Source organism: Nitrospira sp. Vd2 (assembly GCF_979581665.1).
In genome coordinates this window covers 1-56,439 of the sequence record NZ_CEFZSK010000006.1, presented here as the reverse complement: position 1 = coordinate 56,439, position 56,439 = coordinate 1, and the positions used below count along the sequence as shown (strand labels likewise).

General features: G+C 57.7%; 55 protein-coding genes, 4 tRNA genes and 3 pseudogenes (1 of these 62 only partly in view). 30 read left to right on the top strand and 32 right to left on the bottom strand.

Going from position 1 to position 56,439, the window contains the following annotated elements; genetic code table 11:
- The 5 genes and pseudogenes from AC1U7K_RS03410 to AC1U7K_RS03390 form a co-directional block, all read left to right on the top strand.
- A protein-coding gene (locus tag AC1U7K_RS03410) for a site-specific DNA-methyltransferase (protein ID WP_480249385.1) crosses the window boundary here: on the top strand, positions 1-363 show its 3' end. The gene continues 2,838 nt to the left of window position 1, outside the view; the window shows 363 of its 3,201 coding nt (coding positions 2,839-3,201); its start codon lies beyond the left edge, outside the window; the stop codon is at positions 361-363.
- A 28-nt stretch (positions 364-391) separates the two neighbouring features.
- Positions 392-769, top strand: a pseudogene (locus AC1U7K_RS03405) (GxxExxY protein).
- Positions 770-834: 65 nt separating this feature from the next.
- Positions 835-3,933, top strand: a complete 3,099-nt coding sequence (locus tag AC1U7K_RS03400) for a DEAD/DEAH box helicase family protein (RefSeq protein WP_480249384.1) — start codon at positions 835-837, stop codon at positions 3,931-3,933.
- A 92-nt stretch (positions 3,934-4,025) separates the two neighbouring features.
- Positions 4,026-4,787, top strand: coding sequence for a hypothetical protein (locus AC1U7K_RS03395; protein ID WP_480249383.1), 762 nt, complete (start codon positions 4,026-4,028; stop codon positions 4,785-4,787).
- Between the two features lie 780 nt (positions 4,788-5,567).
- Positions 5,568-6,530 (top strand): annotated as a pseudogene (locus AC1U7K_RS03390) (recombinase family protein); the annotation flags it as partial.
- Between the two features lie 543 nt (positions 6,531-7,073).
- On the opposite strand, the gene AC1U7K_RS03385 reads toward AC1U7K_RS03390, so the two are convergent.
- From AC1U7K_RS03385 to AC1U7K_RS03370, 4 genes are all read right to left on the bottom strand, one after another.
- Positions 7,074-7,151 (bottom strand) — tRNA-Glu (locus AC1U7K_RS03385).
- A 65-nt stretch (positions 7,152-7,216) separates the two neighbouring features.
- Positions 7,217-7,290 (bottom strand) — tRNA-Gln (locus AC1U7K_RS03380).
- Positions 7,291-7,327: 37 nt separating this feature from the next.
- Positions 7,328-8,749, bottom strand: a complete 1,422-nt coding sequence (gene gltX / locus AC1U7K_RS03375) for a glutamate--tRNA ligase (RefSeq protein ID WP_480249382.1) — start codon at positions 8,747-8,749, stop codon at positions 7,328-7,330.
- A 99-nt stretch (positions 8,750-8,848) separates the two neighbouring features.
- A complete protein-coding gene (locus AC1U7K_RS03370; protein WP_480249381.1) occupies positions 8,849-9,265 on the bottom strand; it encodes a 2Fe-2S iron-sulfur cluster-binding protein in 417 nt (138 codons plus the stop codon).
- A gap of 130 nt (positions 9,266-9,395) precedes the next feature.
- Between AC1U7K_RS03370 and AC1U7K_RS03365 the strand changes: the two genes are divergently transcribed.
- The 7 genes from AC1U7K_RS03365 to iscX all read left to right on the top strand — a co-directional run bounded on the left by AC1U7K_RS03365 (position 9,396) and on the right by iscX (position 14,808).
- Positions 9,396-9,941 carry an RrF2 family transcriptional regulator gene (locus AC1U7K_RS03365; RefSeq protein WP_480249380.1) on the top strand — a complete coding sequence of 182 codons (546 nt, stop codon included), beginning with the start codon at positions 9,396-9,398 and terminating at the stop codon, positions 9,939-9,941.
- The gene (locus AC1U7K_RS03360; protein ID WP_480249379.1) at positions 9,938-11,155 is read left to right on the top strand and encodes an IscS subfamily cysteine desulfurase; all 1,218 of its coding nucleotides are present in this window, start codon (positions 9,938-9,940) and stop codon (positions 11,153-11,155) included. Before AC1U7K_RS03365 ends, AC1U7K_RS03360 begins: the two co-directional genes overlap by 4 nt.
- 39 nt (positions 11,156-11,194) lie before the next feature.
- Complete coding sequence (gene iscU, locus AC1U7K_RS03355) at positions 11,195-11,581, top strand: Fe-S cluster assembly scaffold IscU (RefSeq protein WP_480249378.1); 387 nt, start codon at positions 11,195-11,197, stop codon at positions 11,579-11,581.
- 16 nt (positions 11,582-11,597) lie between these two features.
- Positions 11,598-11,948 (top strand): HesB/IscA family protein, encoded by a 351-nt coding sequence (locus tag AC1U7K_RS03350; RefSeq protein ID WP_480249377.1) that lies wholly within the window; start codon positions 11,598-11,600, stop codon positions 11,946-11,948.
- Between the two features lie 73 nt (positions 11,949-12,021).
- The gene (hscB, locus tag AC1U7K_RS03345; protein WP_480249376.1) at positions 12,022-12,741 is read left to right on the top strand and encodes a Fe-S protein assembly co-chaperone HscB; all 720 of its coding nucleotides are present in this window, start codon (positions 12,022-12,024) and stop codon (positions 12,739-12,741) included.
- 2 nt (positions 12,742-12,743) lie between these two features.
- Positions 12,744-14,564 (top strand): molecular chaperone DnaK, encoded by a 1,821-nt coding sequence (dnaK, locus tag AC1U7K_RS03340; RefSeq protein WP_480249375.1) that lies wholly within the window; start codon positions 12,744-12,746, stop codon positions 14,562-14,564.
- Between the two features lie 34 nt (positions 14,565-14,598).
- Positions 14,599-14,808 (top strand): Fe-S cluster assembly protein IscX, encoded by a 210-nt coding sequence (iscX, locus tag AC1U7K_RS03335; protein ID WP_480249374.1) that lies wholly within the window; start codon positions 14,599-14,601, stop codon positions 14,806-14,808.
- A gap of 49 nt (positions 14,809-14,857) precedes the next feature.
- On the opposite strand, the gene AC1U7K_RS03330 is transcribed toward iscX, so the two are convergent.
- On the bottom strand, positions 14,858-17,263 hold the full coding sequence (locus AC1U7K_RS03330; protein WP_480249373.1) for a penicillin-binding protein 1A: 2,406 nt from the start codon (positions 17,261-17,263) through the stop codon (positions 14,858-14,860).
- Positions 17,264-17,470: 207 nt separating this feature from the next.
- Here AC1U7K_RS03330 and typA point away from each other — a divergent pair, with 207 nt between their 5' ends.
- From typA to AC1U7K_RS03310, 4 genes are all read left to right on the top strand, one after another.
- On the top strand, positions 17,471-19,345 hold the full coding sequence (gene typA, locus AC1U7K_RS03325) for a translational GTPase TypA (RefSeq protein WP_480249372.1): 1,875 nt from the start codon (positions 17,471-17,473) through the stop codon (positions 19,343-19,345).
- A complete protein-coding gene (locus AC1U7K_RS03320) occupies positions 19,342-20,091 on the top strand; it encodes a hypothetical protein (protein ID WP_480249371.1) in 750 nt (249 codons plus the stop codon). Before typA ends, AC1U7K_RS03320 begins: the two co-directional genes overlap by 4 nt.
- Positions 20,092-20,237: 146 nt before the next feature.
- Complete coding sequence (locus AC1U7K_RS03315) at positions 20,238-20,711, top strand: peroxiredoxin (protein WP_480249370.1); 474 nt, start codon at positions 20,238-20,240, stop codon at positions 20,709-20,711.
- A gap of 96 nt (positions 20,712-20,807) precedes the next feature.
- Positions 20,808-21,143, top strand: coding sequence for a thioredoxin family protein (locus AC1U7K_RS03310; RefSeq protein WP_480249369.1), 336 nt, complete (start codon positions 20,808-20,810; stop codon positions 21,141-21,143).
- Here the strand turns inward: AC1U7K_RS03310 and AC1U7K_RS03305 are convergent.
- The 7 genes from AC1U7K_RS03305 to rfbC all read right to left on the bottom strand — a co-directional run bounded on the left by AC1U7K_RS03305 (position 21,105) and on the right by rfbC (position 25,896).
- A complete protein-coding gene (locus tag AC1U7K_RS03305; protein ID WP_480249368.1) occupies positions 21,105-21,965 on the bottom strand; it encodes a 6-carboxytetrahydropterin synthase in 861 nt (286 codons plus the stop codon). The genes AC1U7K_RS03310 and AC1U7K_RS03305 overlap by 39 nt on opposite strands.
- Positions 21,966-22,033: 68 nt before the next feature.
- Entirely contained in the window at positions 22,034-22,354 is a 321-nt protein-coding gene (gene erpA, locus AC1U7K_RS03300; protein ID WP_480249367.1) for an iron-sulfur cluster insertion protein ErpA, read from the bottom strand.
- A 75-nt stretch (positions 22,355-22,429) separates the two neighbouring features.
- On the bottom strand, positions 22,430-23,014 hold the full coding sequence (locus tag AC1U7K_RS03295) for a DUF3501 family protein (RefSeq protein ID WP_480249366.1): 585 nt from the start codon (positions 23,012-23,014) through the stop codon (positions 22,430-22,432).
- On the bottom strand, positions 23,011-24,276 hold the full coding sequence (locus tag AC1U7K_RS03290) for a heterodisulfide reductase-related iron-sulfur binding cluster (protein ID WP_480249365.1): 1,266 nt from the start codon (positions 24,274-24,276) through the stop codon (positions 23,011-23,013). The genes AC1U7K_RS03295 and AC1U7K_RS03290 overlap by 4 nt, the downstream gene beginning before the upstream one ends.
- Before the next feature lie 78 nt (positions 24,277-24,354).
- Positions 24,355-24,783, bottom strand: coding sequence for a rubrerythrin family protein (locus AC1U7K_RS03285; protein ID WP_480249364.1), 429 nt, complete (start codon positions 24,781-24,783; stop codon positions 24,355-24,357).
- A complete protein-coding gene (locus AC1U7K_RS03280) occupies positions 24,749-25,261 on the bottom strand; it encodes a Fur family transcriptional regulator (RefSeq protein ID WP_480249363.1) in 513 nt (170 codons plus the stop codon). Before AC1U7K_RS03280 ends, AC1U7K_RS03285 begins: the two co-directional genes overlap by 35 nt.
- A gap of 77 nt (positions 25,262-25,338) precedes the next feature.
- Positions 25,339-25,896 (bottom strand): dTDP-4-dehydrorhamnose 3,5-epimerase, encoded by a 558-nt coding sequence (gene rfbC / locus AC1U7K_RS03275; protein ID WP_480249362.1) that lies wholly within the window; start codon positions 25,894-25,896, stop codon positions 25,339-25,341.
- An 80-nt stretch (positions 25,897-25,976) separates the two neighbouring features.
- Here rfbC and AC1U7K_RS03270 point away from each other — a divergent pair, with 80 nt between their 5' ends.
- Both AC1U7K_RS03270 and AC1U7K_RS03265 read left to right on the top strand, forming a co-directional pair.
- Positions 25,977-26,756, top strand: a complete 780-nt coding sequence (locus AC1U7K_RS03270) for a cyclase family protein (RefSeq protein ID WP_480249361.1) — start codon at positions 25,977-25,979, stop codon at positions 26,754-26,756.
- A 31-nt stretch (positions 26,757-26,787) separates the two neighbouring features.
- Entirely contained in the window at positions 26,788-27,024 is a 237-nt protein-coding gene (locus AC1U7K_RS03265; protein ID WP_480249360.1) for an allantoinase, read from the top strand.
- 20 nt (positions 27,025-27,044) lie between these two features.
- Here AC1U7K_RS03265 and AC1U7K_RS03260 read toward each other — a convergent pair whose 3' ends face one another.
- Entirely contained in the window at positions 27,045-27,440 is a 396-nt protein-coding gene (locus tag AC1U7K_RS03260; protein ID WP_480249359.1) for a hypothetical protein, read from the bottom strand.
- A 64-nt stretch (positions 27,441-27,504) separates the two neighbouring features.
- Here AC1U7K_RS03260 and AC1U7K_RS03255 point away from each other — a divergent pair, with 64 nt between their 5' ends.
- Positions 27,505-27,774, top strand: coding sequence for a MoaD/ThiS family protein (locus AC1U7K_RS03255; protein WP_480249358.1), 270 nt, complete (start codon positions 27,505-27,507; stop codon positions 27,772-27,774).
- An 81-nt stretch (positions 27,775-27,855) separates the two neighbouring features.
- Here the strand turns inward: AC1U7K_RS03255 and AC1U7K_RS03250 are convergent, their stop codons facing one another.
- Positions 27,856-28,143: an HU family DNA-binding protein gene (locus AC1U7K_RS03250; RefSeq protein WP_480249357.1), complete on the bottom strand. Its 288-nt coding sequence runs from the start codon at positions 28,141-28,143 to the stop codon at positions 27,856-27,858.
- Between the two features lie 218 nt (positions 28,144-28,361).
- Here AC1U7K_RS03250 and AC1U7K_RS03245 point away from each other — a divergent pair, with 218 nt between their 5' ends.
- The 4 genes from AC1U7K_RS03245 (at position 28,362) to AC1U7K_RS03230 (ending at position 29,932) form a co-directional block, all read left to right on the top strand.
- The gene (locus tag AC1U7K_RS03245; protein WP_480249356.1) at positions 28,362-28,901 is read left to right on the top strand and encodes a hypothetical protein; all 540 of its coding nucleotides are present in this window, start codon (positions 28,362-28,364) and stop codon (positions 28,899-28,901) included.
- A 4-nt stretch (positions 28,902-28,905) separates the two neighbouring features.
- Positions 28,906-29,583 (top strand): YkgJ family cysteine cluster protein, encoded by a 678-nt coding sequence (locus AC1U7K_RS03240; RefSeq protein WP_480249355.1) that lies wholly within the window; start codon positions 28,906-28,908, stop codon positions 29,581-29,583.
- A 5-nt stretch (positions 29,584-29,588) separates the two neighbouring features.
- Positions 29,589-29,664 (top strand) — tRNA-Arg (locus AC1U7K_RS03235).
- Positions 29,665-29,856: 192 nt separating this feature from the next.
- Positions 29,857-29,932, top strand: a tRNA-Lys gene (locus AC1U7K_RS03230).
- Between the two features lie 253 nt (positions 29,933-30,185).
- Here the strand turns inward: AC1U7K_RS03230 and AC1U7K_RS03225 are convergent.
- From AC1U7K_RS03225 to AC1U7K_RS03195, 7 genes are all read right to left on the bottom strand, one after another.
- Positions 30,186-30,542 carry a helix-turn-helix domain-containing protein gene (locus AC1U7K_RS03225; RefSeq protein WP_480249354.1) on the bottom strand — a complete coding sequence of 119 codons (357 nt, stop codon included), beginning with the start codon at positions 30,540-30,542 and terminating at the stop codon, positions 30,186-30,188.
- A complete protein-coding gene (locus AC1U7K_RS03220; RefSeq protein ID WP_480249353.1) occupies positions 30,539-30,877 on the bottom strand; it encodes a type II toxin-antitoxin system RelE/ParE family toxin in 339 nt (112 codons plus the stop codon). The genes AC1U7K_RS03225 and AC1U7K_RS03220 overlap by 4 nt, the downstream gene beginning before the upstream one ends.
- Positions 30,878-31,436: 559 nt before the next feature.
- Positions 31,437-34,157: a MobF family relaxase gene (mobF, locus tag AC1U7K_RS03215; RefSeq protein ID WP_480249352.1), complete on the bottom strand. Its 2,721-nt coding sequence runs from the start codon at positions 34,155-34,157 to the stop codon at positions 31,437-31,439.
- Between the two features lie 11 nt (positions 34,158-34,168).
- Positions 34,169-35,977: a type IV secretion system DNA-binding domain-containing protein gene (locus AC1U7K_RS03210; protein ID WP_480249351.1), complete on the bottom strand. Its 1,809-nt coding sequence runs from the start codon at positions 35,975-35,977 to the stop codon at positions 34,169-34,171.
- Positions 35,978-36,517: 540 nt separating this feature from the next.
- Positions 36,518-36,760, bottom strand: coding sequence for a hypothetical protein (locus AC1U7K_RS03205; protein WP_480249350.1), 243 nt, complete (start codon positions 36,758-36,760; stop codon positions 36,518-36,520).
- A gap of 27 nt (positions 36,761-36,787) precedes the next feature.
- Complete coding sequence (locus AC1U7K_RS03200) at positions 36,788-37,048, bottom strand: helix-turn-helix transcriptional regulator (protein WP_480249349.1); 261 nt, start codon at positions 37,046-37,048, stop codon at positions 36,788-36,790.
- Between the two features lie 66 nt (positions 37,049-37,114).
- A complete protein-coding gene (locus AC1U7K_RS03195; RefSeq protein ID WP_480249348.1) occupies positions 37,115-37,645 on the bottom strand; it encodes a hypothetical protein in 531 nt (176 codons plus the stop codon).
- A 217-nt stretch (positions 37,646-37,862) separates the two neighbouring features.
- Here AC1U7K_RS03195 and AC1U7K_RS03190 point away from each other — a divergent pair, with 217 nt between their 5' ends.
- The 6 genes from AC1U7K_RS03190 (at position 37,863) to AC1U7K_RS03165 (ending at position 48,080) form a co-directional block, all read left to right on the top strand.
- Positions 37,863-41,249, top strand: coding sequence for a helicase-related protein (locus AC1U7K_RS03190; protein WP_480249347.1), 3,387 nt, complete (start codon positions 37,863-37,865; stop codon positions 41,247-41,249).
- 10 nt (positions 41,250-41,259) lie between these two features.
- Positions 41,260-44,529 carry an Eco57I restriction-modification methylase domain-containing protein gene (locus tag AC1U7K_RS03185; protein WP_480249346.1) on the top strand — a complete coding sequence of 1,090 codons (3,270 nt, stop codon included), beginning with the start codon at positions 41,260-41,262 and terminating at the stop codon, positions 44,527-44,529.
- Between the two features lie 35 nt (positions 44,530-44,564).
- Complete coding sequence (locus tag AC1U7K_RS03180) at positions 44,565-45,605, top strand: DUF3644 domain-containing protein (protein ID WP_480249345.1); 1,041 nt, start codon at positions 44,565-44,567, stop codon at positions 45,603-45,605.
- Positions 45,606-45,699: 94 nt separating this feature from the next.
- Positions 45,700-46,290, top strand: a complete 591-nt coding sequence (locus AC1U7K_RS03175; RefSeq protein WP_480249344.1) for a DUF4433 domain-containing protein — start codon at positions 45,700-45,702, stop codon at positions 46,288-46,290.
- 9 nt (positions 46,291-46,299) lie between these two features.
- Positions 46,300-47,424 carry a type II toxin-antitoxin system antitoxin DNA ADP-ribosyl glycohydrolase DarG gene (gene darG / locus AC1U7K_RS03170; RefSeq protein WP_480249343.1) on the top strand — a complete coding sequence of 375 codons (1,125 nt, stop codon included), beginning with the start codon at positions 46,300-46,302 and terminating at the stop codon, positions 47,422-47,424.
- A 20-nt stretch (positions 47,425-47,444) separates the two neighbouring features.
- Complete coding sequence (locus AC1U7K_RS03165) at positions 47,445-48,080, top strand: DNA-processing protein DprA (RefSeq protein WP_480249342.1); 636 nt, start codon at positions 47,445-47,447, stop codon at positions 48,078-48,080.
- Between the two features lie 60 nt (positions 48,081-48,140).
- Here AC1U7K_RS03165 and AC1U7K_RS03160 read toward each other — a convergent pair whose 3' ends face one another.
- The 8 genes and pseudogenes from AC1U7K_RS03160 to AC1U7K_RS03125 all read right to left on the bottom strand — a co-directional run bounded on the left by AC1U7K_RS03160 (position 48,141) and on the right by AC1U7K_RS03125 (position 53,460).
- Positions 48,141-49,121: a nucleotidyl transferase AbiEii/AbiGii toxin family protein gene (locus AC1U7K_RS03160; RefSeq protein WP_480249341.1), complete on the bottom strand. Its 981-nt coding sequence runs from the start codon at positions 49,119-49,121 to the stop codon at positions 48,141-48,143.
- Positions 49,118-49,888 (bottom strand): type IV toxin-antitoxin system AbiEi family antitoxin domain-containing protein, encoded by a 771-nt coding sequence (locus AC1U7K_RS03155; RefSeq protein ID WP_480249340.1) that lies wholly within the window; start codon positions 49,886-49,888, stop codon positions 49,118-49,120. The genes AC1U7K_RS03160 and AC1U7K_RS03155 overlap by 4 nt, the downstream gene beginning before the upstream one ends.
- A gap of 341 nt (positions 49,889-50,229) precedes the next feature.
- Positions 50,230-51,096, bottom strand: a complete 867-nt coding sequence (locus AC1U7K_RS03150; protein ID WP_480249420.1) for a tyrosine-type recombinase/integrase — start codon at positions 51,094-51,096, stop codon at positions 50,230-50,232.
- A 102-nt stretch (positions 51,097-51,198) separates the two neighbouring features.
- Positions 51,199-51,456 (bottom strand): annotated as a pseudogene (locus AC1U7K_RS03145) (Arm DNA-binding domain-containing protein); the annotation flags it as partial.
- Positions 51,457-51,712: 256 nt separating this feature from the next.
- Entirely contained in the window at positions 51,713-52,366 is a 654-nt protein-coding gene (locus AC1U7K_RS03140; RefSeq protein ID WP_480249339.1) for a tyrosine-type recombinase/integrase, read from the bottom strand.
- Between the two features lie 124 nt (positions 52,367-52,490).
- Positions 52,491-52,946 (bottom strand): tyrosine-type recombinase/integrase, encoded by a 456-nt coding sequence (locus AC1U7K_RS03135; RefSeq protein ID WP_480249338.1) that lies wholly within the window; start codon positions 52,944-52,946, stop codon positions 52,491-52,493.
- Position 52,947: 1 nt separating this feature from the next.
- Entirely contained in the window at positions 52,948-53,166 is a 219-nt protein-coding gene (locus AC1U7K_RS03130) for a helix-turn-helix domain-containing protein (RefSeq protein ID WP_480249337.1), read from the bottom strand.
- Between the two features lie 36 nt (positions 53,167-53,202).
- Positions 53,203-53,460, bottom strand: a complete 258-nt coding sequence (locus AC1U7K_RS03125) for a helix-turn-helix domain-containing protein (protein ID WP_480249336.1) — start codon at positions 53,458-53,460, stop codon at positions 53,203-53,205.
- 872 nt (positions 53,461-54,332) lie between these two features.
- Here AC1U7K_RS03125 and AC1U7K_RS03120 point away from each other — a divergent pair.
- Positions 54,333-54,518: an HNH endonuclease signature motif containing protein gene (locus AC1U7K_RS03120; protein WP_480249335.1), complete on the top strand. Its 186-nt coding sequence runs from the start codon at positions 54,333-54,335 to the stop codon at positions 54,516-54,518.
- A gap of 110 nt (positions 54,519-54,628) precedes the next feature.
- Here the strand turns inward: AC1U7K_RS03120 and AC1U7K_RS03115 are convergent, their stop codons facing one another.
- The 3 genes from AC1U7K_RS03115 to AC1U7K_RS03105 all read right to left on the bottom strand — a co-directional run bounded on the left by AC1U7K_RS03115 (position 54,629) and on the right by AC1U7K_RS03105 (position 56,248).
- The gene (locus AC1U7K_RS03115; RefSeq protein WP_480249419.1) at positions 54,629-54,814 is read right to left on the bottom strand and encodes a helix-turn-helix domain-containing protein; all 186 of its coding nucleotides are present in this window, start codon (positions 54,812-54,814) and stop codon (positions 54,629-54,631) included.
- A 120-nt stretch (positions 54,815-54,934) separates the two neighbouring features.
- A complete protein-coding gene (locus AC1U7K_RS03110; protein ID WP_480249334.1) occupies positions 54,935-55,693 on the bottom strand; it encodes a hypothetical protein in 759 nt (252 codons plus the stop codon).
- A gap of 45 nt (positions 55,694-55,738) precedes the next feature.
- On the bottom strand, positions 55,739-56,248 hold the full coding sequence (locus AC1U7K_RS03105; protein ID WP_480249333.1) for a hypothetical protein: 510 nt from the start codon (positions 56,246-56,248) through the stop codon (positions 55,739-55,741).
- Between the last annotated feature and the right edge of the window lie 191 nt (positions 56,249-56,439).

Below are 56,439 nucleotides of genomic sequence, written 5' to 3'. Positions count from 1 at the left end.
GTTCGGGTCGTGACGGGGGTTGTTGGGAGTCAGGAGTCAGGAGACGGGAGACAGAAGGAGGAGAAAGTCCTGGTTTTGTGGAGGAGATTGCCTGCTGGGGGAAAAGGAATTCAGGATTCAGGAGAGAGGAGTCAGGGTCCACACACTCCCGACTCCCGACTCCCGACTCCTGCCATCGACAACGATACCCTCGACGCGTGGTTCCGCAAGCAGGGCTACAACACGAAGGATCAGGAATTCGACGTCATCTACGTGAACGGCGACAACAACCTGGAGAACCTGCGCAAGGCCGACCAGACCTGGAAGGTCCGGCTCATCGAGGAGGAGTTCAGGCGGCTCATGTTCGACGTGCAGGACGTTTAACCGCAGAGAGCGCAGAGGAGCGCGGAGTATGGAATTGAACAAGATCAGCGGGCAGGTGGTCGATGCGGCGATGCGTGTGCATTCGGCGCTGGGACCTGGCTTGCTGGAGAACGCTTAATTGGCGTGTCTTGAGCATGAACTGCGGAAGCGTGGATTGCGTGTCGAGCGACAAGTGGCACTGCCGGTTGTCTACGACGGCGTGCGGATTGATCTTGGCTATCGGCTGGACCTGGTCGTGGAGGACGCCGTCATTGTCGAATTGAAAGCCGTCGAGCAAATCGCGCCGATCCACGAGGCTCAGCTTCTGTCATATCTCAAGTTGAGCGGCAAGAAGCTTGGATTGCTCATTAACTTCAACGTCCTTCATCTCAAAGACGGAATCAAACGCATGGTCAACGGCCTATGAAAAGAAGAACTCCTCCGCGCTCCTCTGCGTCCTCTGCGGTAAATTTGCGCTTCGAGCAGCGGCTGGTGCTCCACCAGTGGCTGCTATCGCTGTTCGGGGTGTCTAGCTTCGAGCGCCTGGCCGCCAACCTGAAAGCCCCGGAATTGGAGGGGTTCGACGAGAACAACGTCAGCCGCTTCTACCACCAGTTGGCGCTGCTCTTTGATCGCCCTGAGCTACCACGTGACGTGCTTCTGGCCTACGACCAGAACATCGTGCGCCACTGGCGGCGGATCACGGAGCGGCGGAACCACGCGGGGCCGTTCCTCTATCCCAAGTACTTCCAGTACCTGGCCTTGCTCTTCGCCGAGATCTATCTCGACCGGTACTTCCGGGATCCGGAAGGGTTGCTCGCGCAACTGAACGCCTTTTTGGAAGTCAGGAGACAGGAGACAGGAGACAGAATTCTGGATTCTGAATTCCGGCTTCCCGACCTCAACAAGGTCGCCTTCTGGATGGCGACCGGAAGCGGCAAGACGCTTCTGATGCACATCAACATCCTCCAGTACCAGCACTATCTGACCCGGTACGGGGGCAGGCCGGTGAACCGGGTCATCCTGCTCACTCCGAACGAGGGACTCTCCCACCAGCATCGGGAAGAATTCGAGCTTTCGGGCATCGAGGCCGAGCTCTTCTCGAAGGAGGGGCGGGGCCTCTTCACCGGCCCCGCGGTGAAGATCCTCGACATCCACAAGCTGCGGGAAGAGATGGGCGAGAAGACGGTGGCCGTGGACGCTTTCGAGGGGAACAACCTGGTCCTCGTGGACGAGGGGCATCGCGGAACCAGCGGCACGGAGATCGGCGCCTGGATGCAGAAGCGGAATCAGCTCTGCGAGAATGGATTCTCCTTCGAATACTCCGCGACCTTCGGCCAGGCGATGAAGGCCAGCGGGAACCGCGCCCTGGAGCAGGTCTACGCCAAGTGCATCCTGTTCGACTACTCCTACAAGTACTTTTACGGCGACGGCTACGGGAAGGACTACCGCATCCTGAACCTGGCCGACGACTCGGACGAGAAGGTGCGGCGGCAATACCTGACCGCCTGCCTCCTCTCGTTCTATCAGCAACTGAAGCTCTATCGGGAGCAGGCCGGCACGTTCCAGCCGTTCCTGATTGAGCGCCCGCTCTGGATCTTCGTGGGCGGCAGCGTCAACGCGGTCCGCACGCAGAACCGGCGGAAGGTCTCCGACGTCGTGGATATCCTTCTCTCCCTGGCGACCTTCGTGCGGGAGCGCGGCGAGAGCGTCGCGTCCATCGAGCGGCTACTCGCTGGACGCTCGGGCCTCCTAGACGCCAGAGGGCGTGACCTGTTCCAGGGCGCGTTCCAGTATCTCAACACACTTGGTCTCTCCTCCGATCAGGTCTTCGATGACATCCTGCGCGTGCTCTTCAATGCCCCCACCACGGCCGCGCTGCACGTCGAGAATCTGAAGGGTACGGACGGCGAGGTCGCGCTTCGACTGGGTGACAACGAGGCCTTCGGCGTGATCAACGTCGGCGACGCCTCGGCGCTCTGCAAGCTCTGCGAGGAGCAGGAGGAACTGGTCGTGACGGAGAAGGAGTTCTCGGGCTCCCTCTTCCGGGCCCTCAACGACGAGGCGTCCACGATCAACATCCTGATCGGGTCCAAGAAATTCACCGAAGGATGGTCGAGCTGGCGGGTCAGCACCATGGGCCTGATGAACATCGGGCACAACGAGGGGCCGCAGATCATCCAGCTCTTCGGTCGCGGCGTCCGGCTCAAGGGGAAGGACTTCTCGCTCAAGCGCAGCCGGAGGCTGGAGGGACAGGCCGCGCCCAAGAATATCGAGACACTGGAGACGCTCAACATCTTCGGCATCCGCGCGGACTACATGCGCCAGTTCAAGGAGTACCTCGAGGACGAGGGTCTCCCGGCGAACGAGGACCGGATCGAGTTCGTGCTCCCGGTGATCAAGAACCTGGGGAGCAAGAAGCTGAAGATGGTCCGGCTTGAAGAGGGCATCGACTTCAAGAAAGACGGGCCGAAGCCCGCCTTGGACGAGCCGCCCGAGTATCTCGTCCGGCATCCGGTCGTCGTGGACTGGTATCCCAAGCTCCAGGCGATGGCCAGCGGCGCCGGCGGGACGAACGGGCAGGCGGCGGAACGTGATCGTGGTTTCTTCGAGGAACGGCATTTGGCGTTTCTCGATTTCGACGCCATCTACTTCGAACTCCAGCAGTTCAAGAACGAGCGTGCCTGGCACAACCTCACCCTGCCGCGCCGCAACTTGGCCACCCTGCTCGCGCGGAAGGACTGGTACGTGCTGCTCATCCCCAAGGAAGAGATGCACTTCCGGTCCTTCCAGCAGGTTCTGCGCTGGCAGGAGATCGCGGCGGCCCTCTTCAAGAAGTACTTGGACCGCTACTACAAGTTCAGGACGCAGGAATTCGAGGGCGACCACCTGGAGTACCGGGAGCTGTCCGAGGACGATCCCAACTTCATCAGCGAGTACCGGCTGCTCATCGAGCAGTCGCGCGAGGACATCGTCCAGAAGCTGGAGGAGATCAAGGGGCTCATCGAGGCGGGCAAGCTGCGGAACGTGGAGTTCCAGTCCCTGCACGCCATCGCCTTCGGGCGGCATCTCTACGAGCCGCTCATCTACGTCGGCAACGACCTGATCGAGGTCAAGCCGGTGGTGCTGGAGAACGAGGGCGAGCGCGATTTCGTCTTGGACCTGCAGACCTTCTGCGAGGCCAAGAAGGAGTCCCTCAAGGGCAAGGAGCTCTACCTGCTCCGCAACATGAGCCGAGGTCGCGGCATCGGTTTCTTCGAGGCGGGCAACTTCTATCCCGACTTCATCCTCTGGATGCTGGCCGGCGACCGCCAGTACGTGAGCTTCATCGACCCCAAGGGGCTGCGGAATCTCGAGGGCCCGGAGGACCCGAAGATCCGGTTCCACCTGACGATCAAGGACCTGGAACGCCAGCTTGGCGACCCGGCAGTGGTGCTGAGTTCCTTCATCGTATCCAGCACGCGCGTCCCGGAGGTCGCTTGGTGGGACGACGGGATGACAAAGGACGAGTTCGAGGCGCGGAACGTGCTCTTCCAGCAAGAAGATAAAGGAACCTATATCGAAAAGCTTCTGGTCAGAGTGAGGGCGTAGCAGATGCGGATTGCCCCTATGTCCATAGAAGCCAGAGAAGGGACCAGGAGTCTTTTCCGCTGCCCAAGCTGTAGGGGAGAGTGAGTCGCCACATGCCTGTTGCAGATGAGAAGATGCTCCGAGAGGTCACGTCTTTCCTGGAGCGGCAGAAGCTCGACTATTCGATGACCGAAGAGCAGTACTGCACAAAGCTCACCATCAAGAGCCGTGGACAACTTGCCGCCGTGAGTGTTTACAACTCGGGGAAGATCGTCGTCGGTGGAGCGGACTGCGATCTCAAGCGTCTTCTCAATGAAATGCGCGACGCGCTCCTGTCTGGTGCTGCGGTACCCGGGCAAGCACTTCCCTTCGAGATCGACCGTTTCCCCGACACGATTCGCGATCGGGTACCCGATTGCGACCCTGTTGTCATCGCCTTTGTGGTGGAAGCGATCCGGTGCATTCGAGCCGACGCTCTCCTGGGAGCCGCATTCATGCTCGGCGCGGCATCCGAAAAAGCCGTCAATCTCCTCATCCAGTCTTACGCCGATGCGATCAGCGATGCCGGGAAGCGGGAGAAGTTTCTTCCCAGAATAAACAACCGCATGATCTCCGTCAGATGGGACGAATTCATCCGCTCATACAAGAGTTGTGGCTCGAAACCCACAGATGGCGTGCTGGCCCAGGATCTGGAGACGGTGATCGGTAGCATGTTCCACTATTGCCGCATCACGCGCAATGAGATCGGCCATCCGCAGATCGTGCCCGACCTCGATCGCGGGGTACTCCTCGCCAACCTCGGTCATTTTGTGACGTACATCGAACGCATTTACTGCCTCATGGCACACTTCCGAGAAAAGGGAGTAACCATCTAGCCGTGAAGGCGAACAGTTGCGGCTGTCGGCGTGCTCGGGGCTCAACCTGCGGTTTCCGCCTGCCTGCACGCGCCGACGTAAGATTCCCGAAGAAGCGGGGCTGAAGCATGGGGGTGCCCGCTTGCGTGGGTTCAGAGTCCGAAGAGTTCTGCGCGACCCGAAAGCCGAGGGCACGAGCCTTGCGGCGCCAGAGGGGCTCTGCGCGCAGGCAGCGGAAGACCCCTGGGGCTGGAGCCCGAGGACAGAGACCCTCAGAGCCTGTGCAAGGCGAGTGACCGAGGCAGAGCGCGCCTGGCACGCCCCCTTGCCACCACAAGTCTAGCTGAAAATGGGCGCACGCAAGGGGCGTGACAGGCGTTCAAGCGGTGGGAATGCGACGATCAGGGACTTTGTGACTCGAAGAAGGTTCGAACCCCTTGCAAAAGGGTCCACCAATTGTCATTTCGGCCCCTGGCGGCTCGTGGCCGCCAGGGGTTTTCATAATCCAGCCACACGGTTCGGCCTGCCAGCCGAAGGAGGCCGTTGCTTCGCAACGGTCAGCGCCAACCCGGAGCCCACTCCTTTGAGCGAGTTGGAGCCCGCATGATCCATGAACGCTTCTGCTGCAATCGCGGATTCACTGCTGCGACAAGCCTGCACGCGCCTCCGACGGCGTGCAAGCAGGCGGGCTCGCCGCTCAGTCCCTCACCGTACTGTTTCAAGTACACCTCAGTCCCTCGCGGCTCCGCGCGCCTGTCTCGCGACGCGACTGCGCGATTTCGCGATGAACCGCCATGAATCATGAGGGCTAGCATTCACGACGCGACATGGGGACTGCCCAAACGCGATCGAGGAGGTCACCCCGCTATGAACCCGCCGAAATACTTCCTCTACGCCCGGAAGTCCACTGACGAGGACGACCGGCAGATCCTCTCCATCGAGAGCCAGCTCACGGAGCTCCGAGAGTTTGCCCGCAAGGAGCGACTCACGATCGCCCAGGAGTTCACTGAGTCCATGTCGGCCAAGGTTCCGGGCCGTCCCGTCTTCAACCGGATGATCGAGTTGGCCGAGCGCGAAGCCCCCGCGGGTCTCCTTGCCTGGCACCCAGACCGCTTGGCCCGAAACTCGGTGGACGGTGGCCGAATCGTCTATCTCTTAGATACGGGCACACTCTCGTCGCTCAAGTTCCCGACGTTCTGGTTTGAGAACACCCCACAAGGGAAGTTCATGCTGACGATCGCGTTTGGGCAGTCGAAATACTATGTGGACAACCTCATCGAGAACATCTGGCGGGGGCTTCGCCAGAAGCTCCGCCGGGGGGAGTTCCCCGGCAAGCCGCCGGTCGGGTATTTGAATGAGCCCCGGCTCCGCACCATCGTGGTGGACCCGGCCACGGCGCCGCTCGCCCGCCAGATGTTCGAGGCGTACGCCTCGGGCCGCTACACACTTCAGCAGATCAGAACCCTTGTCGCGTCGTGGGGCCTGGTGAGCCGTGCGGGGCAGCCCCCGGTGCTCGCGAGCGTGAAACGGCTCCTCATGAACCCGTTCTACATTGGGCTCTTTCGCTTCAAGGGCGAGCTGTATCAGGGCTCCCACGAGCCACTGATTCCCCGGGAGCTGTTTGAACGGGTCCAGCAAGTGATGGCGCGGCGTGGCAAGGCACAAGAGACACGCAAGCATCTGTTCCCCTTCACCGGTCTTCTGCGCTGTGGGGAGTGCGGGTGCGCCATCACCGCTGAGCGGCAGAAGGGCCACCACTACTACCGCTGCTCCAAGAAGAAGGGGCCGTGTTCTCAGCCCTACGTGCGCGAAGAGGCCCTTGCCGCTCAGCTTCGGCTGGCCGTTCAAACCGCCTCCCTGCCCGACGCCTGGGCGGAGAACATGCTCAAGCAGATCGAGGAATGGAAGGAGACCGAATCCCATGCGTCGGGCGCTGCCGCTCAACCACTGAAAGACAAGCTCGCCGCGCTGGAGGCGAAGCTCGATCGGCTGCTTGATGCGCACCTAGAGGCGGTCATTTCACGGGAGGAATACACAGCGCGGAAGGAAAAGCTCCTGCTGGAGAAGTCGGCGCTCTCAGCGCGGCTCGCAGAGGTTGAGCGGCAGGGGAATCATTGGCTCGAACCGCTGGCGCGGTTCGTCGGCGCGGCTCACCAGGCCCATGCCGTGGCTTCCACGGACAATCTGGACTCACTCAAGGAGTGGACGGTCCGGATTGGCTCGAACCTTCGGCTGGCGGGCCGAACCGTGTGGCTGGATTATGAAAACCCCTGGCGGCTCGTGGCCGCCAGGGGCCGAAATGACAATTGGTGGTCCCAACGGGATTCGAACCCGTGTTTGAGCCTTGAGAGGGCTCCGTCCTAGGCCAGGCTAGACGATGGGACCAGCCGGGTTGTGCAGAAGAGAAATGCGGAGCCGATCAGATCGGCTCCGCATGTGAAAGAATACGTTGGCTGGGGGACTAGGATTCGAACCTAGGTAGTCAGATCCAGAGTCTGACGTCCTACCACTAGACGATCCCCCAACCGCTCGTGCAGCCTAATCGAAACAGCGGCAGCGAGTCAAGAATCGGCGCCTTGCGCGATGGCGAGCCCCCTGCGTAACCGAGTGAGCGTCGCGTTTCGACCCAACAGTTCGATGATTTCAAAAATCCCTGGGCTGATCGCCTGGCCCGTGAGCGCAACTCGGACGGGCTGTGCGAGCTGCCCCATCTTCAGGCCCTGTTCCTCCAAGACGGCCTTGAAAATCGGTTCGATGGTCTCCTTCCCGAATGTGGAAACCGTCTCAAGCCGCTTGATAAGTTGCTCGAGAGCCGGTGCGATGGCACGCGTGAGAAACTTCTGTGTCGGCTCGGGGTCCATGACGGGCAAGTCGACCAAGTACGGTTCGGCAGCCTTCGCCATTTCAACAAGCGTCTGGGCCCGCTCGCGCAAGGTCACCACCAGCCGTTCCATCCAGGCCGGCTCCGCACGCTTCACGGCGTCGCCAAAGCCGGCTTGCTCCAGAAACGGTTTGAGATGCTCTGCGACGAGAGACGGGTCACCATGCCGGATATGATAGGCATTGACCCACAGGAGCTTGTCGGGGTTGAAGACGGCCGCTGACTTTTGCACATGATCAATCGAGAACTTCTCGATCAGTTCGGCGCGCGAGAAGATTTCTTGATCGCCGGACGACCAGCCGAGTCTGGCCAGATAATTGATCATCGCTTCGGGCAGATACCCCATCTCACGGTACGCGAGAATCGATGTTGCCCCATGGCGCTTCGACAAGCGGGTCTTGTCGGACCCCATAATCATCGGGAGATGGCCGAACCGCGGCACGGTGAATCTCAGCGCCTGGAACATTGGTATTTGCCGAGGCGTGTTCGTCAGGTGGTCGTCGCCACGGATCACATGCGTGATTCCCATCAACGCATCATCGACAACGACAGAAAAATTGTAGGTCGGGTAGCCGTTGGATCGCAGGATGATGAGGTCGTCGAGAACTGTGTTGTCGAAGACCACCCGGCCCTTGATCAGATCCTCGATGACCGTCTGGCCCGCCTGCGGCGCCTTGAAACGCAACGCGGCTTCGCCAGTCGGGTTAGTGATGCCCTTCTCGCGGCAACGACCGTCATATTTTTGCGGCAGTCCTTTGGCAACCGCCTCTTTTCGTCTGGCCTCCAACTCCTCCGCGGTACAGACACACCAGTAGGCTTGGCCCTGCTCGAACAGTTTGAAGGCGTGCCGTCGATACACGTCCACCCGCGCGGTCTGCCGGTACGGCCCTTCGTCCCAGTCGAGTCCCACCCAATGCATTCCCGAGATGATCGCGTCGATGGCCTCGTCCGTTGAGCGATCTTGATCCGTGTCCTCGATCCGCAGAATAAAGGTGCCTTTCTGCTGCCGCGCAAAAAGCCAATTGAACAGTGCCGTACGTACGCCGCCGATGTGCAGGTACCCGGTTGGGCTCGGGGCAAATCGCACTCGGACTTGGCTCATCCCTGTACTCCTCTGGCGGCCGTGAGCATCAAAACAGCGGCGGTGTGTTTAGGTTGGACGGATGGTGGAGAAATGCAGATTGCGGAAGCCGCTAGGTCGTCAGTGCCCTTCCTTGACGAGGTTTTTGTTCACCGCGGGAATTTCAACTATGACGTCCTTCGTTCCGTTCGGCACACATTGACATCCCAAACGGGACTGCAAAGTGATACCCGGGGCTTCCTCTAACTGATCGAACTCATCGTCGGTTCCTTCATTGCACGAATCAAGACCTTGTTTCACGACGACGTGGCAAGTTGAACATGCGCACACCCCGCCGCACACATGCTCAAGGTCGATGCCTGCCGCCATCGCGATGTCCAAGATGCTTCCCGGTTGTCCCGTCTGTCCATAGGGAATCTTGTCCGGCTGCACCTCGACCCGCTTCTGACTGCCATCAGGCGAAATGAACGTGACGGTGTAGGGTTTGGTCGGGAGTTCAATCTCGCTTCTTTCGATGTAAGGATTGATTCCGCCCATTGGACGAGCACCTTAAAAGTCTGAGTTTTACAAGCACTCTACCATACCGACCTGTCTGAGTTCATCCCGAATTTTTCCTCAACACTTTGAATTAACGCCAGTATTTTTTATTGACACGAATTACAATCTGATGCTAAAATTTAATCCGACCTTTTTGATCGGCGATCAAATTGATCTCCGACAAAAAGACTCGGAGACTCACTTGCTGAAGTTTTCAAAAAAGGCTGATTACGCGCTGATGGCCCTCCAATATATTGGTTCCGTGCAGTTCGGGGACGTAACCAGAGCGCGGATCGTCAACACCAAGGAGATCGCCGAAGAACATCATATTCCGGTCGAGCTGCTGGCGAAGGTACTCCAAACTCTAGCCAAGCACGGCATCGTGGAAAGCCAGAACGGACCGAAGGGGGGCTACCTGCTCGCAAGAAACGCGAGCGCCATTACGATTGCGCAAGTATTGGAAGCGATCGAAGGGCCGCTCGGCATCACCGAGTGTTACCATGATAAGACTACGACGCTGTGCGAGCAGCGAGATCGCTGCAACATTCGTACGCCACTTCTGAAAATCCAAGACAGCATTCGTCAACTACTCAACAGCATGACGGTGCAAGATATGATGTCCGGGTCACCGTTGATTACCGTGCAATCCCTCACTGCAGAAGGAGTTGATCGATGAAATTTCCGATCTTCTTGGACAACCACTCGACCACCCCGATGGATCCGCGGGTGTTGGAGGCGATGCTTCCCTACTTTACTGAAAAATTCGGTAATGCCGCGAGTCGGAACCATGCGTTTGGCTGGGAAGCGGAGGAGGCGGTCGAGAACGCCCGGAAACAGATTGCGCGCCTGATCCATGCCGACCCGAAAGAAATCATCTTCACGAGCGGGGCGACCGAGTCGGACAATCTCGCCATCAAGGGCGTGCTTGAGATGTACCATGAGAAGGGAGACCACATCATCACGAGCGCGACCGAGCACCGAGCGGTCCTCGATACGTGCAAGGGGCTGGAATCGAAGAAGGGCGTGAAGGTCACCTACCTTCCAGTTGACAAGATGGGCATGGTGAGGCCCGATGATGTGCGGAACGCCATCACCGACAAGACGATCCTCATTTCCGTGATGCTGGCGAACAATGAGATCGGCACGATCAACCCGATCAAGGAGATCGGGAAGATCGCCAAAGAGAAGGGCATCCTGTTCCATTGCGACGCGACGCAGGGGGTCGGGAAGATCCCGGTGGACGTGCAGGACATGGGTATCGATCTGATGTCATTTACCGCTCACAAGATCTACGGTCCCAAGGGGGTCGGCGCCTTGTACGTCAGGAAGAAGGCCCCGCGCGTGCGCATTGCGGCGCAGATGGACGGCGGTGGGCACGAGCGCGGGATGCGATCCGGGACGCTGCCGGTTCCGCTGATCGTCGGATTCGGGAAGGCTATCGAGCTGTGCGAGCAGGAGATGCCGACCGAATCGAAGCGTATCGCGGCTCTCCGGGACCGGCTGCAGGACGGCATCATGAAAGCCCTGGAAGAGGTCTATCTGAACGGCCATCCCACGCAGCGGCTGCCGAACAATCTCAACCTCTCGTTCGCCTACGTGGAAGGCGAGTCCTTGCTGATGGGGATGAAAGAGATCGCGCTGTCCTCGGGGTCCGCCTGTACCTCGGCGACGCTGGAGCCTTCGTATGTACTTCGTGCGCTGGGCGTCGGGTCCGATCTCGCCCACTCCTCAATTCGCTTCGGTCTCGGGCGGTTCACGACCGAGGAGGAAGTTGACTATACGATCAAGCGTGTTATCGAAGTGGTCACGAAGCTTCGCGAGATGTCGCCGTTGTATGAAATGGCGAAGGAAGGCATCGATCTGAAATCGGTCCAGTGGGCAGTTCATTAAGACATTAAGACAACACGTTGAGCGCGTAGAGGAGGGATCATGGCCTACAGTGAAAAAGTCGTCGACCATTTCAACAATCCCCGCAACATGGGCTCCTTCAAGAAGGATGAGGAAGGAGTCGGGACCGGTATCGTCGGCGCGCCGGAGTGCGGCGACGTCATGAAGCTGCAGATCAAGGTGCAGAACGACACGATCGTAGATGCGAAGTTCAAGACATTCGGTTGCGGATCGGCGATCGCCAGCTCGAGCCTTGCGACCGAATGGTTGAAAGGCAAGTCGGTCGAGGAAGCGTACAAAATCAAGAATACCGACATCGTTCAGGAATTGAATCTACCGCCGGTCAAGATTCACTGCTCGGTCCTCGCGGAGGACGCGATCAAGGCTGCATTGTCCGACTACAAGAAGAAATCGGAAGAGGGCAAGTAAGCAAAAGGAGCGGTCCATGAGCTCACAAGACACAGCCACCCCAGCGGTGACATTAACCGAGGCCGCGGTGACAGAGGTCAAGCGCCTGATGAACGTCCAAGGGCTGACCGAGGGCGGGCTGCGGCTCGGCGTCAAGGGCGGGGGGTGCTCGGGCTTGAGTTACACGATCAATTTTGATGACAAGATCGGCCCCTATGACAGTGTCTACGAGATCGACGGGATCAAGGTCATCGTGGACACCAAGAGCGCCATTTACTTGCAAGGCACCCAGCTCGACTTTCACAAGGATCTCATGGGCGGTGCCTTCAAATTCGTCAACCCGAACGCGAATAAGACCTGCGGCTGCGGAGAATCCTTCTCGGCCTGATCCCTTTTCCCATCCATGGGGCCGCTGTATGGCAAGTGCCACTTGCCGGAGGCGCGTCCGTGCTGAGGGCGTGATGGAACAGATCCCGAAATCGGCCACCAAACGCTCCGAATTGCAGATGGCGCGGAGCATGTGCTGGCATTGCCAATCGGCGATGACGGGTGAGTATTTCTGTGAGCAATGCGTGAAGGTTCAGCCGCTGTCAAAGGAGCTGGACTATTTCACGTGTCTTGGCCTGCCGCGATTGCTCCAGATCGATCCTGAGACGGTGGAAAGCCGCTATTACGAACTGAGTCGACTGTTTCATCCTGACTTCTTTCAACAGAAGACCTCCACCGAGCAGGCGATCAGTCTCGGCAATGCGGCGTTGTTGAACTCCGCCTATCGAACACTAAAGGACCCGATCCGTCGCGCCGAGTACCTCGTCCAGCTCGAAGCCGGTTCCGTCAAGGACATCCGCACCTCGCCGCCGGCCGACCTCTTCGAGGAGATTTTGGAATTGCAGGAAGACCTGGAAGAATATAAAGCCCAGGCGCCCGACGATCGGTCACCGGGGATCGAGGCGCTCCGTACGAAGCTTGCGCGGGACAGGGAGAGCCTGGAGCAGCGGCAGCGCGACATGGAGTCGGAGCTGTTCGGCCTGTTTGGCCGGTGGGATGCATTGCAGGCTCGGACCGAGGGCGACGATGTGCGGGCCGAGAAGCAACAGGTCTTGAAGCAGATGCGCGAGATCCTGTCGAATCGCACTTATTTACGGAACATTCTCAACGATCTGATCGCCACGACGAGCTAACCATGGCACGGATTTTCGGCATCGATCTGGGCACGACCAACTCGCTGATCGCCTACATGGACGACGAGACCCCTCACGTCATTCCCGGCCGACATGGACGCGCGATGGTACCCTCGGTCGTGGCCATGACCGACAACGGCCTGATCGTCGGGGAGCCGGCCAAAGAGTATCTGGTTCGAAGCCCGGAGCGGACGATCTATTCGGTCAAGCGCTTCATGGGCAAGAGCCTGGCTGACGTCGCCGAGGAACTCAAGTATTTTCCGTATCGGCTGAAGGAAGAGGGCGGGGTTATTCGGATCCAGCTCGGCGAGAAGTGGTATTCCCCGCCGCAAGTCTCGGCGATGATCCTCAAGGAACTGAAGTTGCGGGCCGAGGCGTTCTTGGGCGAGGACGTCTCAAAGGTCGTGATTACGGTCCCCGCGTATTTCAACGACAGCCAGCGACAAGCAACCAAGGATGCCGGCATGATCGCCGGGCTCGAGGTATTGCGCATCATCAATGAGCCGACCGCGGCCTCGCTGGCCTACGGGCTGCAGAAGCGCACCCAAGGGTTGATCGCCGTCTACGATCTCGGCGGCGGGACATTCGACATTTCGATCCTCAAGCTCAAGAACGGCATTTTCGAAGTGCTGGCGACCAACGGCAACACGCACCTGGGCGGCGATGATTTTGATCGGAAGGTTCAAGAGTTCGTCCTCGGCCGCATTCGAGAGCAATACGGGCTCGATCTGCAACGCTACCCCGACGCCGTGCAGGGCCTCCGGCTTGCCGCCGAGCAGGCCAAAATCCGCCTGTCGGACGAGCACAAGACCGCCATCGCCATCGAGCTACCCGAGGGCAAGGGCGAATTTCGGTTGGAACTGACGCGGGAGCAGCTTGAGTCGCTCACGCACGACCTGGTCGAACAAACCATGGCGCCGTGCCGGGCGGCGTTGAAGGATGCGGATCTCAGGCCTTCGGACATCGACGAAGTGGTCCTTGTCGGCGGCGCCACACGCATGCCGCTCGTTCGCCGTCGGGTGCAAGAACTCTTCGGCAAGGTTCCCCACAGCAACCTGAATCCCGACGAGGTGGTGGCGCTTGGCGCGGCCGTGCAAGCCGACATCTTGAGCGGCGGCATTCAGGACATGCTGCTGCTGGACGTGACTCCGCTGTCACTCGGCATCGAGACGATGGGCGGTGTCATGAGCACGCTGATTCGTCGCAACACGACGATCCCGGCGAGTGCCAAGGAAATGTTCACCACCTACGTCGACGGGCAGACCTCCGTGGACATCCACATTCTCCAAGGCGAGCGCGAGCTGGCCAAAGACAACCGGAGCTTGGCGCGCTTCCAGCTCAAGGTCCCGCCGCTTCCCGCCGGCGTGCCGCGGATCGAAGTGACGTTCCTCATCGATGCGAACGGCATTTTGAACGTCACTGCCAAAGACGTGCGGACGGGCCAGATGCAGAGCATCCAGGTCAAGCCGTCGTACGGCCTCGGCGACGAGGAAGTTGAACGGATGATTCGCGAGTCGTTCCAGTTTGCGGCGGAAGACTTGAAGGCACGGCAACTGATCGAGGCGCGGACCGAGGCGGAGGCAATCCTGAAGGCGACCGACAAAGCCTTACAGCAAGGCGGGCAGTTGATCGACCGCGAGGAGCGGCGGGGGATCGCCGCGTCGCTGGAGGCGCTCAGACACGTTGCCTCGCAGGAGGATCATAAAGCCATCCGCGCGAAGATTGCGGAGGTCGAGAAGACGACGCACCATCTCGCCGAAGTGCTCATGGATCATTCGCTCAAAGAAGCGTTGGAGAACAAGAAGCTCTCGGAATTGGCCTAACGTGTGTGGCGGAGTGCCGTGAAGGAGTGTTGTGATGGATCTCAAATGGAATGATGCCGAAGAGATCGCGATTCGGCTCGTCGAAGCCCATCCCGACGTCGATCCGCTGAGTGTCCGCTTCACGGATATGCACCGATGGATCACTGCCCTGCCCGAGTTCAAGGACGATCCGAAAAAATCCAACGAGAAGATCCTGGAAGCGATTCAAATGGCCTGGCACGAGGAGTACCAGGACGCGAAGTAGCCGGATCCTGAAAGCAGCCGTCAGCTTGCCGGACGGCGACGTCACCGCCTCACGGTGTATGCACCGTTGAAGTCGGCAGTCCCGCCAATCCCCCGTCTAATCCTTGATCGACTTGGTAGAAGCGACTGGCATCCGTCCTGAGCGGCGCGGTGTCCGTCGGCTCGGTCCCTTTGGCAAAGATCTCCACCGTGCCTTGGTTGTCATGATCTGCGGCCAGGAGGCCGGTCTCCGGGTCCACGCGAACGAACACGACGTTCTCCGGAATCTCGAACGGGATTTCCAGCAACCGCGGCAGCGCTTCCTTCATGAAGTCCATCCAAATCGGCAAGGCCGCCCGCGCGCCGGATTCGGTTTCCCCAAGGGATCGGATGTCATCGAATCCGACCCACACGCCGACCACGAGGTTCGGCGTATAGCCGATGAACCAGGCATCGCTGTAATCGTTCGTCGTGCCGGTCTTCCCCGCCAAGGGCCGGCCCAGTGACTTGGCCGCCTGTCCCGTTCCGCGCTGCACGACGTCCTCGAGCACGTTCGTAATGAGATAGGCGGTCTCTGGCGAGATGACCTGCCGGGGCGCGAAGAGATTCTGCTCCAACATCTGCCCATTCGGATCCTGCACCATCGCGACGGCATACGGATCGAGCTTCATCCCTTGATTGGCAAACACGCCGTACGCCGAGGTCAACTCCAAGAGCGTCAAGCTGGAGGAGCCGAGTGCGAGCGACAAGTCGTGATTGAGCGGGCTCGCGATCCCCAGGGTCCGCGAGAAATCGACGACGCTCTTGACTCCAACTTTCTCCAAGAGCCGCACGGTCGCGAGATTGTGCGAGTGGGTCAAAGCGTTACGCAACGAGGTGGCGCCGTGGAACCGCTTACCATAGTTTTCGGGCTTCCACGTCTTCTCCGGATCGTCCTGTTGTTCATACACCACCGGCGTGTCGAGGACGACGGTCGCGGGGCTCAAGCCGCTGTTGAAGGCGGTCGCGTAGATGATTGGTTTGAAGGCCGAGCCGGACTGGCGGCGCGCCAAGACCGTCCGATTGAATTCACTCCGTCCGAAATCATACCCGCCGACCATCGCGCGGATCGCGCCGGTCCGCGGATCGATCGCCAACAACGCCGCTTCGACGATCGGCGTTTGATCGAGCTGAAAGTACACGATCTCACGATCCACGTTCTTGAGCGAGACCTCGATCACGTCCCCGGGCTTGAGCAACCCCTTGACCGTCGGCACCGACACGACGTCTTTACTCAGATCGCGGCCCCGCAGTCTTCGCTTGGCCCACGCCATGTCATCGAACAAGAGCTTGCCTTGGATCGAACCCACCTGGACGATCACGTGATCCTTCCCGACTTTCGTGACGAGTCCTTCGAAGATTTCGCCCGGCTTGGGCAGCGCCCTGGATGGCGAAGGCGGATTCTCAGCCACTTTGCTCGGATCTTCAGACCGCAGCGGCCCGCGCCAGCCTTGCCGCTTGTCCAAGTTCCGCAACCCATTGCGAATCGCCTGCTCGGCGGCCTTCTGCAGATCGAGGTTCAAGGTCGTAAAGATGTCCAACCCGCCCTTGTAGACCGCCGTTTCGCCGTATTTCGCCATGACTTGCTGCCGAACGTATTCCATAAAATAGGGAGCGAGTTGCGAGCCGCCGCCGTGCTTGAACGTCAAGGGCTGCTGCACCGCGGCCTCTCGCTCCTCGGCCGTGATGAACCCGGCCTCTTCCATCCGCGTCAGCACGTGTTCCTGGCGCTTCTTCGCCCGTTCGGGATTCTTATAGGGGGAGTAATTGTTCGGCGATTTCGGGAGACCGGCCAGCAGGGCCGCTTCCGCCACCGTGAGTTGCGAGAGATCTTTGGCGAAGTAGGTCTGCGCGGCCGCGGCCACGCCGTACGCGCCTTGGCCAAAATAAATGTGATTGAGATACGTCTCGAGGATCTGATCTTTGCTCAACACGGTTTCAATCTTGTAGGCCAGCAGCAGCTCCTTGAACTTCCGCACGTACGTCCGCTCGGGCGAGAGGAGGAGCGCGCGCGCAAGCTGCTGGGTGATCGTACTGGCGCCCTCGATCTTGCCGCCCTTCCGGAGATTCGTCCACACGGCGCGGCCGATGCCCACGATATCGAGCCCCGGATGCTCGTAGAAGCGCGAGTCTTCCACGGCGATCACGGCATGGATCAGGTGCTCGGGAATATCCGCCAGCGGCGTGAGGATCCGCCGCTCGACATAGAACTGCCCGACGACCTTCCGGTCATCCGAATAGACACGGCTCACCAAGCTGGGCTGATAGGACGTGACGGAATCGAGAGCGGGCAGTTCCTGCGCAATGTACCAGACCGCCGCGGCGCCGGTCAGGCCGCCGACTACGACCAGTGAGCCGACCACGATCAACGTGATGGCCCACCATGGCCAGCGCCGCCGCGAGCGCTCGGGCGACTCAAACAGTTCCGGATATGACATCGTGGAACAACTCCAAGAGGCTTGGGATCAGTCGGCAGGCCCCATCACCTTACAACGGGGTGCTGCAAAACTCAAGGCAACGGTCACCGCCGTTGCTTGTAATCCTTCACCTCATCAATTATACTGTTTTGGACGCCGGTGTCCTCCGGCGTCTTTTTTTTGCCGCAACGCGGCACAAAGGGGTTACATCGCCATATGGAATCTCATTTGACTGCAGAGTCCGCCCGGGCCCTTCACCGCACGCCCGCCGGCCGGCGTGGCGACATCCGCAATATTGCGATCATCGCGCACGTCGACCATGGCAAGACGACGCTCGTCGACGCGATGTTGCGACAGACCCGGGTGCATCGCAAGATCGACGAGATGGGCGAACGCATTCTCGATTCGATGGATCAGGAGCGCGAGCGCGGCATTACCATCCGGGCGAAGAACGCGAGCATTACTTACAACGGCGTGAAGATCAACATCGTCGACACGCCGGGGCATGCGGATTTCGGCGGTGAAGTCGAACGCACGCTCCGGATGGTGGACGGCGTCTTGTTGCTCGTGGATGCGAAAGAAGGCCCGATGCCGCAGACGACGTTTGTGCTGCGAAAGGCCCTCGCCCTGGGACACCGGGCGATCGTCGTCATCAACAAGATCGACCGGCCGGACGCTGTCATCGACGACGTCGTCAACCGCACCTTCGATCTATTCGTCCATCTCGGCGCCTCCAACGAGCAGCTCGACTTCCCGATCGTCTATACGTCGGCCATTCAAGGCACGGCGACGCTCGATGTGAACAAGCCGGGCACCGATATTCATCCGCTCCTCGACACGATTCTCGCCCAAATCCCGGCTCCGGCGATCCATGCGGAGGCGCCGCTTCAGATCCTTGTCCTCGCGCTCGCCTACGACTCCTACAAAGGCAAGATGGGCATCGGCAAGATTCAATCCGGTTCGATTGCGCGACGGCAAGCCGTTATCCAGATCACGCGTGAGGGCAAGCATGTCCCCGGCAAAGTCTCCGATCTCTCCGTCTTTGCCGGACTGGAGCGACAAGACGTGGAGCGGGCCGAGGCCGGCGAGATCGTGGCCGTCGCCGGGCTCCCGGCGATCGGCATCGGGGAGACAATTGCGGATGCGGATCAGCCGATTGCCCTGCCGCCGGTCGCGATCGATGAGCCGACCGTGCAGATGACGTTCGCGGTGAACAACAGCCCCTTCGCGGGCCGGGAAGGGAAATATCTCACGTCGCGGCATCTGCGCGAACGGCTCTTCAAGGAGTTGGAGACGAACGTGTCCCTCCGCGTCCAGGAAACCGACAGCCCCGATCGGTTTTTGGTGGCGGGGCGGGGCGAGTTGCATCTGGCCGTGCTGATCGAGCAGATGCGGCGTGAAGGGTATGAGCTGCAAGTCTCACAGCCGGAGGTCATCCTACGCGAAGAGCACGGTGTCATGACGGAGCCGTTCGAAGAATTGACGATCGAAGTGCCGTCGGACTACCAAGGGGCAGTGATCGAAGAAGTCGGCCAGCGGCGCGGCGAGTTGCGCCATATGAAGGTGATTCATTCGGAAGGGACCGCGTCCGACACTCACATGGAATTTTCGATCCCGACCCGAGGCGTAATCGGGCTGAAGAACGTGCTGCTCGCCAAAACTCGCGGGACGGTCGTCATGCACCACGTCTTCCAGGAGTACCGCCCGGTCGATGAGAAATTCGCGTCCACCGCGCCGCACGGCTCGCTCGTCGCCTATGAAGACGGCACGAGCAACGCCTACGGCCTGTACATGATCCAGGAGCGCGGGAGCTTGTTCATCGGCCCCGGCGTGGAGGTGTACCAAGGCATGGTGGTGGGACAAAACAGCCGCGACGAGGATTTGGACGTCAACGTCTGCAAGGCCAAACATTTGACGAATATGCGCGCGTCCGGATCGGATGAGGCCCTCGTTCTCACGCCGCCGCGGCAGATCACGCTCGAGTACGCGCTCGAGTACATCGGGACCGATGAACTGGTCGAAGTCACCCCCACGAGTCTTCGAATCCGCAAGCGCTTGCTCAATCCGGAAGACCGGCGAAAGGCGCGTAAGGACCGTCGGTGAAGATCCGGCGCAAGGTCTCGAAATCCCCGGACGGCGCTCCCCTCTTCGTCGTCGGCTTTTCGACCGCGCCCTCTCTGACCGAACTTCAACTGTGGTTTGATCTCCAATACGGTGGGCCGCTGTCGGTGAAGCCCGCTCCGACGGGCGGACGCAGTAGTTCGGCAGCGCAGATCGTGGCCCACGGCCCATGGACTCTTCATCTGGATCTTGACCTCCCCTCGCGCGACGCGCGCGTATGGCGGGACCGCCTCCAGTGGAGTCATTCTGCCTGCGCGCTCGTCGGACGCCCGGCCTCTGCCGGTGACTCTGCCATCGATCGCGTGCTGCATGCCGCACGACTTGCTCGCGCCCTGACATTGCTCACTCAGGGCACCGCCTATGACGTGGAATCCGACCGCTATTGGAATCCATCCGACTGGACCGATCGGTGCTTGGAGACCTTCGACCTTCACGATCACATCCGCGTCGTGGAAGCCGAAGGCGGGTCGGGGCAGCCGTGGCTGTTTACGCGCGGCATGCGCAAATTTCAGTGTGACGACCTGGAAGTCTTCCGGCCGACGGGCCTCCCAACGCGGGATGTGCCTGAACAACTGTTCATGATCGCCGACGAAATTCTCCACATCGGGCGGTCGCCCAATGTCGGCGAGACGCTGTACATTCCGCCGCTCGGTCAGACCGTGCGGGTCATCCGGCATCGCACCGTCCCCATGCCGGCCCCTGTCATTCTTCGCGAAATCAGCTGGTAGCCTCCACTTCGCCTTCGTCTTCGCTTTCGCCCTCGGCCCTTCGGCCGCACGTGCCGCTAGGCCTTTTGGCCGGTTGACATTGTTTTTCACCGCGTGCTACGCAATCGACTTTGGTCGGCGTCATGACTCTAACGGAGGAGGATTCGATGGCTACCGATGTGGCACCTGAAATCAAGGTCGGCGACACAGCTCCCGACTTTACGTTGAAGGATCAGGACCAGAAGGACGTGAAGCTCAGCGAGTATCGTGGCAAGAAGAACGTGGTCCTGGCCTTCTATCCGCTGGACTGGAGTCCGGTCTGCACGAATGAGAATAAATGTTTGACGGATGATTTCCCGAGTTTCCAATCCTCGAACGCCGAAGTGTTCGGGATCAGCACCGATAGCTTTTTCTCGCATAAGGCCTGGGCGGATTCGCTCGGCCTGAAGCATCGCTTGTTGTCGGATTACAATCGGGAAGTCGTGAAAAAGTACGGGCTGTACTTCGAACCGCTCAATTGCGGCAAGCGGGCGACCGTGATCGTGGATAAGAACGGGAAGGTCGCGTACGTGAAAGTTCAGGAGATCAAGACCGCGCGCGACGATAAGGAAATCCTCGAAGCGCTCAAGAAGCTGAGCTAAGAAGCGTGCCGGACATCGGGACTGAGCACGACGCCAGTGCTCAGTCCTTCCCGACGCGCCAACATCCGATCCGCACAGTCAAGGTCCCGTAACACAATGGCTGGAACCGTTGAAGACGTCAGCGACGAGAATTACGGGGAGTTCAAGAAGGCGCCGGCCGCGGTCGTCGCCTACGGGATCGCCTCATGCCAGCCGTGCAATGAATACGACCCGATCCTGGAGAAGATCGCCTCAACGTTCCCGTCGGTGCGAGTCGGGAAGGCGAAAATGCACGTACCCGGACGGTGCCGCGAGATCAAGAAAGAACACCACTTCGAGACCTATCCGACGACCCATCTCTTCTCCAACGGCACGCTCGTGTTGACCCGTGAAGGCAAAGTCGAAGCCGATGAGTTAGCCGCGCTGATTCGTGATCATCTCCTCGCGCACTGACCGACTCGGCTCCTCTCCGGCATACTCATACGACGTGTCCTCCGTTTCAGTGAGCCGGACTTTTACGATCCGTCCCCCGTCGACCGCCCCCGCGATCACGTTCCACACGAAGCGGGCAATATTCTCACCCGTCGGCGGTGCCTGCTGGAACGCCATGTCGTCATTGAGATCCCGATAATTGAGACGAAACAGCACACGGTCGGCGAGCAGCCGATCCAGTGCCGTTAAATTCGTCACCATCCCGGTGTACCGATCGATCCTTCCGCGCACCGTCACCAAGACGCCATAGTTGTGTCCGTGTGCGGATGGCGACGCGCACGGCCCATAGAGTGTTTCCCTCTCGCTCTTCGGCAAGCGGTGCGCGGCGACCAGATGCCAGCGGCGTGTCACAGCTGCTTCTCCAGCCGAGACCATCTCTGGCGAGACCTCGGCATAGAGATCGTCATCTTCATACAGCCGGATGCGCTCGACAGCTTGAGGATGGACGCGATCTGCGATGAGTCCCCACAGCACGGTCGCGATATTTTCCGTGGTCGGGATCCGATCCGTGAAATAGGACGTGTCGCGGTTCAGGTGTTTGTGATCGAACTCCGCGAGCACGGCGGTCAGCACCTGCTTGAGGTCGGTCAAGTTCACGACCATCCCGGTCGCCTCATCCACCGTCCCCGCCACCGTGACCTCGAGCAAATAGTTGTGCCCGTGCCCGGGGTCGTTATTGCAGACGCCGAAGACTTCGCGGTTCCGGGCCGCACTCCACGACGGGTTGTGATAACGGTGAGAGGCGGAAAATTCGATTCGTTTGGTGAGCCGGACGAGCGCCATGGATTAAAAATACAAAGGGCTGGAGCGAGAGCCCCAACCCTTCGCGTGACGTCGGATTTATGTTGCCCTCAGGCGCTAAAGGAGCTGCCGCACCCGCAGGTGGTCTTGGCCTGTGGATTCTTGATCGAAAAGCCCGAGCCCTGAAGGCTATCCACGTAGTCGACCTCCGCCCCGCTCAGCAACGGCGCGCTCTGTGAGTCGAGGATGACCTTAATGTCGCCCTTCTCGATCACGCTGTCATCCTCGGCGATCTTGTTTTCAAATGCCATCCCATATTGATAGCCGTGGCAGCCGCCGCCGCGGACATAAATCCGCAACCCGACCGCATCCTGCTCTTCCTTCATCAACTCTCGAATCTTCTGCTCCGCAACCGATGTAATCGTCACCATAGGACCTCGACCTCCTCCCACCGTCGGATAATTATGGTAAGTCGCCCCTGAGGGCGAGTCAATGCCCCGACCGACTCAGCGGCCGAGATCTTTGAGCCATTCCTGCTGGACTTCAGCCGGCACCTGCACCTCCTGTCGGTAGGCAGGATAGACAATGGCGACTGACGACGGCCACCGTCGCTCGGCAAGGCGTTCTATCCATGCCCGCGACGGCTTGAACTTGACGAAGTGGACCGCGCTGATCTTCTCTTCATGGCTCCGGCCCTGTTCGAATTCCGCATAGACTTTCTCCTCGCCGACGGCGATCGAAACTGTCTGCTCGCGGTCGATCCCTCGAAATGCGTTCAAGTCGCGCTCAATGTCCCGGCTGTCGATAATCTCAATGAACAACGTCGCGCTCAGTTCACCGTCAGCCGGCAGGAGCGCGTTGTAGACGTCCAGTTCTTCCTGAATTTTAGCCGGATCGAAAATTCGCTCCGTTCGAAGCATCTCCTGCACTTGGAACTGAATCGTCTCGCGGTTTTCGAAGACGAGCGTCACCTTGTCACCGACCGACACGCGTCGGCGCGCTTTGAGGGCAATGATTCGCCGCCGAAACGCCTCGCGCTCCCGTTCGTACTCCCCGGCCGGCAGCAGGTCCTCTTGGGTGAGGGCCTTCATGATGACAATCCGTACGCGTCGCGCACGATCTGGATCGGGTGCAGGGTCCGCCCGACCGCCGTATCGGTCGATGCGCCGGCCTGATCCAATTGCAGGCCGGCCAACGGGCAATCCGAGGCGACGACCGCCGGGGCGGTCTGCTGAATCTCACGCGCGGCCTTCCGCGCAATGCCCATCGAGAGGTCGAAGAATTCCGTCTTCGCGCTCCATGTCCCGTCATGCCCGGAACAGCGCTCGATCACGTCGACCTGCGCGCCGGTCAGTTCCATGAGTTCCTTCGATTTGAAGCCGATATTCTGATCGCGCAAATGGCAAGGGATCTGATACGCAATTCGTCCCGGTCGGCGCACGAAGTCGGTTGACAACCGTCCCTCACGTTTCAGGCGCATCAAATACTCGCAGACATCAAACGTTCGTTCGGCAACCGCCGCCACTCTCTGATCGCTCACGATCGCCGGATACTCGCGCTTCAGCATTAGGCTGCAACTGGCGACCGGCACCACGACGTCGTAACCTTGCTCCACCAACGGGTGCAGCGCTGCGAGGTTCGCCTCGGCCGCCGCTCTGATGGCGTCCAGGTCACCGAGATCGAACGACGGCATGCCACAGCATCGCTGTGACGGCACCACAACGTCAGCCCCGTTTTTCTCCAGTACCTGTACCGTCGCCTTCCCAATATCGGTCGCCTGATAATTCACCAGACAGCCGGCGAACAGGGCGACCTTCGCGGTCGGCGCCGTCGACCGCGTGACCTGCGGCCGATGCGACCACCAGGTCGCGAATGTTTCACGCGAGAACGGCAACACGTCTCTCCGACGATGCACACCGGCGATGCGCTCAATCATCGCGCGTAGCCAGCCGGTTCGAAGCATCCGGTTGACGAGCGGCGCCAAGCGACTGCCGAGGTTGCCGATGAGATCCGTCTGGATGAGCAGCCGGTCTCGCCACCGGACTCCCCGCGTGGTCGCGAGTTCCTTTTTCCAGGCAACCATCAAGCGGGGAAAGTCGATCTGATACTGGTGCGGCGGGGTGTACGGACAGTGGTTGTAGCAGAGCTTACAGTAGTAGCACTCGTCGGCAACCCGCCGGTGGTCGGCCAGGGACAGCTTTGTGACGTCGCTCTCAGACTGGTCGAGACGGTCGAGGAGCGTGTTGAACGACGGGCACAGGTTGAAACAGCGCCGGCACCCGTCGCAAATTTCGTACACCCGCTGCGTATCCTTGAGCAGCGGCTCTCCGCTCAGCAATTCAAGACTTTTCACGACGCGATCAACAACGGTGAGTACACGGGGCATCGCTCACAGCGACTCACTGCATCATCACGCACATGGTCCGGCTCCCTAGACCTGCTTCAGGCTGTCCAGCCCCTTGGTGAACCGATTGGCATGCGATCGTTCGGCCTTGGCCAGCGTCTCGAACCATTCGGCCAATTCGGCGAACCCCTCCTCACGTGCGGTCTTCGCCATGCCCGGATACATTTGCGTGTACTCGTAGGTTTCTCCCTCGATCGCCGACTTCAGATTCGCCTCGGTGTTGCCGATCGGGATGCCGGTCGCCGGATCGCCGACCTCCTTGAGGAAATCGAGATGGCCGAACGCATGTCCGGTCTCGGCCTCCGAGGTATCACGGAACAGGCCGCCGATATCCGGATACCCTTCGATGTCGGCACGCCGCGCAAAGTAGAGATAGCGCCGGTTGGCCTGCGATTCACCCGCAAAGGCATGCTTCAGATTCTCATGACTCTTGGTGCCCTTTAGACTCTTGCTCATAGGACCCTCCTGTTTGGGATGATGAACGGTTTCGTGTTCTCGGCATGGCGCCACGGCGATTGGAGCACTCGGCACAATAGCCGTGAAATTCGACCCGTCGCCCGCGAACGTCGAAACGCGCCTGTGGCTTCATGCCGACCAGCACACGGTCGAGCCGCCGATCCGTCACGTCGTCGATCCGCCGGCACGCAAGACAAATCAAATGATGGTGCGGCTCCATGTTCGCATCGAAGCGCGCGCCGTCATGCCAGTAGTTCACTTCGTGCACCAATCCGGCGGCTTGCAGCGCGGTCAAGGTGTAGTAGACGGTGTTGAGCGAGATCATCGGATGGATGCGCCGGACCGCGCGATAGAGCATCTCGGCGGTCGGATGGCTCGTCGTCTCGGCGAGCGCTCGATAGATTGCGGCACGCTGCGGCGTCGCTTTGAGCCCACGCTCCCGGAACCGCGTCCGTATCTCGTCGTGCGTCAGCTTCATTGCTTCCTTGTTAGGAACGATTCCTATATAGCGAAGACGTGTGGTCTTCGTCAACCGTCAGCGGGACAATCACGGACTTACCGCTGATAGACGGGCAGCAGGGACGGAGGGATTTCGGAGAGCGGCCGATAGCCTTGGTCCTTCGCCGACAAGAGCGGCTCCTGGATCGGCCAGGAAATACCGATTTGCGGATCGTTCCACAAGACGCCGCCCTCATCGGCCGGCACGTAGAACTCGGTGCACTTGTAGACAAAGCTCGCGGTCTCGCTGAGCACGCAGAAGCCGTGCGCAAATCCCGGCGGGATATACAGCTGACGCTTGTTCGCCGCGGACAGCTCGACGCCATACCATTGGCCGAACGTCTCCGAGCCGTGGCGGATGTCCACCGCGACATCGAACACTTCGCCCTCCACCGCAAAGACGAGTTTGCCTTGCGCATGGACGCGTTGATAATGGAGGCCGCGCAGCGTGCCGCGAACGGAATGCGACCAGTTATCCTGCACGAACGGTCCCGCGATGCCCGCCTCCGCATATTTGCGTTGGTGATAGATTTCCAAAAAGAACCCGCGCCGATCTTCGAATACGTCCGGCTCGATCAGCCACACGCCCTTCAAGCGAGTTTCGTGAATCCGCATGGGGCCGTACTTATCCTCATTTCTTGCGGCTGAATCAACACAATTGTTTTCACCGCCGCCGACCTGTTACCGTTGGCCGGATGTCTCGAGTCTGCGTCACGATCATGGCGACATTGCTGGCCCTGCAGAGCGGCTGCGCCGGCAGCCGGCCGACGTCGCACTTCGTCGATCTGACCTATCCCTTCGATGAGTTCACTGTCTCCTGGCCCAACAACGAACGATTCGTGTGGCGCAAGACCGCCTGGGGTCCGGACAAGGACGGCCGCTGGTATGCCGCGGCCGCGTTCTCGATGGCCGAGCACGGCGGCACCCACATCGATGCGCCGATCCATTTTGCCGAGGGACGGGCGACGGTCGATGCCATTCCGCTCGATCAGCTGTCGGGCGCTGCCGTCGTTATTGATGTCACGGCGGCCTGTTCCGAGAACCGCGATTATGAAGTGACCGTAGACGACATCCGAGATTGGGAACGCCGGCACGGCGCGATTTTCGACGGGGCGATCGTGCTGTTCCGTACCGGTTGGGCGCGACATTGGCCGGACCGCGTTCGTTACCTCGGCAGTTCGACGCCTGATGATCCCACAACTCTTCACTTCCCCGGTCTTTCGGTAGCCGCCGCGAAATTTCTCGTGACGCAGCGACGGATCGCGGCCGTCGGCATCGATACGGCGAGCATTGACCCGGGCCGTTCGCGCGACTTTGCGGCACACCGGATTCTCAACGGGGCTGATCGATACATTCTCGAAAACGTCGCCGCGCTGGACCGCGTACCGGCATCAGGCGCCATCGTCTATGCCTGGCCGATGAAAATCAAAGGGGGAACGGGAGGGCCGGTGCGCATCATCGCGCAGGTGCCGTAGCACTTCTCCAGCTATACCGAAAAGGATACCCATGCCGGAGCGCAAGCGTCATTTGAAACTCGTCAAACCGCAGTATACGCTGTGCTACGGCATGCGCCTTGACCGCGGCACGGCACCTGAGCGTCGGCACCCACATGTTCCGGTGCTGCTGCCAGATGGCTCGGAAGGCACCATGGCGCTGCATGTGATCAACGGCACGGTCGAGGAGATCAAGGCCCAGTTGCTGGAAAGCATCGATGCGTTTTTCGAGATCTATGCGGGGCCATGACGAGGACGCGCGATGCGATGTTATCGATCCGGATCGACGACGTCCGGCGGTTCCGGATACAACCGCTGCAACCGTTCGATGAGCGGGAGCGCCTCGGGGCTAGAGGGAAGCGTGGGCTCGCTCACAGGATGGTCCCAGGACAGAACCGTGATCCCGGCCTCGATCAGCAATGTGCGGATCGTCTCGACCATGGCGTCGAGGGTCAACTCGGTGCCGCCACGCAGATCGAGGACCCGCTCCTCGCGGCGCGACGGCGGCGGCTCTTGATGGAGCAAGGCCCAGCAGCGGTCGAAGATTTCGGTTCGCAGAGACTCGGGGATGTTGAGCGTGGAAAGCCCCGACGTGCAGAGCGCGATGACCATCAAGACGAATTGAAGGTCGGGCATGCCCGGACGTCGAATATCGAGCGTCTGCATGATGGTCTCTTAACAGACGGACAAGCCAGAATCAATCGCCACGCGGGACGAAGAAGAGGGAACGATGGTGACGATTACGTTGATGGGCCAGCTGCAAACAGCAGACGGCGAGCGAGACTTCGCGTGCTCGCTGCCCGAATCGCTGACCGTCCGCCAGCTGATTCAACGGCAAGGCCGGGCGTTGCGTCCGGTTCTCGAATTGATGCGGGAGAAAAAAGTCCTCGTGACCGTGAACAAACGGATTGCGAGCGAGGATACCAAGGTACAAGACGGCGACGCGATCAAGCTCGTCGCGCATGATGGGATGGGGGGAACGGGTTTGGGGCCGAGTTAACCGACGAGGGCAGCGGCGAGAAAAAAAAAGGGCCGCGCCCACGCGGCCCTTTTTCGACACCGGGGACGGCGAAATCGCCCGTTACTTTTTCCCGAGGATCGCGTCTTTTGCCGCCTTGGCAATCCGAAACTTCACGACGCGCTTGGCCGGGATCTTGATCGCCTCGCCGGTCTGCGGATTACGGCCCATCCGAGCTTTGCGGTTGGCCAACACCAGTTTCCCGATGCCGGGCACCACAAAGGTATTCTTGGCCTCTTTGTAGGCAAGCGCGGCCAGATCGTCCAGCATTTGCGCGGCGACCTTTTTCGTAATGCCCGCCTTGGTGGCCAAGTGATCGGCGATCTGCGATTTCGTCATCGTTTTTGCCATACCATCCTCCTGTAGAGATTGATGCGAGTCCGTGCCGATAGTCGTAGGCTGGATCGAAGCGTGTGAGTCGGCCTGAAAGCCGACGGGAGTCTACCGAATCACCCCTACCCTGTCAACCAAAAAGCGCATCTGGCGCGACAAATCTGCATGTCCGCGTCTTGATCTGCGGTGAAACGGGGGAGTAGAGTAACTCACACCGCAACGGCCACGGAGGAACGATGGGCAAGGAATTACCGATTCTCCCGGCGGCACAGGACAGTGGACAGCCGCAGGAAACGTACATTTACTCTCGCGTCTTCTGCGCCCGCGAGAATTCCCCGCCGCTCCGCCTGCTGCTCGACTACTTGAAGTCGAAGGGACAGACGCCGCTGATTCCCAAGATGGATCCCGCCGCCCTCGACGATTGGGCGTGGGTCCAAATCTCGATCGGCTACCATCGCGAACGAAAGCCGATCCAGGTGTTCTGCGTACGGGATCGCGGGACGTACCAGGACGTTCACAAACAAGAGCGCGAGGCGTTCCTGGAGCGGTTGTCGATTTTCGACGATATCGAGGCGCAGTTGGCGCGCGAATGCGTGAATCGCTCGCAGTTTATCGTCACCACCCGCATGATTCAGCAGGACGTCACCGACGACGGCTACGACATGAACGGCTGGATTCTCGAGTTTTTCCAAGAAAACTGTGACGGCATCGTCCAAATCGACGGACAGGGCTTCTTCTCGCCGAAAGGTGATTTGATCGTCGAAATGGAGGATTAACGCCGTGCCCGCCTTTGCCGGGATGACCGTCGCCTCCCGGCGCCTGTTCGACAAAGCCGATCGCTGGTTTGCCCGCACGCGCGCTGCACTGCTGGAAGCGTTGCCCTGTCGAGCGGGCTGCCACGACTGCTGTCTCGGCCTCTTTGCCGTCACGGTGCTCGACCGTCGCCACCTTCAGGAAGGTCTGTCGCAACTCCCTGATGATGTCCGCCGCCGAATCGAGACGCGAGCGAACGCGCAGGTCGCCCAACTGGAACAAGCCTTTCCGGATCTCGCCTCCCGGCCGTTTCTCGATGACTGGCCGGATGAGGTGATCGATCGCCTGGTTTCCGCTTTCGCCAAGGCCCCGTGCCCTGCTCTGGATCAGGCCGGCTGCTGCTCGATCTATGCTCACCGTCCGCTCACATGCAGACTGATGGGTGTCCCGACCCAGGCCGGTGACGTCGCGCAGCCGGCCTGCGAGGTCCAGACGGCACTGCCGCTCATTCCGGTCAGCGAGATCCTTCGAAAAGACGAAGAGGCGCTCGCGGCGGAAGAAGCCCGGTGTCTGGAAGAAGTCTGCGCCGATCGGGACGGCGAGGAAATCCTGCTGCCCTATGCGTTTCTTCGTGATCGAAGAGTCGAGAGCCGCTCCTCGCTAGACAGCGCGCGTAACGCTGTGGTAAGTTGGCTCCCTCGCTGACGGATGCGCCTGTAGCTCAGTGGATAGAGCATCAGCCTCCGGAGCTGAGGGCCACAGGTTCAAATCCTGTCAGGCGCACCATACCGCACTTCGTGTGGACCGTTTGCCACATCAATCGATCACTTTTCGGTGTCGGTCAAACGGAGAGTTTTTTGATCTGGGATTTGTTGCCGGCAACGAGAAGCGGGGTTTCTGTTGTTTGAGATGCTGCACTTCGCCGAACCGTTGCACTCTCGATTCTGATTAGCTCTGGGACTGCTTTCCTCCTCAGGTGGGCCGTTAGCTCAGCTGGTAGAGCAGCTGACTCTTAATCAGCGGGCCGTAGGTTCGATCCCTACACGGCCCACCAAAAATCAACAAGTTAGGAATCTCCTCCCAAGAATCACGAATCGGTGTAGACGCCATGTAGACACGGAAAGAAAAAATTTTTCTTCCCCACCCCTGTCGCGCCTCTTCCCATTTTCAACCTTTCTCGGTTTAAAAGACATCTTGCAAAGCCTGTCCGGCTTTGAAAGATTTTTCCATAATTTTTTCAAAGTCAAACAAAGTTCCGATTGAGGGGGATGGCATCGAACACCGCTAATTGGGCAGAATTCGGTGGGCTACCCAGCGATTCTGTCCAACTTCCTGGCAATCCTCGTCCGCACTGTTCCATGCCGTCGGCCACGAGGAGCGTTGCGAACCGTTACCTGTACGTCTTGGCCGAGCAGCGAGAGAAAATGGACAAGGCGCTCGATGGAAAATCCGGCCATCTGGCCGGCTAAGAGCTTGGACACTTTGGCTTGGTCAATCCCCAACTGAGCCGCGGCTTCAACTTGCTTCCATCCCCGCCCTCTGATCGTCTCTTGGAGAACTTGAAGCAGGCTGCTTTTCAGAATCAATTCAGCAGACTTCTCTTCGGAGAATCCCAAATCCCGAAACACATTCCCGCTGCCTTTGGTGACTGTCGCGCGTTTCATAGGTGTTGCTCCTTTCTCCACTTCAGCAAATCGGCATATCGCCTCTTGGCTAATTGGATATCACCTTTCGTGGTCTTCTGGGACCGTTTCTCAAAGACATGCAACACATACACTGCCTCCTCGAACTTGGCCACATAGAGCACTCGATAGGCCCCGCTTTCATCCCCGACCCGGATTTCCTGGACACCAGCCCCGACCGTGGACATCGGTTTCCAATCGTCCGGCTCTTTCCCTTGCTGCACCTTGAAGAGTTGATGCCCTGCCGTTTCCCTGGCACTTTCTGGAAATTCCCGGAGGTCTTCCCGCGACGATCCGACGAAATGAACTGGCTTCATTCAGCTCCCTGCACGCTCAATCTTATGCCATAACTGGCATATCCGCAAGAGGCCCGACGAATGTTGGCAAGTGGGTCAGAGCGGAAAAGGTTGCTGGAAGAGATTAGAGGGCGGACCCCTGCCCGGCATCGTGACTATCGATGATTGGGCCTTGGGGAGGCTGTGCTAGAACAGTCACAGAGCCGTTACGTTTCCGGTCTTCTAAGCATTGCCGTTTCATTGAGCGTGGAAGTGTGCGCCAAAACAGATCAGGCTCGATGTCCACCCAATAGGGAGTGTTCCCGTACTTCCAGTAAAGGACGCACATGGACGCGAGCTGTCGATAGGAAACCGGCGGCACATTGTTGCCGGGCAACCAGAGTTTGAAAAGCTGCCAGATCAGACGCATGCCTATGGGCGGTTTCCAGGTGACCATGAGTCAACTCCTTTCCTTTGTGGTTCAGTCATTTCGCTTCTTGCGCGGGCGTCAGCCGGCGCTCATGAAGGGGGGCGAGGGGGGATGTCTTTGCCGGACGTGGCAAGGTTCCACGCCGAGCGAAGACTTCCCCCCTCTTTTCACCTATCGCTCGAGTTCTACTGCGCGCGGCGGACTGGCGACATGCTGGTCGGCCGCTAAATTGTCCCGGTGACCGCGCTCGCGGTCTCCGGCACCTTGACGTTCAACCGCTTCGATCGCACTGTGCTGGCCTCGACTTTCATTCACGGCCTCCCGCAAGGTCACAGCATCATCGGTGTAAATCCTCACCTCTTCACGAACCCGCGACAGGGCCACATACCAGGCTTCTCGGTTCGTCGCGATCTGCTCGCTGTCGGCATGGTAAATTCCCCGCTCCACTGTGCGCCCTTGGCTGGCATGGACCGTTGAGGCATAGCCATGATCCCAATGGCGATCGCGTTGAGGGTCGAAGGAGGTTTCATTCCCATCTCGGTCGCGAACGAGCACGGTCCCGCTTTCTGAATCCATCCTCGCCCTGACCAGTTCACCATTCCGACGGTCCTGCTCGTAGCTATTTCTCGTCCATCGAATTAGATCCCCGTCCAGAAGAGTGCGTTCTTCTTGGCGATAGACCTCAACGGCGGTGTTCCGATGGGGCTGCCATTCAACCGTTCGAGCATCCCTTTCCATCTGCAAGATGACGGTGTTGCTATCTGGCTTGACGGTTACGACACGCGCGTATTCCGCCTTGCCCACTCCTAGCGAGCGATATTCCTTCCCAAATCGAATCACATCGCCCATCTCGTAAGACGTCGATTCCCTCATCTGCGCCCTGGTCAAATCTTTCGAAACCAGCACCTCGGCGCGGATCTCAGGACCGGACAAGACACCCCGCTGTTTCAGCCCTTCACGAATGCGCGCATTCAACTCGGCCCTATCAGCCCGCGAACCAGTGAGCACGAGTGTGCCTTCCTGGACCGCCCGATCTCGATTCAGGTACTCCCGGGTCACCGCATCGAGGCGCGCGGAACGGTCAGCCATGGCGATCAAGTTCCCAGCCTTCTCTAACTGAGCGATCGTCTGGGCGGCCTTGCCTTCCGCGGCTTTTTCAACAACCTGCTTGAGTTCCGGAGTTCGTTGCCGAACAATCTCCGTCATCTGTTCGGTCTTCATGCCTTTATCTACGAGCAGCGCGAAAGGCTTTCCAGACTGGATGGCGGCAAGTTGGGCCCTGTCGCCCAGAAACACCGCCCGGGCATTCTCCTGCTCGATGGCCTTCATGAAGGCCTGCGCGTCCCGAGACCCGAGTAAGGAGGATTCGTCAACGATATAGAGCGTTCGCTTGCCGTTCTGAATCCCCTCCCGCTGTTGCCCAGCCCGTTCCGCCAAGAACTGCGCAACTGTTTGTGACCGAATCCCAGCCTCGTTCTGCAGCGTTCTTGCAGCACTCGCTGAGATCGCGAGCCCTCTCACTTCGTACCCGCACTGTTCAGCGTAGTCCTTCACCACAGTGAGCATGGTGGTCTTGCCTGTCCCTGCACGACCCTCCACCCCAATAAAGCAGTCCTCGCTGACTAAGATATGAATCGCGGCTCGTTGCTGTCCTGTCGTGAAGCTTCTCCCGTCTGTCGCCTCTCGGGCCTGCTCGTGAGACAGGATGGAGGCCACATGCCCCTGGCCCTCTGCCATGATGCGGATTGTGTCCTGCTCTGTCTTCAATGCTTGGAAGGTCGTGTACCGATCGCCAAGTGGAATCAGCTCGCCTGATCGCTCCGCCTGGCGGATTGCGCGCTGCACATCCTGATAGGTCGCTGTACCGACAACCTGTTCCGTCGCATAACGCTCCAGATCCCGCCGGGCTACGACGGTTTGTCGCTCCGTTGTGTGCTCGATGGCCCATTGCAATCCTGCCCTGGCAACCTGCCGGCTTTCGTTGTGATTCGCCTCACGGCCGGCACGCTCCCCGGCCTGTTCCATCACGTGAGCGAGATCGAACCCCTGAGACTCGGCCCGCGTACGCCATTCCTCGTGAAGTTCTCCCCGATCGACATCAGATTTCACGCTTCGGGTCATGAGCGTCGCCTGCTCGGCCGCTTTGGCTCCTGAGAGCCCACGCTCCTGCATCGCCTCCCGAACGGTGAGGGAGCGCTGACTGAAATGCTCGAGCTGTTGTTTCGTAAAACCTCGGATTTCAAGCCGGCCATCGGCATGGGTCTTTTCAATGTCGTACCCGAGCCGCTGCACTTCGGCGGCCAATTGCGCGCGGTAGATCGCGCCAGCCGCCATTTTGTGCTCATACAGCTTTTCGTTCGACAGGGCCCGCCATGCGCCATCCTGCCGCTCCGTTGCATTGGCGATCACCGCGTGCGTATGCAACTGCGGATCAAGCGTGCGCGACGTGTCATGTTGGAACCGTGCGACGACGAAATTCCCGGTCTGTTCGGTACTGGTCTCGCCATCCACTGTGAGACGCGCCTGAGCGGCTTCCCGTTCCAGATATTCGAGCGCCTTGGTCACAGCGACCTCGTGCGCTTCGCGGAGTCGATGATCCCCTCCCACTTCGGCAAGCAGAGACAGACTTTTGGGAGCGCTCAGGGTGACATCAACGCCGGCTCGGTCTCGTCCGACCGTTCCCGACCTGATTTCTGCTCCGTTCGGCAATTGTCCATCAAGCACTCGCTGAAAGGTCTCCGGGTCAACGGGACCGGAAAGGCTCAGCCGCTCAGCGCCTTGCCCCCACCAGACAGAGCGCTCGCGTGCTTCCTCACGGTCCGTGTAGTAGTTATCTTTTTCGTAGTAATGGCCGGCGGCGGCACTATTCGTGATGTTCTTGATGCTCAGCATCCGTCCCGCCTTCACGTGGTCAATTCATCTGCTAACTCTGCGAGACTCGGCGTTCGATCGTTCTTTGATGCGCCAAGATGCCCCTGGTGGTTCGCAGCAGGTTCGGCATCAGACCTGCCAACCAGCATCGTGCGCGGGATCAGTGGCGGCGCAATGGGCGATCGTTCGTTCACCCGGAGCGAGACATGCACAAGAGGCTGAGGACCGGGGAGCTTGAGGTATCCCACTCGATCCGGCAGGCACTGCAATGCCGCAGGTTCGATGAGGTAACGGGTCGTGTAATGCTCGGACAAGGACACTCCATCTCGCGCAGCGTGGCCCCCGTACTGCACACTTTCCTGGGATTCGATGAAGACCTGTTGTCCAATGCGCTTCGCAAGCAGCTCCGCGGTCCGTGGTTCCGGACTGCGAAGAGCCAGGGTGGTTTGCGGCATAGAGAGCAGCGTGATGGCCTCTTGTTCGCCATACAGTGAGGCAAGTTGGGAGAGTGACTGAAGACCGAGTACGACACAGGCCCCAAAGCGCCGGCCTTCCTGAAGCAGTGTGCTCAACGCAGGGAGACGATTTAGGGAAGCGGTTTCATCCAGAATGAACCAGAGCCGCCGCGTTGATGAGGGCGGTAACGACAATAGTGCAGTCGTGGCGAGGTGGAACCAGACAGTCAGCATGGGACGGAGCAGGGCCCGCATATCAGCTCGAGCGGACAGGAACAGCCACCGGCCACAAGGCTGACTCACGAATCGGCGGATGCTAAAGGTTTCACCCTCTGAAGCATCCTGGAGATAGCGAAACACACCGGCTCGTTTCATGGCCGTGAACCGCACCGAGAGCGCCGTGCGTTCGATGCTCTTACTCATCACAACGCCTGCCGGCGTGCCTTTCAGACGTTCCTCAATCTCATCCAATGGCATGGTGACCAGAAGCTCATAGAGGTCTCGGTTTGTGCATCTGGCCATGCGTCCAAGTTGCTCCAATCCGGATGCAATGAAGTGAGTGGCCCCGACATCCCAGATGGAGTCACTGCTTTCTCTCGGATCTCGCGCCATCATCGCTTCCGCGAAGTCCAGGAAATGCTGGGCCTCCAGACAGTCAGCCCACGGATTCCATGGCGGCATGCGGGCATCACAGACGTTGAGCACCACGTCGTGATGGGCTCGGTAGAAGTAAGAGAGGAAGGTACCGTCCGGATCGTACACGATGGCTGCATCACCTCGCGCCCTGATCTGGTCGAGCAAGTTCAGGGCCGCCGTTGTCTTCCCGGTTCCCGTGGACCCAACGATCACAACATGCAGTCGCTCGCCATCCTTGGTCAGACGAACCCCCGCCAGACGGTACGGACTCCACAGCCAGGCAGTGAGCCATTGGCAAGCACGGAATACCATCCGGGGTGCGGTGCTCGATCCGGCCACGGATTGATCCCTCCAGGACAGATGGCCATAGATCCAGGCGATGACGAACCACAATCCCGCCGCCAGTGCAGCCACTGTCATGCTTTGCTGAGCTGAATCCAGGAGGATCTGATGCGTATCGTGCGCAATCCGCTGCGCCTCTTCGCTGCCCAGGATCTGCACGACTGACCAACGCTGTTCCCCTTCAACCGTTGGAACAGGGAGGGCGATATGTGTGAGCCCAATGGACACGGCGAGGCGAGCCAGCCAGTACGCCCGGTAGACCTGCCACGCACCAGATTCAATAGAAGAGGGATTCATCCACAGCCAAAGCCCTCCAGACACAACGCCGAGCAGGAAGGCAAACACAAGGGTGGCAAGGAACATACGCCACCGGTGGCGAAGCAACTCGGACCCGCGAATGAGGCTCATGGCAACTCCTCCTTGGCCTGGGCCAATGCTTCAGCCTGAGCATCCGCCGCATCTTTGGGTGAGCGTGCACTGACCAGCCGACGGAGTAAATTCCGTGATTCATACAGGGCAGCAAGATGTGACTGCCGGAGTCCAGATTCATGCACGCTGTCGATCCACAGTCCACGTTCGATGCAGGCTCGGACGAAATCAGCAAACGGGATGCGTCGCCGTCCTGCTTCGGAGCGGAGAACCGCGTGCAATTTGTCATCAAGTCGGAGAGAAACCGGTTGAGACATGGTCGATCGCCCCTCCTTTCAGGCAATGACAGGGCCGAAATCGAGTTTCGTTCGGCTGCAACAAGAGATGCGCGCCTATTGTCAACGGCTCTGTCATGCCTCGATCTTCAGTTCCGTACTGGTTACACCTTCGCTGCTAACCTTCAGGGAAATCACTTCAAACTCAGACGACACTGACGATCTCTTCAAATTGCCTAGTTCTAGGCGTTGGGTGTGATAGCAAACAGCCCCTTCTGTCTTCCAGAATCAGAGCCCCGCATATCTATCCAACGGCCTTACTGTCTCCTCGCTCTCGCGCACGCCGTCCTGTCTGCTCCGTCAGCAACGCATGAGACAAGATTCGGCTCGCCAAGGCGTTGCGAGTGATCGTATCAGGGCCCCCGAGAGCTTCATGGAGAGAAAGAAAGGCTTCCGCCTGGGGGCCACTCAAGGTAACCGTCAACCGCAGCGACTGGTCATTGGATTCCTGGATCAACTCCTGTTTAAGTTGTTCATACAGCTTCATGGGTTTCCTCCTCCTTGGACTGCCCTTTCAGATCGCTTTATGGGTGCGTCTGTCCCAGGCTGGTTGACTCGTAGAATTCCGTGCCGATGCCTCAAGGAACCTTGTCAAATCGTCGAGTTTGTAACGAACACATCGGCCCAGTTTCAAAAACCTTGGCCCTTTACCCTGCAGACGCCAGCTCTGCAAAGTCTTGATGGAAACGCGTAGGAACTCTGCAGCTTCTTTCTCTGTCAATAACTGTTGCCCGCGATCGAAAAACTCCGGTGAAGATAAGACTGAGGATGGCATACGTAGACCTCGTGCACAAGGACAAAGAACGTGTTACAGGCGATGGTTGACGAACAAAGTAGGGAGTTACGCTAACGAGGGCGGTGCACGAAGGGTGTGGCTGTGAGTGAGGAAGAGGTAGCGCCGGAGAGAAGTAGATTCCCAAGCAAATCGAACTCTGGCTCTGACCGAAGACTCTTGGGCGGTGAGAACGGAAAAGATGAAACAGATGAGGAACCAAAAGACAGTCTCAATCCAATCGGCAACCAGCTCGATCAAGTAAATGACGTAATCGAGAACCAATCCGCTGATATGATCGAGAATCATTCCGACAAATGTCTTAAAGCCGCCGGCAGTAACACATTCGAAGATGTCAGACTCTAAGCCATCGCAGGCTTGCGCAATCGGAAGAGGAAGCAGCTCTCTTCGGAGGGAGATGAGGAGCGGCATCACCACGAACGGCTCACAAATGTAAACGAGACCCTGCCCCTGGTATCCGGCAGCCAAACAGACAATGCCCCAGGCCGAATAGAGTAACAGGAGAAGACTGTCACGGAGGAGAACACCGCGGCAGAGGCCGAATCCCGGCTGCTTGAGGAATTGATTGAACGAATCCATTGGTACGGTAACCGCCTCCGGTCCTCGTGTAATCCTGCCTGCGCCAATTGTCAAGGACCGCCACGAGAAAAAAGTTTAGGGAATGCTGCGGAAGGTAATGGGCAGTAATTGGCGGTAGGCGCGGGCAAAGAAACCCCAATTCGCAGAAGCTTCCGTTGTACTTCCTCAGACCTTTAGCGTTGTCACTTAGCCGAAAAAACAGTATCCTCCTGGCGCCATGCCTCGTATCTTTGATAACATCGAACAATCTCTCCTGCCTGCCCTGCGCGAAACCATCCAGGTTGCCGACCGCGCGGATTTCTGTGTTGGATACTTCAATTTGCGCGGGTGGAAGCAACTCGACTCGCACATTGAAAAATGGGCTGGCGGAGATGGTCACTCTTGCAGGCTGTTGGTCGGCATGCAGCGGTTGCCACAGGATGAATTGCGTGAAGCTTTGAGCCTGATCAGTCGAGATGGCGAGATAGACAACCAGACGGCAATTCGCCTCAAAAAGAAGCTCGCCGAAGAGTTCCGCGAGCAATTGAGCGTTGGCATTCCGACCAACGAAGACGAAGCGGGGTTACGCAAGCTGGCAGAACAGATTAAATCCAAGAAGGTTATAGTTAAGCTATTCCTCCGGCATCCTTTACATGCCAAGTTGTATTTGCTTTTTCGCCCCGATCCTATCAATCCCACCGTCGGGTACCTAGGAAGCAGCAATCTGACGCTTGCGGGCCTTTCCAAGCAGGGCGAGCTGAACGTGGATGTGTTGGATCATGACGCCTGCCAGAAGTTGGCCAAGTGGTTCGAAGATCGGTGGACGGACCGTTGGTGTGTGGATATTTCCGAAGAACTCGTCCGCATTATCGAAGAAAGCTGGGCACGGGAAGAACTCGTCCCTCCGTACCACATCTATATCAAGATGGCGTACCATCTTTCACAAGAAGCACGGGCCGGGCTTTCCGAATTTAGAATCCCGCGTGACTTCGGCAAGAGGTTATTCGAGTTTCAGACGGCAGCGGTCAAGATTGCCGCGCATCACCTGAACAAGCGTGGGGGTGTATTGATCGGGGATGTGGTGGGTCTCGGGAAAACTCTAATGGCCACCGCCCTGGCAAGAATCTTCGAGGATGATCACGGGCTTGAGACACTCATCATCTGTCCAAAGAACTTGGTCCCGATGTGGGAGGATTATCGAGCACAATACCGGTTACTCGCGAAGGTGTTGTCAATTAGCCAGGTTGTAGGGGAACTGCCGAATCTGCGCCGTTACCGCCTCGTGCTCATCGACGAAAGCCACAACCTTCGCAACCGTGAAGGCAAACGGTATCGGGCTATTCAAGAATATGTCCAAGCGAATGAGAGCAAGTGTATTCTGCTTTCTGCCACCCCATACAACAAAACCTATCTTGACCTTTCCAACCAGTTACGTCTCTTCGTCAAAGAGGACAAAGACCTCGGTGTTCGCCCAGAACGATTAATTCGCGAGCTCACCGAGACCGAGTTTATTCGACGCCATCAATGTTCCGTGCGCTCCCTGGCGGCTTTCGAGAAGAGCGAATATGCAGACGACTGGCGAGAATTGATGCGCCTCTACATGGTAAGACGCACCCGCAGTTTCATTCAGGATAACTATGCCCAGACTGACCCCACCAGCGGTCGGAGATTTCTCACCTTCGAGGATGGGAGCCGGTCTTACTTTCCCATCAGAGTTCCAAGAACAGTGACCTTCAAGATTGACGATGCCAACCCCGCAGACCAGTATGCGCGGCTCTACGCCGACGATATCGTCAATACCATTAACGCCCTCAATCTCCCTCGGTACGGATTAGGGAACTATGTGGCGGCGACCCCGCATGAACCACCGACACAAGCTGAAGCGAGATTGCTGCAAGACCTGTCTCGTGCCGGGAAACGCCTTATGGGGTTCTGCCGGACGAATCTGTTCAAGCGTCTCGAAAGCAGCGGCCAGGCCTTTCTCCAGTCAATCGAACGTCATATCCTCCGCAATCACGTCTATCTTCATGCGATCGAACACAAGAAGCCCATCCCAATCGGCACGCAAGATGCCGAGATGCTCGATGCGCGCATCTACGACGAAGATGCCGACGCCCCCGGCGCCAAGACAGGATTATTTGAGGACGACGAGACCGACCACGAGCAAGAGGGGCCACGAATAGGATCGTTACGAAAGGCTAAGGACTTCATCAGCCGAGGAGCCGAGATTTATGAGGAGTACGCTGGTCAATACAAGCGGCGATTTAAGTGGCTTCCGTCAGGACTCTTTGTTAAATCGTTAGAGAACGATTTGCGGAGCGATACAGAGGCCCTCCTAAAGGTCTTGCAACTATGCGGTGAATGGGACTCGAACAAAGACGCCAAGCTTCAGGCCCTCGTCAATTTGCTCAAGAAGAAGCACCCGAATGACAAAGTCCTTATCTTTACTCAATTTGCCGATACCGTCCGCTACCTAGAGACCCAGCTCGCGGCTCGTGGAGTCTCATCCTTGGCTGGTGCAACCGGAGACTCTCCGAACCCGACGGCGTTGGCGTGGCGGTTCAGTCCGGATAGCAATGATAAGCGCGACAGACTGGAACCAGGCGAAGAGGTGCGAGTCCTGATTGCCACGGACGTGCTCAGTGAGGGACAAAACCTGCAAGACGCAGCCATTGTGGTGAATTTCGACCTCCCGTGGGCCATCATTCGCCTCGTCCAACGAGCGGGCCGTGTGGACCGCATCGGACAGAAAGCTGAGAACATCCTCTGCTACTCTTTTTTGCCCGCCGAAGGCGTCGAGCGCATCATTCGCCTCCGAGCCAGGGTGAGGCTCCGTCTTCAAGAAAATGCGGAAGTGGTCGGCACCGACGAGGCCTTCTTCGAGGATGATCGAAACGATAATGCGATCCTCAATCTCTACCATGAGAAAGCAGGCATTCTAGATGGAGAGGCCGATACGGAAGTCGATTTGGCCTCGTACGCCTATCAAATCTGGAAGAACGCGATTACTGCCGATCCCAGCCTACAAAAGACCATCCCCGATCTGCCGCCCGTAATCTATGCCACGCGGGCGCATGACCCGACGAACAAGCAACCAGGCGGGGTGCTGGTGTATCTGAGAACAGCCGAAGGCAACGATGCGCTGGCCTGGATCGACAAAAACGGTACCGCCGTCACGGAGTCTCAGTTCGCCATCCTCCAGGCTGCGGCGTGCAGTTCAGATACACCAGCGCTACCGCGCCAAGCAAACCATCACGAACTCGTCCAAAAGGGTGTCGAGTTGATTGTCAAAGAAGAGAAAACAGTTGGGGGACAATTGGGACGACCTTCAGGGGCGCGTTTCCGCACGTATGAACGACTCAAGCGCCATGCGGAGCATGTCAAAGGGACGTTGTTTGAGTCCCAGGAACTTCTGAAAGCCATCGACGAAATCTACCGCTACCCGCTCCGCCAATCGGCCGTGGATACGCTCAATCGCCAACTCCGAAGCGGGGTATCGGATGAAGCACTGGCAGAACTGGTCATAGCCTTGCGAGAAGAAGACCGGCTTTGCTTGATCCACGAAGAGGAACAGAGCCAGGAACCAAGGATCATCTGTTCCATGGGACTATCAGCCCCCGAGTAACCAACCAACAATGCCGCTCGACCCTACTCGAACTCGCCAACACCTCGCCGCTGGTGATTTTCGTCGGCTTTTCATCGAGGAACTCGGCTGGGATTCACATACCGCATCGCTCGACCTTCCGATTGATGGACAGCGATTTGCGTTAATCGCCGTGGCTCAAAAGCGCGGCATGGTGGCGTTCCACTGTCGCGCAATCGGCCAGCAGGGAATTCCAGACTACCCCACCCGCCGCAAAATCGACCGCCAGCTCACCAAGTCGGCTCAAGAGCACTTGATTATTTACACGGACTCATCCAATTCCACGCAGGTGTGGCAGTGGGTGAAGCGCGAAGTAGGCAAACCGACCGCCTGTCGTGAACATACCTACCATCGCAATCAACCAGGAGATGCGCTCATCCAAAAACTCCAGGGCATCGCCTTTTCCCTGGAGGAGGAGGAACAACTCAGTCTGGTGGAGGTGACCAGCCGGGCACGAGCGGCCTTCGACGTCGAGCGCGTCACCAAGCGGTTCTATGACACGTTCCAGAAGGAGCACGCGGCGTTTCTCAAGTTCCTAAAAGGTATCCCCGACGAGGATCTGCAACGATGGTACGCCTCCGTCATGCTCAACCGGCTGATGTTCGTCTACTTCATTCAGAAGAAGGGCTTCCTCGACGGCAATCAGGACTACTTGCGAAACAAATTGGCCGAGTGTCAGAAGCGAGGAAAGGACCGCTTCTACAAGGACTTTCTTTGTCCCCTGTTCTTCGAGGGGTTCGCCAAGAAGGATACCGACCGCGCACCGAACGTGAACCGCTTGTTGGGCAAGGTGCCGTACCTCAATGGAGGTCTGTTCCTTCGTCACCAGATCGAAGAGCAGCACGGCAAAGATATTCAAGTAGCTGACACGGCCTTTACCAGGCTCTTCGCCTTCTTTGAACAGTACCACTGGCACCTCGACGAACGCCCGCTTCGCGCCGACAATGAGATCAACCCGGATGTCCTCGGCTACATCTTCGAGAAGTACATCAACCAGAAACAGATGGGCGCCTACTATACGAAGGAGGACATCACCAGCTACATCAGCCAAAACACGGTAATCCCGTTCCTTTTCGACACCGCGCGGAAAAAGTGCAAGATCGCCTTCGAAGGCAATCAATCCGTTTGGCGCCTGCTGGAACTCGATCCTGATCGCTACATCTACGAACCGGTAAAGAAGGGAGTCGGTCTTGAGCTCCCTCCTACCATTGCGGCCGGCCTAACCGACGTGTCGAAGCGGATAGAATGGAACAAACCCGCGTCAGCAGACTATGCCCTGCCCACAGAAATTTGGCGGGAAGTGCTCGCCCGACGTAAGCGATACCAAGAGGTACGCAAACAACTCACGGACGGCGGACTTCGAGATATCAACGACTTGATTACTTACAACCTCGACATCCGGCAGTTCGCGCAGGATGTTATCGAAAACTCCGAAGGCCCGGAACTGTTGCGGGCGTTTTATCATGCAATCGAGAAAGTCACCGTGCTCGATCCCACCTGCGGCTCAGGCGCCTTCCTCTTTGCCGCGCTGAACATTCTTGAACCGCTCTACGAAGCCTGTTTGGACCGGATGGAAGTCTTTCTCGACGACCTTGATCGGTCAGGCGCCAAACACCGGCCGGAAAAGTTCAGCGACTTTCGCAAAATTCTCGAACGGGTCGAGAGCCATCCGAATCGCCGTTACTTCGTGCTGAAATCCATCATCCTCAACAATCTCTATGGCGTGGACATCATGGAAGAGGCGGTCGAAATCTGCAAACTCCGCCTGTTCCTCAAGCTCGTCGCGCAAGTAGAAAAGGTGGAGCAGATCGAGCCGCTACCCGACATCGACTTTAATATCCGCGCGGGCAACACCTTGGTCGGCTACGCCAGCCTTGAGAACCTCAGAAAGTCCATGGAAGGGGACTGGGTCCGCCTTCAATCCCTTCCCACCATCGAAGAGAACGCCGAGATTGCCGATAGGGCGTTTCAAAAGTTCCACGAGATGCAGACCGAACACGGCATGGAGGCCAAGCATTTTGCCGATGCGAAGGACGAGCTACGGAGGCGCCTCAAAACGCTTGAAGACGAACTCAATCGCTATCTTGCCAACGAGTATGGTGTCGATGCCTCAAAGCGCGCTTCCTATGCGAAGTGGCTCGCCTCCCACAGACCATTCCATTGGTTCATTGAGTTTTACAGAATCATGAAGAGCGGTGGCTTCGATGTAATCATCGGAAATCCCCCCTATGTCGAATATCAGGATGTGAGAAAGAACTACACAGTTCATCACTTTGAGACCTTAGAATGTGGAGATCTTTACGCCTTCGTGCTCGAACGAGCCTATCAGCTCCTAAGAACGAATGGCTTAATTAGCTTAATCGTGCCCATTTCAATCTTTGGAACTGATGGCTTCAGCCTGCTTCAACAACTGTGTCTTCGAACACTTGATAAGATATGGGTCTCATTCTTTGCAAACCGACCTTCTCAGCTGTTTGATGGCGCACAGAAGAGATTGACTATTCTAGTGGGAAGGAAGTCACCCACCACCGCGCCTTCAATCTATTCTACGGGCTATTTCCGCTGGTTTGCGGACGAACGAGAGGTACTGTTTCGTTCGCGTCTTTGGTACGCCCCGCCACATATCACCTTCTCCGTCTTTCCAGCGTCTCTTGAAAAACTTGGCTCAGAATTAGAGGTTAGTGCATTCAATAAAATCCTTCAGGTCACAGAAAGACTAGCGGACGCAGTGAGAGAATCTACACGCTACCGCGTCTTCTACACGCGCAAGTTTGGTTATTTCTTAGCGTTTCTCAACTTCGTTCCTCGCATAACTGAAATTAATAGCGGTCGGCGAATAGAGCCTTCTGAGCTAAAAGATTTAAGGTTCGAGACCCCTGAATATGTGTGGGCCATCGTTGCGGCGTTGAGTTCATCAACGTTCTTCTGGTTCTGGAATGTACTTTCGGATTGCAGAAATCTGAATAGACGCGATCTCTTGGCCTTTAGATTCGACCCATCTATTAATCAGGGCAGTATAAAGCAACAGCTTTCTCTACTAGGGCAGCGCTATCTTGCAGCGTTGAAAGCAACGACGCTGATGATGACCAAGAGCGGTCTAAGGATCGAAACTTTTAAATACTCAGCTTGTAAAGCCATTCTCGACGAGATCGACCGCGTGCTAGCGAAACACTACGGCTTCACGGACGAGGAACTGGACTTCATCATCAACTACGACATCAAGTACCGCATGGGTCAGGACATGGAGAGCGACGGCGAGTAGAAATGAGGGGATTACCGAGGGCAGTTAGATCGGCCTTGGATAAAGCGCACGACTCCGCGTTGCTGGCCGTTGAGGTTTATAACAAGCCCGCCGTGAAGTTCAAATCAGGCGGTTACATCGCACTGATGGTGATCGCCTGGACGGCGTTGTTTCATGCCATCTTCTTCAAGAAGAAGCGCAGACCATTTTACAAGAAACCAAGCGGACGGTACGTCAAGACAGGCGGAGATTACCGATATTGGGAGTTGGACGAGTGTCTGCGGCAGTACTACGGCAACGACACAATGAACGCGGTGCGGAAGAATCTGGAGTTTTTCATTCCATTGCGCAACAAGATCGAGCACCGTTCGATGCCGGAACTCGACGCCAACATCTTTGGTGAGTGTCAGGCGATGCTCCTAAATTTCGACGAGATGCTGGAAAAGGAATTCGGCAGCAAGCATTGCCTGCGCGAATGCCTGTCATTTTCGCTGCAAATGTTCCCTTCGGCGGAGGGTTTAATAGATGCGATCACGCGCAATGCCGCAGTAAAACCGATCGCCGATTTTATCCAGCGTTATCGCTCGACGGTCTCACCCGAGACTTTGGCCAGCGGCAAGTACTCATTCAAGGCGTTTTTGATACAAGTTACCAACCATCCCAGCTCCAGCGCACCATCTATTCAGTTTTTGCACTATGTCAAACTGACAGAAGAGCAGAAGAAACAGGCTAGCCATTTAGTAGCCATGGTTAAGACCAAGGCGGTGCCAGTACTAAACCCAGACACGATGAAAGCAGGAGAGGTAGTGAAAAAGGTCCAGCAAGGACTGGGCAATCCCACAGTGTTGCGGGCCGGAAAACAGGGTGACAAGTTTACCATGGATACCCACATCCGTTGTTGGAGGCGATACAAAGTCCGTCCTCCCAATGGCAGCCAAATTCCATGGGAGACCGACCCGAAATACTGCGTATATGACAAACTGCACAATGACTACGGTTACACTCAAGAATGGGTTGATTTTCTTATCGAGGAACTGAAGGACGTCGCCAAGTTCGATGCTATCTGCAAAACAGCGCCATCAACGCCGTCAAAATGATCCAGCTCGACCGAGAAGATAGAAAGATCCTGGACTTCATCATTGATTTCTACATCAAGTACTGATTGGGGCAGGATGTGGGTGAGGACAAGGAGTGAACCGGGAAGACATTACCGAGCTCCATTTCATCACAGCTATCGAGAACGTGCCGTCGATCTTAGAGCACGGCATTCTCTCGAACAGAAGGGCGGCTGGATTAGCGCATAGGTCGGTGGCCATGCTGGAGGTGCAGGACAGGCGGCGTGACAAACGGATTCCTGGCGCAGGCCTGCTGCACGAGTACGCCAATCTCTACTTCGATGCACATAACCCCATGTTGAGTAGGCGACGCGACATGAATGACAGCATCTGCGTCTTGCGAGTCGATGCATCCGTGCTCGACCAGCCCGGCGTGATCGTCGCCGACTGCAATGCGGCGAGTGACTACGTTCGGTTTTACGCGGCTTCTGCCGGAATACAGGCCTTGGACAAAGACCTGATCTTTGCTCAATTCTGGACCAATGCAGACGATCCCTATGAGGCCATGAGACACAAATCGATCAAATGCGCAGAGGTCCTGGTGCCTGACTCCATCAGCCCAGACTTGCTCATCGGTGCTTATGTGGCGAATCAGCGGGCGTTGGGCGCCTTTGAAGCGCTGGGTACCCAATTGCCGGTGGTCATCAACGGTGCTATGTTCTTCTGACGGGCAGCCATGAGAATCTTAGTCGGAGACATACTGAAGTCGAAGGCGCAAACGCTAATCAATACGGTCAATTGCGTCGGCATCATGGGAAAGGGGATTGCCCTTGAGTTCAAGAACCGGTTTCCCGACATGTACGCGGACTATGTCGAACGATGCCAACGGGGCGAACTAAAGCCCGGTGTTCCGTATCTCTATAAGACCTTGTTCCCGCCTCAGATCATCAACTTTCCGACCAAAGATCATTGGAAGTCGATCTCTAAGCTGAGTGATATCGAGCGCGGGCTGGAACACCTCTTAGAGCGTTACCGGGAATGGGGGGTCACTTCATTAGCTATTCCTCCACTTGGATGCGGTAACGGCCAATTGGAATGGCGGGCGGTTGGCCCCTTGATTTATCGGTTCGTCAAGGACATGGGTATCCCCGTTGAGATGTATGCCCCTTATGGCACGCACCCGAAAGAACTGATGGTGGAGTTCTTGGGACAAGGTACAGGTCGGCAAACGGAACCAACAGTGAAGAATGGACAGTCGGCGCTGAATCCGGCTTGGGTGGCCTTGGTTGAAATTCTCGCTCGCATCGAGCAACAACCCTACCACTGGCCAGTTGGAAGAACGTTGTTTCAGAAAATCGCCTATGTGGCTACAAATGAGGGCTTGCCGACGGGTTTGCACTATCAACGAAGCAGCTTCGGCCCGTTCTCAGGAGATTTGAAAGCTCTGGAAGCCAAGCTCGTCAATAACGGCCTGTTACAGGAAGAACGCCGCGGGAAGATGTTCTTGGTTACTGTGGGGCCGAACTTCGATCGTGTTCGACAGAAGTATGTACCGTTCTTTGAGCGATGGGGCAAGGTCCTGTACAAGACCGCCGATCTATTTACGCGGGTCAACACCGATCAAGCTGAAATCATTGCCACGGTTTTGTTTGCAGCCCGTGAATTAACGGGGGAAGGACGAGCACTGCCTTCTGAGACCGACGTGTTGGAAGGGGTCATGCATTGGAAACAGAAACGTCGTCCTCCTCTTGACCGAAATGCAGTCGCCTCGACGATCCGGAATCTCGCCACATTAAAATGGCTGGCTGTCACGGCCGATCCAAACCTGCCGGTTCCGGAGGATGAAGCGATCCCAGCCTAGATAGTGGGTTCACCGACAGCATGCCGACATCTCTTGCGTGGCTTTCTTCCAGTGACCCAAGTTTCCCTTCACAGCTTACCCAGTACCTAGGTGTTAAGGCCCCTTCACGAATTGCCTTCATTGGTAATCCAGCCATCCTCAGCACCAAGGCCGTGGGGCTGATCTGTTCGGTCAAATGTCCTGGCAACATCATCCTCCAAACATACGACCTAGCCCAACGGTTACGTAACACGGGCGTTCCGGTCATCGGAGGCTTCCATTCACCCATGGAACGAGAATGCCTGCGGATTCTCCTACGCGGAAGTCAACCGGTGATTATCTGTCCGGCCAGAGCGCTCAAAGCGATGAGAGTCTCGTCCGAACACAAGGCGGCTCTCGAAGAAGGCCGGCTTCTGTACCTCTCGCCGTTCTCTGAAAAAGTGCGCCGTGCAACCGTCGACGCCGCCCAGTTTCGCAATCGCTTTGTGGCCGCCCTGGCCGAACACATTGTCGTTCCCTACGCCGCTCCCGGGAGCAAAACCTTTGAACTGTGCCGGATTTTCATCTCATGGAAGAAGCCTGTCTCCACGCTGGCGAGTGAAGCGAACGGCGCTCTTCTCAAGCTGGGCACGCGACCGCTGGAGGGATCTGCCGATGAGTTCGCTCCTAAGCCTTAGTCACCCGCTGTTCGAAGCCAAAACGGCACCGACAGTCTTTCAACGCTCTTGCGTCTTCGCCTACACGTCCTCCTGCACCTCGCGATGCTGTCGAACGTTGAGCGCCTTCCATCGGAGCGCAGGATGCTCGCGGATCGTCGCCTGGATCACAGGATCGCTCGTGAGCAGCTCTGGTGCGATGTCCCCATGGTCGTTCAGGCGCGCGATGAACTCCTGCTCCTCAGCAGTCAGGGGCAGCACTTTCTCTAACAGGTCCCGACATTCAGACACCAGTTGTTCGCCCCACGCGGCAACATTGGTTGGCGACTCTTTTGTCGTAGTGCGGAGCGTCGGCAAGAGCTGGTTCTGTAGCTCGACTGGATCTACTTTCACATCGTCGGGGGAGACTGTCCGCCAATCCCTCCGATTCGCCCCGCCGTACACAACGAACGCGAGCCGTAGCTTGACCCGGTCGAGATCATCTCGCCGGAGGAGTCCACATGTATCGAAGAGGTCGCGGCTCGCCGTACGGGAGAACAGGGCGGCGAGCTTCCCACCTGCGAGTTCGTGGAGGTCCAGCATGGGTACTTCCTTCGCCCGGTAGAATCCGACCGGACGTGAGTCGGAAGGCCGCGTTGGCCACAGTGGTGCACGGAGCAGGAAATTGATGTCTAGTTCGAGATTCCCTGGCTGGCCGGAGGCCGACGCATAGGTGAGGCGCCATTTGCCACCGGCATGCTCTCCGGGAACTCGCATGACCCGGAGCCCTTCGCGGCCACAGGCCGCCTGCACCGCCTGCTCGACCTTGGGCCGTTCGGTTACCATGACCTCGCGGTCGATAGCGCCAACATAGTTGAGATCGATGTCGACAGAGAGGCGCGGCACGTCGAAGACAAAGAGGTTGAGTGCCGTGCCCCCTTTGAGCGCAATGCGGGCTCGGAGAAACGGGTGGCTCCGCAAGGCATCGAGTAGGGCCAGGAGGCGGAGGGCCTTCTCGAGCGTTTCGCTGAGAAAGCCCGTGGCTGCGGCTTCCCGCTGCAACTCCTCTAGCGTAAGGTTCATGGGACCTCCGCCCAGGCCTGTGACAGCACGCGCTCCGGCACAACGAGGTTCCACCGCGACACGAGCTTGCCCGGTTCTCGTCGCCGATCCAGATAGCGAGGCTGCGCCGGCGCGTGGGAGCGCAACGCCTCCAGATGTCGGTCCTCGACCATGAGCCTCTCGCGATGCTGCTCCAGGAAAAACCCAACACGGGCTACAGTGAGCGCCGAGCCAAGCTTGAGCGCATACTCCACAACCGCGTCGAGGTCAAAGAACTCGACTGTCTCTAGTGAGCGCCAGATCTCTTCCCAGCCACCTCCATGCTCGGGTACGTCCAAGACATCGACCAGGGTTCGCTCAAATGTCGTCACTCGAACCACCCCGCCCGCATGCCGTTGTTCGATGATGCCTCCACCGGCACCGGGCAGTCGGCGCAGCGGGGCAGGCAGCTGAACGGGGACGAACTCCGCCTGGCGGAAGCGAAACGGGCGGCCCCGGCGGCGTGACAGGTAGGTGAACCGGTTCGAGACCGAATAGGCCTTTCCGTGGAACTGCAGTGCCGCATGGTACGCGACGACCGCGTCATCGGCCAGCTTCGTGACCACGAGGTACGGGTCCACCACGGCTGCCTTTGGATCGACACCGCGGGGAACAGTCGCATAGAGACCACGACGGACGCGCACGAGACGACCAGCCGCCAGATGAAGGGCCAGGAGGTTGTTGCTCGTGTGGCGGCTGCGCCCCTTCGCCTGCGCGTGGGCTACGAGGAACTCCTCGTGCGTAAACACAGGATGGTTCGAGAAAAAGTCTATAGGAGATGTGTTGCCGTTTTGCGCATTCATAACCATATAATATAGTTATTTCTGCGTTAATTTACAAGTAAGACTTTCCGAAATGTGCATTTATAATCATTATTGATAGTTACCCGGTTACGTCATGGCAAGTTTATGGCCTTCGTATGGACGTATAGGCTTGTCGTCCTGCTGGCTTGTGGCGCCGTTAGACCGTCCCTACCACGGTTTGCCGTTTCGGCTTTCCCGCTTTAACCGCTCTTTAAAATGGAGCCGAGCACCAAGTGAGCCCGGAAGAAACGACGTGGGTACTGTCACAGTGTGTTCTGGTACAGAACCTAATTGGTAGCGGCGCTCACAAGCCGCTGTAATGCTGGGAGCGACGGCGTGGGAATTGATCCCCTTCTTTGCTTCCTTCCCTCTTTACGTTGGAAATGCTTGTGGACCGTCAGCAACATCTTGCTCGCGTTCTGTTCCAAGGCCCTGCGCAGAGGATCAAGGTCCAGTCGCGCATAGATTCTTGTCGTGCTGATGTTGCTGTGGTTGAGGACTGCCCCAATCAACTGAAGGCTTTCACCGCTGCCAGCCAGCCATGATCCCACAGTGCGCCGGAGATCGTGAAGTCTGACATCGGAGACACCGCCCTTGGTCCGAATACGACCCCAGGCTCGCTTGATGTTCACGCGATGGGACCCCTTGCGCCCGGCGAACACATAGGGATTTCCATCTTGTCGCGGAAGCTTGCTCAAGACTGCGAGGAGCGGTCCCGCCAGGGGAAGCACATGCGGGCGATCAGCCTTCGTCTGCGGGATACGCCACTCGGCTTGCTCCAAGCTGATGTCCTCCCACCGCATCGTGAGCACCTCTTCGCGGCGAGCCCCGGTGAACAAGTACGTAAAAAAAGCCCCGCGCACACACTCATCAGGTTCTTCAAGGATGGCGGCAAACAGACGAGGAAATTCATCGGGCCGCACGAAACGATCCCGTTCTTTTTCTTTGAAGAAATGAATTCTGGTTGCAGGATTCTCCCCCTGAAACATGCCCCAGTCCTTGGCTAGGTTGAACATCTTTCTGAGCAGGGCCACGGCGCGATTCGCTCGATAGGGCGCCGCCTCCCCGATTTTCGAATGCAGCAGGACAATCTCATTCCCGCTAATATCGGATAACTTCCGCGTCTTCAAATCCTTGAGATGCGTTTCCAGCATGCTCCGGTCATCCCTCGCCGACCGCTTCATGGGGAGATGCCGTTGCTCATACAAGACGGCTAGATCGCCAAAGGTCGGCTCCTTGATCCTGTCCTGACGTACTTGCGCCGGATCTTCCCCTTGTGCGATTGCCCCGACATGAGCCTCCGCCTGCTTGCGAGCCTGGTCAACCGTGAGAGGACCATACGGACCGATGGTAATTCGCCTGACCCTCCCTCTGACACGTTTCTCCAGGACGAATGTCTTCGTTCCCTTGGTCACTCGCAGCGCAAAACCACGAAGCACACAGTCTCGGATAAAGACTTGTCTTGAAGGTGGGAAGGGAGTGTCATCAATAAGGCGTTTCGTGAGTTTTGGCATGGACGCGGCCTCCGTGCGCGTTGACTTCTCGATCACAACGGTCTAATCAGCGGGCCGAAATGTAGACGCTGTGTAGACACGAGAGAGCGAAATGTCGGGGTCTAGACCGTAACCTAGAGGAGGACCGTAATCACAACTCGTTGAAGTGTCAAGAGGCGTGGTAAGGGATAGTACCTGAGAGTAAATGCTGGTGCTGGCTCTTAATCAGCGGGCCGTAGGTTCGATCCCTACACGGCCCACCAATTTTTTCACGAGATTAGGCAGCGTCGGTGGCGGGTGACTGTGCGGGCATGGCGGCAGGGGTCCGTACTGGTGTCCTTTCCAATACGCCGACGTGATTCATGTCCCCGCTTGGAATCCAACGAGCGTAGTACTTCAGCGTGATCGTCGGTTTTGTATGACCGAGTTGTTTCGCCACATACAGTAACGGCACGCCAGCAGATAGCAACAGGCTCGCGTAGGTATGGCGGAGGTCATAGAGGCTGAAGGCCGGCAACTCGGCCTTCTCCAAGACCCGTCGCAAGGCCCTCGCGATATGCCGGTCATCGATCAAGGTTCCCGTTTCCGAAGGGAACAACCATTCGGACTCCCTCCCTCGTGCGATAGCTTCAGCTTTCAGCCATGTCAGATACGACTTCAGCCGGTCTATCATCTGGTCGCCTAGATCGACCCATCGCGGCTCGCCGGTCTTCGTCCGCTTGATCGAGCCCCCCAGGGTGGCCGAACATTCCACCAGTAACCGCTTCCCGTGAAAATCTATGTCGCCAACCTTTAGTGCCTGCCCCTCACCAGGACGCAGACCCGTATGGAGCATGAGAAAGAGCAGGTTCGCGTAGCTGGGGGAAATCTTCCCTTCTCGCTCCAGTTCGGCCAGCTTCGACTCCAATGCCGCCTTCTGCTCCCAACTCATTGCCCGCACTTCAACAGACCTGCCTTACCAGACCGCCGCTTCTGCCGTTGCCCGATCAGTAGATTCGTGAGAATAACTCCCTCTTCAGCAGCTTCGCTTAGAATGCTCGACAGCGTGGCGCGGATCAGCCGAAGCGTATTGGCACTATAGGGGACTGCGGCTGTTTTCTTCTCGCCGCCCTTATCGTGATGTACCCGTCGCGCTGTTTCTGGGAGAGGAGCGCCTTTACATCCGCCCAGGTCAGGGATTTTATATCCCGCCCGCCTAAGGGCGGCAGGATGTAGAGGTCCAGAACCTGCTTGTAGCCGGCGTACGTCTTCGCGGCCAGTTCACGCTTCGCACCTGACCTCCATTTCTCCACATACTCGCTCAGGGTCGTCACAGGAACAAGCTTTCGTGCGATCTCCCACCCCTGGAGCAGCTTCGTCTTGATGATCGACTCCTGCGTTCGCGCCTCCCGCTTATCTGGCACGGCCTTCCATCGCTTTCGCTTGCCGTACCGATCCAAATACAACTTGTCGTTCTCCTGCCGGACGTTGAATTGCACGTAGTAGACGCCCTTGCGTTTCGCGAACCCCATCCTATCTCCCTCCTTTCTTCGGCTCCTCGCCGATTAGATGTGTGATTGGAACATCGAGGGCTGCCGCCAGCTTGCGTAGCGTGGAGAGGCGGGGGTCGTATTCCCCCGCCTCCAGCCGTACCAGTGTGGCGAGGCCGACACTTGCCTCTCGACTCAACGCCCGAAGGCTCAGTCCGCGCTTCTCACGAGCGGCTCGTAGCCGTACCCCTAGCGTATTCACTTCTGGATCATATGGTACTCAGAACTGGAACGAGTGTCAACCGGTCGCTTCTGTTGGCCTGCCCGTCGGCATGACCGTATGCTTTTTCAACCAATCGTCCAGCAGTTGCCGGTCAAACTTGGTAAGCCGGCCAACTTTCAAGAATGGGATTCGTCGTTGACTCACCATCGAGTACACGGTGTGGACAGATAGCCCAAGGTACTCTGCCGCTTGATGGATGTTCATCAGCCCTCGCCCAGTACCGTCCTGACGCTCGCCGATCCCCTTGATCGGCGGGAAACAGCTATCCGGCAAGGCAGACCTCCTTTTAGCCCTGATCGTTTCCTGAGAGCAATCGCATCTTCTCTGCTGCGACCCAAATCGGTACGCCTCCGTGCTCCATTGGCTCATAGAGGACCACCAGGTCCACGCATCTGCCCAGAGCATGATCACCCCGGCGCATGGTCCTAGTCGGCCGCTATACCAGGCAGCGAGCAGAAGCGGAAGCAGCCGGCTATCGAGAGGCGGGAAATTGTCCATGACATACGAGCACGGCTTATCCACAGCCTTTCCCTCCTTATCCCCAACATACCACAAGATTTGGTGTTGACACAGCCTCCTATCGTCCATATAGTGGGTCTAGCAGTATTGCCTCCTGAGAGAGGATGGCAGATCAGATGACTTGGCGAAGGCACTGTTGCCCATGCGGGCAAGAAATTTTGAAGGTGAAATCAAGACTGGACTTGCGATGCATTACTTTCGGGTTAGTGGACCGGATTGGGTCGAATGTAGACGATGTAAAAGGAGGTTGGCGCTTCCTGATTGGAGTCCGCTCGGCGTCAAAAAATATATTAGCTGAAACTATAGCCATTCCGGCGTGAAGTCTGAGCGAGGCGATCAACGCCTCAGCTGAAGGGCGGGAAGCCGTACTTGAGGTCCTAGAGGGATCGGTACGGCTTTTTTATTGATGAAAGGGGGTGATGTTTATCGAAATCTTATAGGTGAAATGCCCATCTCAGTAGATTCGCTATAACCGTATCCAGAGAAGGAGGATTGAAGTGGCAAGACAACACAATACAACGACGAGAGGCAACGCTTTTAGCCCAACGGAAATCGACGCGGTATGGCGCAAAGGTCGCGTTGTGGCGGGATACAACCCGAACGAGTATAGAATCGATAGCTGCAACATGTGGATGCAGAGATCGGCATACGGCACGACCGGGCAGTATGGCTGGGAGATAGATCACATCAAGCCTGTTGCCCTTGGTGGAAGCGACGACATGGCGAACCTTCAGCCGCTTCACTGGCGCAATAACCGAGGCAAGGGTGACAATTACCCCGAGTGGTATTGCACCGTTCCTTCAGCTGCCTAGTAAAGGAAAGCACGGTAGCGAGGGGCTGCAGCATAGGGAGTCCCTCGCGGCCGTCACTCCCTGGCCGCCGGGACAGGGTTGTTTGGCAAACGGGTTGGGGAAATTTGCGTCTAATACAACTGTTTTATTACGGCGTTCGGGTTGATCTTCAGAGCCCTCGCGATTCGGAGAAACTCAATCACGTCAAGCCGCCTCTCCCCTGCCTCATACTTCGCAACGTACGATTGAGGGCGATCAAGTCGTTCAGCGACATCCTGTTGAGTTAGCCCCGCCTTGATTCGGGCATGCCTGAGCAGCGAACAGAACCGCTTGTATTCTGAGAACGAGGATGTTAGCCCCCATCGGCTCCTCTTGTTGGGAACCTCATCATCATCCTCTTTCGGGATTATCCCAATTCCAATGTGTCCGGCCCGGAATTAATGTTTCTCCTCACCACGGCTCTGTAGTTTCCTGACGAACCAAGACAGCCAAGTTTCTTTCGGGACAAGCCACCCGCTCGTATTATTTGAAGGAAGCAACCCCCCAGAGTGATTTGCAACCCACTCGTCACGAAGTCGCTTTGCTTCGGATGGTGCGATGGTGATCGATAGTAATGCGTTCTGCCGGACAAGACGATACCCGTCGAAACTAAAGTGAATTAGGTTTTCGCCCTCGAAGCGCGCAAACCATCCCCGGTTTTTGTCTTCAAACAGCGTTTCTGCATTTATAGGACGACCATTTGCAACATCGAGACTATACAGAATACCGTTCATCTCATACACACCGGGGCGAACTTTGAAATTCAAGAACATCTTGATGCGATCGCCTTGCACACTGATAGCGCCATGAGGGTCATGGGGCAGATACAATTCTGTTATTAACGGCCCCTCCGATGTTTCTTGCCCCCTCTTGATTAGCATCCTAACCTTCGACCTATAGAATTTTCTAAGCTGAGGGTCTTCTTTGAAATCGCTCCTCTTTTGTTCAGCGATGAGAGCGTACAATGTCTCGCCTTCCTTTACGGCATCAATCGCGAGAATTGGCAAATTCGGCGGTGGGAAGTTTACGACGAAAAGTGAAACTAATAAAAAGAGACCCAATACCCCGGCTGATACAGCAAATCGAAATTTCCAATTTGTCCTCGGCTTATAAATGATGTTCTCCGAGGGCAAATCACTATACTTCAGAAACGGCACCCAATTATCTTTATAGTTCAAATCAAAGAAGTAATCAGAGTGTCTCTATCCTTGGTAACACTGCTGGATTATTGACCGGGATGTTTCAGAATCAAATCCGTCGGCGCCCGAGGGTCCCGCATCTCGAATGAACCAACATGCAAGTTTTGCCCAAATATCTTGTTGACCATATTGGTTCAGTACGCGTTTAACCCTTCCAGTTTGGATCAACTTGTCCCATGGAAAGTCTGTTCGAACAATAGATCCACAAAGGATCACCGCATCTAGCTTTATCTGGGGGTAAAGGAGAAGTGCCTCAGCAACGAGGTACGTACCAAGGCTGTGCGCAATTACCGATGGAAGGGAAGCGTCCTGATTAACACGGATATATTGATCCCGGAACCAGTCGACTTGCTTCCGACGCATACTTGGGCGGATGAGTTTAATGGCGTTGAAAAAGCCATAATCGAGCGGTGCGTGAGTGAAGCCCGATTTGTTGAGCTGAAGCGTTAATGTCTTCTGCCAGGCGCCGGAAGTCCGTATGCCGTGCAGAGACATTACTATCGATTCGGGCATATCCCCTCCGTTGAAACGAAAAACTAATTAGCATATTATTGACGAAAAAGGAGGCGGCCATGAAAAAATACATCGCGCTGCTGGCACTAATTGCCTGTATTGTTGCACCGAATATCGCAGCGTACGCAGAGGGTGTTCCAGCGCCGTCTGGCCCTTTAACGCCTCCGCCACCACCGCCACCCCCACCACCG

Bases quoted from the DNA above. Each gene is read 5' to 3' on its own strand.
- AC1U7K_RS03395 (WP_480249383.1), top strand. From the start codon at position 4,026: ATGCCTGTTGCAGATGAGAAGATGCTCCGAGAGGTCACGTCTTTCCTG.
- AC1U7K_RS03365 (WP_480249380.1), top strand. From the start codon at position 9,396: ATGCTAAAATTTAATCCGACCTTTTTGATCGGCGATCAAATTGATCTC.
- AC1U7K_RS03140 (WP_480249339.1), bottom strand. From the start codon at position 52,366: ATGAGTTGGGAGCAGAAGGCGGCATTGGAGTCGAAGCTGGCCGAACTG.
- AC1U7K_RS03245 (WP_480249356.1), top strand. From the start codon at position 28,362: ATGGGCAAGGAATTACCGATTCTCCCGGCGGCACAGGACAGTGGACAG.
- iscU (WP_480249378.1), top strand. From the start codon at position 11,195: ATGGCCTACAGTGAAAAAGTCGTCGACCATTTCAACAATCCCCGCAAC.
- AC1U7K_RS03160 (WP_480249341.1), bottom strand. From the start codon at position 49,121: ATGAACCTTACGCTAGAGGAGTTGCAGCGGGAAGCCGCAGCCACGGGC.
- AC1U7K_RS03305 (WP_480249368.1), bottom strand. From the start codon at position 21,965: ATGGCGCTCGTCCGGCTCACCAAACGAATCGAATTTTCCGCCTCTCAC.
- AC1U7K_RS03370 (WP_480249381.1), bottom strand. From the start codon at position 9,265: ATGGGCGGAATCAATCCTTACATCGAAAGAAGCGAGATTGAACTCCCG.
- AC1U7K_RS03150 (WP_480249420.1), bottom strand. From the start codon at position 51,096: ATGCTGGAAACGCATCTCAAGGATTTGAAGACGCGGAAGTTATCCGAT.
- AC1U7K_RS03205 (WP_480249350.1), bottom strand. From the start codon at position 36,760: ATGAAGCTGTATGAACAACTTAAACAGGAGTTGATCCAGGAATCCAAT.
- AC1U7K_RS03270 (WP_480249361.1), top strand. From the start codon at position 25,977: ATGTCTCGAGTCTGCGTCACGATCATGGCGACATTGCTGGCCCTGCAG.
- AC1U7K_RS03225 (WP_480249354.1), bottom strand. From the start codon at position 30,542: ATGAAACGCGCGACAGTCACCAAAGGCAGCGGGAATGTGTTTCGGGAT.
- AC1U7K_RS03220 (WP_480249353.1), bottom strand. From the start codon at position 30,877: ATGAAGCCAGTTCATTTCGTCGGATCGTCGCGGGAAGACCTCCGGGAA.
- AC1U7K_RS03360 (WP_480249379.1), top strand. From the start codon at position 9,938: ATGAAATTTCCGATCTTCTTGGACAACCACTCGACCACCCCGATGGAT.
- AC1U7K_RS03250 (WP_480249357.1), bottom strand. From the start codon at position 28,143: ATGGCAAAAACGATGACGAAATCGCAGATCGCCGATCACTTGGCCACC.
- AC1U7K_RS03265 (WP_480249360.1), top strand. From the start codon at position 26,788: ATGCCGGAGCGCAAGCGTCATTTGAAACTCGTCAAACCGCAGTATACG.
- erpA (WP_480249367.1), bottom strand. From the start codon at position 22,354: ATGGTGACGATTACATCGGTTGCGGAGCAGAAGATTCGAGAGTTGATG.
- AC1U7K_RS03350 (WP_480249377.1), top strand. From the start codon at position 11,598: ATGAGCTCACAAGACACAGCCACCCCAGCGGTGACATTAACCGAGGCC.
- mobF (WP_480249352.1), bottom strand. From the start codon at position 34,157: ATGCTGAGCATCAAGAACATCACGAATAGTGCCGCCGCCGGCCATTAC.
- hscB (WP_480249376.1), top strand. From the start codon at position 12,022: ATGGAACAGATCCCGAAATCGGCCACCAAACGCTCCGAATTGCAGATG.
- rfbC (WP_480249362.1), bottom strand. From the start codon at position 25,896: ATGCGGATTCACGAAACTCGCTTGAAGGGCGTGTGGCTGATCGAGCCG.
- AC1U7K_RS03280 (WP_480249363.1), bottom strand. From the start codon at position 25,261: ATGAAGCTGACGCACGACGAGATACGGACGCGGTTCCGGGAGCGTGGG.
- AC1U7K_RS03120 (WP_480249335.1), top strand. From the start codon at position 54,333: ATGTGGATGCAGAGATCGGCATACGGCACGACCGGGCAGTATGGCTGG.
- AC1U7K_RS03185 (WP_480249346.1), top strand. From the start codon at position 41,260: ATGCCGCTCGACCCTACTCGAACTCGCCAACACCTCGCCGCTGGTGAT.
- AC1U7K_RS03210 (WP_480249351.1), bottom strand. From the start codon at position 35,977: ATGAGCCTCATTCGCGGGTCCGAGTTGCTTCGCCACCGGTGGCGTATG.
- AC1U7K_RS03135 (WP_480249338.1), bottom strand. From the start codon at position 52,946: ATGGGGTTCGCGAAACGCAAGGGCGTCTACTACGTGCAATTCAACGTC.
- AC1U7K_RS03260 (WP_480249359.1), bottom strand. From the start codon at position 27,440: ATGCAGACGCTCGATATTCGACGTCCGGGCATGCCCGACCTTCAATTC.
- AC1U7K_RS03195 (WP_480249348.1), bottom strand. From the start codon at position 37,645: ATGGATTCGTTCAATCAATTCCTCAAGCAGCCGGGATTCGGCCTCTGC.
- AC1U7K_RS03105 (WP_480249333.1), bottom strand. From the start codon at position 56,248: ATGCCCGAATCGATAGTAATGTCTCTGCACGGCATACGGACTTCCGGC.
- AC1U7K_RS03315 (WP_480249370.1), top strand. From the start codon at position 20,238: ATGGCTACCGATGTGGCACCTGAAATCAAGGTCGGCGACACAGCTCCC.
- gltX (WP_480249382.1), bottom strand. From the start codon at position 8,749: ATGAGCCAAGTCCGAGTGCGATTTGCCCCGAGCCCAACCGGGTACCTG.
- AC1U7K_RS03285 (WP_480249364.1), bottom strand. From the start codon at position 24,783: ATGAGCAAGAGTCTAAAGGGCACCAAGAGTCATGAGAATCTGAAGCAT.
- AC1U7K_RS03190 (WP_480249347.1), top strand. From the start codon at position 37,863: ATGCCTCGTATCTTTGATAACATCGAACAATCTCTCCTGCCTGCCCTG.
- darG (WP_480249343.1), top strand. From the start codon at position 46,300: ATGAGAATCTTAGTCGGAGACATACTGAAGTCGAAGGCGCAAACGCTA.
- AC1U7K_RS03255 (WP_480249358.1), top strand. From the start codon at position 27,505: ATGGTGACGATTACGTTGATGGGCCAGCTGCAAACAGCAGACGGCGAG.
- AC1U7K_RS03330 (WP_480249373.1), bottom strand. From the start codon at position 17,263: ATGTCATATCCGGAACTGTTTGAGTCGCCCGAGCGCTCGCGGCGGCGC.
- AC1U7K_RS03310 (WP_480249369.1), top strand. From the start codon at position 20,808: ATGGCTGGAACCGTTGAAGACGTCAGCGACGAGAATTACGGGGAGTTC.
- AC1U7K_RS03200 (WP_480249349.1), bottom strand. From the start codon at position 37,048: ATGCCATCCTCAGTCTTATCTTCACCGGAGTTTTTCGATCGCGGGCAA.
- dnaK (WP_480249375.1), top strand. From the start codon at position 12,744: ATGGCACGGATTTTCGGCATCGATCTGGGCACGACCAACTCGCTGATC.
- AC1U7K_RS03295 (WP_480249366.1), bottom strand. From the start codon at position 23,014: ATGAAGGCCCTCACCCAAGAGGACCTGCTGCCGGCCGGGGAGTACGAA.
- iscX (WP_480249374.1), top strand. From the start codon at position 14,599: ATGGATCTCAAATGGAATGATGCCGAAGAGATCGCGATTCGGCTCGTC.
- AC1U7K_RS03165 (WP_480249342.1), top strand. From the start codon at position 47,445: ATGCCGACATCTCTTGCGTGGCTTTCTTCCAGTGACCCAAGTTTCCCT.